This window comes from Micrococcus sp. KRD070 (genome assembly GCF_017168435.1).
Lineage (GTDB): Bacteria > Actinomycetota > Actinomycetes > Actinomycetales > Micrococcaceae > Micrococcus > Micrococcus luteus.
Genome location: NZ_JABFNH010000016.1, coordinates 1 through 41,495, shown reverse-complemented (window position 1 = coordinate 41,495; position 41,495 = coordinate 1). Strand labels below are relative to the sequence as shown.

At 72.9% G+C, this 41,495-nt stretch carries 33 protein-coding genes, 1 tRNA gene, 1 other RNA gene, 1 pseudogene and 1 riboswitch; of the genes and pseudogenes, 19 read left to right on the top strand and 17 right to left on the bottom strand.

The genetic code is table 11. The annotated features are described in order from the left end of the window. Positions 1-475: hypothetical protein (locus J1M38_RS05035; RefSeq protein WP_206501190.1), on the top strand; the 475-nt coding region annotated here is incomplete at its 5' end. A gap of 250 nt (positions 476-725) precedes the next feature. Here the strand turns inward: J1M38_RS05035 and J1M38_RS05030 are convergent. Together J1M38_RS05030 and J1M38_RS05025 are read right to left on the bottom strand one after the other, a co-directional pair. Beyond that, on the bottom strand, positions 726-1,985 hold the full coding sequence (locus J1M38_RS05030; protein ID WP_036341142.1) for a histidine kinase: 1,260 nt from the start codon (positions 1,983-1,985) through the stop codon (positions 726-728). Positions 1,986-2,006: 21 nt separating this feature from the next. After that, the gene (locus J1M38_RS05025; RefSeq protein ID WP_002856694.1) at positions 2,007-2,180 is read right to left on the bottom strand and encodes a hypothetical protein; all 174 of its coding nucleotides are present in this window, start codon (positions 2,178-2,180) and stop codon (positions 2,007-2,009) included. Positions 2,181-2,331: 151 nt separating this feature from the next. Here J1M38_RS05025 and J1M38_RS05020 point away from each other — a divergent pair, with 151 nt between their 5' ends. Next, positions 2,332-3,015, top strand: a complete 684-nt coding sequence (locus tag J1M38_RS05020) for a response regulator transcription factor (protein WP_002856693.1) — start codon at positions 2,332-2,334, stop codon at positions 3,013-3,015. Between the two features lie 11 nt (positions 3,016-3,026). On the opposite strand, the gene J1M38_RS05015 is transcribed toward J1M38_RS05020, so the two are convergent. The 4 genes from J1M38_RS05015 to J1M38_RS05000 all read right to left on the bottom strand — a co-directional run bounded on the left by J1M38_RS05015 (position 3,027) and on the right by J1M38_RS05000 (position 9,862). Beyond that, positions 3,027-3,860, bottom strand: a complete 834-nt coding sequence (locus J1M38_RS05015) for a thermonuclease family protein (RefSeq protein WP_020624816.1) — start codon at positions 3,858-3,860, stop codon at positions 3,027-3,029. A 117-nt stretch (positions 3,861-3,977) separates the two neighbouring features. After that, positions 3,978-5,144, bottom strand: a complete 1,167-nt coding sequence (gene gcvT / locus J1M38_RS05010; protein WP_020624815.1) for a glycine cleavage system aminomethyltransferase GcvT — start codon at positions 5,142-5,144, stop codon at positions 3,978-3,980. A gap of 13 nt (positions 5,145-5,157) precedes the next feature. After that, complete coding sequence (gcvP, locus tag J1M38_RS05005; protein ID WP_020624814.1) at positions 5,158-8,094, bottom strand: aminomethyl-transferring glycine dehydrogenase; 2,937 nt, start codon at positions 8,092-8,094, stop codon at positions 5,158-5,160. A 161-nt stretch (positions 8,095-8,255) separates the two neighbouring features. Beyond that, positions 8,256-8,372, bottom strand: a riboswitch (glycine riboswitch). A gap of 218 nt (positions 8,373-8,590) precedes the next feature. Next, positions 8,591-9,862, bottom strand: a complete 1,272-nt coding sequence (locus J1M38_RS05000; RefSeq protein ID WP_078025379.1) for an Nramp family divalent metal transporter — start codon at positions 9,860-9,862, stop codon at positions 8,591-8,593. Positions 9,863-10,061: 199 nt separating this feature from the next. Between J1M38_RS05000 and J1M38_RS04995 the strand changes: the two genes are divergently transcribed. Further along, positions 10,062-10,433: an ectoine synthase gene (locus J1M38_RS04995; RefSeq protein WP_036338798.1), complete on the top strand. Its 372-nt coding sequence runs from the start codon at positions 10,062-10,064 to the stop codon at positions 10,431-10,433. Between the two features lie 83 nt (positions 10,434-10,516). After that, on the top strand, positions 10,517-11,257 hold the full coding sequence (locus tag J1M38_RS04990; RefSeq protein WP_020624812.1) for a YoaK family protein: 741 nt from the start codon (positions 10,517-10,519) through the stop codon (positions 11,255-11,257). On the opposite strand, the gene J1M38_RS04985 is transcribed toward J1M38_RS04990, so the two are convergent. Then, positions 11,232-12,440 carry an acyl-CoA dehydrogenase family protein gene (locus tag J1M38_RS04985; RefSeq protein WP_206481418.1) on the bottom strand — a complete coding sequence of 403 codons (1,209 nt, stop codon included), beginning with the start codon at positions 12,438-12,440 and terminating at the stop codon, positions 11,232-11,234. The genes J1M38_RS04990 and J1M38_RS04985 overlap by 26 nt on opposite strands. Positions 12,441-12,590: 150 nt before the next feature. Between J1M38_RS04985 and J1M38_RS04980 the strand changes: the two genes are divergently transcribed. Both J1M38_RS04980 and J1M38_RS04975 read left to right on the top strand, forming a co-directional pair. After that, entirely contained in the window at positions 12,591-14,372 is a 1,782-nt protein-coding gene (locus J1M38_RS04980; RefSeq protein WP_078025382.1) for an AMP-binding protein, read from the top strand. Between the two features lie 78 nt (positions 14,373-14,450). Then, complete coding sequence (locus J1M38_RS04975; protein WP_078025383.1) at positions 14,451-15,008, top strand: MarR family winged helix-turn-helix transcriptional regulator; 558 nt, start codon at positions 14,451-14,453, stop codon at positions 15,006-15,008. 28 nt (positions 15,009-15,036) lie between these two features. Here the strand turns inward: J1M38_RS04975 and J1M38_RS04970 are convergent, their stop codons facing one another. Then, positions 15,037-15,810: an SDR family NAD(P)-dependent oxidoreductase gene (locus J1M38_RS04970; protein ID WP_134415964.1), complete on the bottom strand. Its 774-nt coding sequence runs from the start codon at positions 15,808-15,810 to the stop codon at positions 15,037-15,039. Positions 15,811-15,990: 180 nt separating this feature from the next. Between J1M38_RS04970 and J1M38_RS04965 the strand changes: the two genes are divergently transcribed. From J1M38_RS04965 to J1M38_RS04950, 4 genes are read left to right on the top strand one after another with little or no spacing between them, the layout of a single operon-like run. Continuing rightward, a complete protein-coding gene (locus tag J1M38_RS04965) occupies positions 15,991-17,517 on the top strand; it encodes a CoA-acylating methylmalonate-semialdehyde dehydrogenase (RefSeq protein ID WP_078025385.1) in 1,527 nt (508 codons plus the stop codon). A gap of 34 nt (positions 17,518-17,551) precedes the next feature. Beyond that, positions 17,552-18,469, top strand: coding sequence for a 3-hydroxyisobutyrate dehydrogenase (gene mmsB, locus J1M38_RS04960; RefSeq protein ID WP_041102792.1), 918 nt, complete (start codon positions 17,552-17,554; stop codon positions 18,467-18,469). Continuing rightward, the gene (locus tag J1M38_RS04955; protein ID WP_078025387.1) at positions 18,466-19,263 is read left to right on the top strand and encodes an enoyl-CoA hydratase; all 798 of its coding nucleotides are present in this window, start codon (positions 18,466-18,468) and stop codon (positions 19,261-19,263) included. The genes mmsB and J1M38_RS04955 overlap by 4 nt, the downstream gene beginning before the upstream one ends. Then, on the top strand, positions 19,260-20,447 hold the full coding sequence (locus J1M38_RS04950) for an enoyl-CoA hydratase/isomerase family protein (protein ID WP_078025388.1): 1,188 nt from the start codon (positions 19,260-19,262) through the stop codon (positions 20,445-20,447). The genes J1M38_RS04955 and J1M38_RS04950 overlap by 4 nt, the downstream gene beginning before the upstream one ends. A gap of 88 nt (positions 20,448-20,535) precedes the next feature. Here the strand turns inward: J1M38_RS04950 and J1M38_RS04945 are convergent. After that, positions 20,536-21,669, bottom strand: a pseudogene (locus tag J1M38_RS04945) (acyl-CoA dehydrogenase family protein). A 265-nt stretch (positions 21,670-21,934) separates the two neighbouring features. Here J1M38_RS04945 and J1M38_RS04940 point away from each other — a divergent pair. Further along, entirely contained in the window at positions 21,935-22,780 is an 846-nt protein-coding gene (locus J1M38_RS04940) for an acyl-CoA thioesterase domain-containing protein (RefSeq protein WP_241246488.1), read from the top strand. A 136-nt stretch (positions 22,781-22,916) separates the two neighbouring features. On the opposite strand, the gene J1M38_RS04935 is transcribed toward J1M38_RS04940, so the two are convergent. From J1M38_RS04935 to J1M38_RS04925, 3 genes are read right to left on the bottom strand one after another with little or no spacing between them, the layout of a single operon-like run. Then, positions 22,917-24,671, bottom strand: a complete 1,755-nt coding sequence (locus J1M38_RS04935; protein WP_241246487.1) for a cytochrome b/b6 domain-containing protein — start codon at positions 24,669-24,671, stop codon at positions 22,917-22,919. A 52-nt stretch (positions 24,672-24,723) separates the two neighbouring features. Continuing rightward, positions 24,724-25,734 carry an electron transfer flavoprotein subunit alpha/FixB family protein gene (locus J1M38_RS04930; protein ID WP_152744005.1) on the bottom strand — a complete coding sequence of 337 codons (1,011 nt, stop codon included), beginning with the start codon at positions 25,732-25,734 and terminating at the stop codon, positions 24,724-24,726. Between the two features lie 23 nt (positions 25,735-25,757). Continuing rightward, entirely contained in the window at positions 25,758-26,540 is a 783-nt protein-coding gene (locus J1M38_RS04925; protein WP_063189076.1) for an electron transfer flavoprotein subunit beta/FixA family protein, read from the bottom strand. 179 nt (positions 26,541-26,719) lie between these two features. On the opposite strand from J1M38_RS04925, the gene J1M38_RS04920 reads away from it, so the two are divergent. From J1M38_RS04920 to J1M38_RS04910, 3 genes are all read left to right on the top strand, one after another. Next, the gene (locus J1M38_RS04920) at positions 26,720-27,634 is read left to right on the top strand and encodes an NUDIX hydrolase (protein ID WP_063189073.1); all 915 of its coding nucleotides are present in this window, start codon (positions 26,720-26,722) and stop codon (positions 27,632-27,634) included. A 184-nt stretch (positions 27,635-27,818) separates the two neighbouring features. Continuing rightward, on the top strand, positions 27,819-29,237 hold the full coding sequence (locus J1M38_RS04915) for an L-serine ammonia-lyase (protein WP_141843803.1): 1,419 nt from the start codon (positions 27,819-27,821) through the stop codon (positions 29,235-29,237). A 108-nt stretch (positions 29,238-29,345) separates the two neighbouring features. Next, positions 29,346-30,443: a YihY/virulence factor BrkB family protein gene (locus J1M38_RS04910; protein WP_225348892.1), complete on the top strand. Its 1,098-nt coding sequence runs from the start codon at positions 29,346-29,348 to the stop codon at positions 30,441-30,443. Between the two features lie 20 nt (positions 30,444-30,463). Here the strand turns inward: J1M38_RS04910 and J1M38_RS04905 are convergent, their stop codons facing one another. After that, positions 30,464-31,474, bottom strand: a complete 1,011-nt coding sequence (locus tag J1M38_RS04905) for a thermonuclease family protein (RefSeq protein WP_206481420.1) — start codon at positions 31,472-31,474, stop codon at positions 30,464-30,466. A gap of 150 nt (positions 31,475-31,624) precedes the next feature. Then, positions 31,625-32,557 (bottom strand): TspO/MBR family protein, encoded by a 933-nt coding sequence (locus J1M38_RS04900; protein ID WP_041102773.1) that lies wholly within the window; start codon positions 32,555-32,557, stop codon positions 31,625-31,627. Positions 32,558-32,671: 114 nt separating this feature from the next. Between J1M38_RS04900 and J1M38_RS04895 the strand changes: the two genes are divergently transcribed. Together J1M38_RS04895 and poxB are read left to right on the top strand one after the other, a co-directional pair. After that, a complete protein-coding gene (locus J1M38_RS04895) occupies positions 32,672-33,568 on the top strand; it encodes a haloacid dehalogenase (RefSeq protein WP_049146689.1) in 897 nt (298 codons plus the stop codon). A gap of 131 nt (positions 33,569-33,699) precedes the next feature. Then, positions 33,700-35,415 carry a ubiquinone-dependent pyruvate dehydrogenase gene (gene poxB, locus J1M38_RS04890; RefSeq protein ID WP_041102769.1) on the top strand — a complete coding sequence of 572 codons (1,716 nt, stop codon included), beginning with the start codon at positions 33,700-33,702 and terminating at the stop codon, positions 35,413-35,415. A gap of 87 nt (positions 35,416-35,502) precedes the next feature. Here the strand turns inward: poxB and J1M38_RS04885 are convergent, their stop codons facing one another. Continuing rightward, positions 35,503-37,065 carry a sodium:alanine symporter family protein gene (locus tag J1M38_RS04885; RefSeq protein WP_206481421.1) on the bottom strand — a complete coding sequence of 521 codons (1,563 nt, stop codon included), beginning with the start codon at positions 37,063-37,065 and terminating at the stop codon, positions 35,503-35,505. A gap of 217 nt (positions 37,066-37,282) precedes the next feature. Further along, positions 37,283-37,368 (bottom strand) — tRNA-Ser (locus J1M38_RS04880). A 155-nt stretch (positions 37,369-37,523) separates the two neighbouring features. On the opposite strand from J1M38_RS04880, the gene ffs reads away from it, so the two are divergent. Both ffs and gluQRS read left to right on the top strand, forming a co-directional pair. Continuing rightward, positions 37,524-37,620: signal recognition particle sRNA small type (gene ffs, locus J1M38_RS04875), an RNA gene on the top strand. A 17-nt stretch (positions 37,621-37,637) separates the two neighbouring features. Further along, positions 37,638-38,624, top strand: coding sequence for a tRNA glutamyl-Q(34) synthetase GluQRS (gene gluQRS, locus J1M38_RS04870; protein ID WP_206481422.1), 987 nt, complete (start codon positions 37,638-37,640; stop codon positions 38,622-38,624). A gap of 39 nt (positions 38,625-38,663) precedes the next feature. On the opposite strand, the gene J1M38_RS04865 is transcribed toward gluQRS, so the two are convergent. Further along, positions 38,664-39,329 (bottom strand): malonic semialdehyde reductase, encoded by a 666-nt coding sequence (locus J1M38_RS04865; protein WP_206481423.1) that lies wholly within the window; start codon positions 39,327-39,329, stop codon positions 38,664-38,666. Between the two features lie 78 nt (positions 39,330-39,407). On the opposite strand from J1M38_RS04865, the gene J1M38_RS04860 reads away from it, so the two are divergent. Further along, positions 39,408-41,495 (top strand): DNA polymerase III subunit gamma and tau (locus J1M38_RS04860; protein WP_206501189.1); only part of this gene is annotated, 2,088 nt, incomplete at its 3' end.

The window sequence follows — 41,495 nt, the reverse complement described above, 5'->3', positions numbered from 1 at the left end:
CGCCCCGGTCGCGTCCGCCGCCCGTGCCCGTCGCCGCGCGGCCCGTTCCGGCCCCCGCCCGCAGCTGCGCATGGGACTGAACGGGTTCCTCGTGGCCTGGCTGCTGCCCAACCTCGTGATGGCCGCCGTGGTGGCGATCCTGGCCGTGGTCCCGGGCCTGCAGGCCTTCGGCAGCTTGACACCGCTGCTGACGGTGGTCGGGGTCGCCGGGCTGGTGGTGGGGCTGCCGCTGTGCCTGCTCGTGAACTGGGCGTTCCGGCACGTGCTCAACCAGTGGGTCCACGTGCTGGCGTACGCGCTGATCGGCATGCTCTACGGCCTGGTGGTGCTCACGCAGGGCGCGGCGGGCATCCTGCCGATGCTCATCCCGGTGATCGGCTTCCCGGCCGCCGTGCTCATGGCCCTGGGCCGGACGGCGGCCCGTCCCCTCGTCCGCACGGTCACCCCGGAGCCGTCGCCCGCCGAGCCGGCCTGAGCACGCCCGACAACGAGAAAGGACGATGGCCGGATGGCCATCGTCCTTCTCGGAACCGCGTCCGGGGCCCGCATCCCCTCAGGCATGTATCCCGGCTCGTGATTCGCACTGTGCACCGTCTCAATGGGGCATGACCCACTCTAGGAGGGACGACGGCGCCCCCGACAGTGGCGGAAGGTGCAGACTTTCGGGCCCTGATGTGATGCAGGTCACATGGGTCTGGTCCGCCGCTGCGACGGCGTCGGCCTCGTCAGACGGACCTGGGGAGCACCGCGCGCACCCGCCACCCCCAGCCCCCCGGCCCGGCCTCGATCGTGCCGCCGAAGGTGGCCACGCGATCCCGCATGGAGTTCAGGCCCACACCGGAGGAGTTCCACTGCGGCGGGCCGGACCGCTCGGTGACGGTGTTCTCCACCTCGAGCACCACGTCCGGCCCCGCGTCGCGGAGTTCGATGCACACGCGCGCGCCCTCGCCGGCGTGCTTGGCGACGTTCGTGGTGGCCTCCTGGAGCACCCGGTGCAGGGTGGAGCGCACGGAGATCGGCATCGCGTTCTGGTCGCAGCGGACGTCCGTCTCCACCGTCATTCCGAGACTGCGCAGCTCCTCGGCCAGTTGGGCCACGGACAGCACCGGATCCGCGGACGTCGCCCCGTCCGCGCCCCCCGCGGCGCCCGGCTCACCGCTCGGGTCCACGATCCCGTCCTCCTGGAGGATGGAGAGCATGCGCCGCAGGTCCCGCAGCGCGTCCTTCGCGGAGTCCCCCACCACGTCCAGCACGCCCTGAGCCGCCTCCGGGGCGCCGAGGTAGCGTGCCGTCCGAGCCTGCATCGAGATGATCGTGAGGTTGTGCGCGACCACGTCGTGCAGGTCGCGGGCCAGGGAGCGACGCTCGGCCTCGGCGGCCAGCCGGGCCCGCTCCTCCGCCTCGAACACCCGGCGGCGATCCCGCTCCCGCCGGGTCAGGCTCTCGCGGATGAAGAGCCCGCCGCCGAGGCCCATGGACATGAGCAGCAGGATGAACCACGTCGCGTTCGACTGACCCACCGCGAACGGCTGGGCGACGCCCCAGGTCAGTGCCAGGACGGCGGCCGTGACGACGAACCCCCAGGAACGGGCGGTCGCCGCGACGGCCCCGAGGACCACGGGCGCGACGACGGCGAAGAGCACCTCGGAACCGCCGACGACGGTCGCGACGGCCCCGGGCAGGAGCAGGGCGAAGCCCACCGTGCTGCGCCACCACTGGGCGAGGAAGGCGCTGGTCGCCGACGCGATGGCGATCCCGTCCAGGACCGGGATGGCGCCGTGGCCCGGGCCGAACAGACCGATGTCGGACGCGGTCGAGGCGAGCAGGAACGCCGACCCGAAGGCGAGATAGACGCGGCTCAGCGGCGCCGCGGCCCAGAACGCGCGCCACCGCAGGCTGCGCGCCTGACGCCACGCCGAAGAGCGGCGCGCCCGGGAGGGCGCGCCGCTCCGGACGGAGGGGGTCGATGGGCTCGAATCAGGCATCGGGGGCGGACCGCCCCGGGGTCAGTCGCACCAGATGCCGAAGTGGCGGCACGTCCACTCCGCAGTGCCTTTGCCGAGGCCCAGGGTCGTGACGACGTCGTCCTCGGCCGAGGCCGCCGAGGCGGCGGCGGCCGGAGCGCCGACGAGGGTGGAGGCGAGCAGGAGAGCGGAAGCGAGGAGAGCGCGAGTCTTCATGGCCCCAGTATGTATGACGCCCGTCACAAATGGTGCACGCCGCGCACAGGCCGCGCCGCGGCATGGCGCAGATGACGGCCGGCGGGCACCCCGGCCTCGCCCCGACGCCGACAAGGTGGCATGCGCCACAGCACCGGTTACGCTGACGTGCGTGTCCGAAGAGCTGCGCATCCTGATCGCCGACGACCAGCCGCTCATGAGCGGCGCGCTCCGCGTGCTCGTCGACTCTGCCCCCGGCATGACCTGCGTGGGTGTGGTCGCCAACGGCGTCGAAGCCGTGGAGGCGTGCGCCGCCATCGAGCCGGACGTGGTCCTGATGGACATGCAGATGCCCCTGATGGACGGGGTGGAGGCCACACGCCGGATCAAGGACACCCACCCCGCGATCCGGGTCCTGGCGATCACCACGTTCACGTCCGAGGACTACCTCGTGCCGGCCCTGCGCGCCGGAGCGGGCGGCTACCTCCTCAAGGACGCGGAGCCGCCGGCCATCCTGGGCGCCATTCAGGCCGTCCATCGCGGCGAGTCCGTGCTCTCCCCCGCCGTGGCGACCAAGCTGCTCGCCTCGATCGAGCGGGACCGGCCGACGGTGGGCCCCACCTCGGTGCAGCCCGGCAGCCCCGACGGCTCCGACCTCACCGAGCGGGAGCTGGGCGTGCTGCGGCTGCTGGCCAGGGGTCAGTCGAACCCGGAGATCGCCGCGAACCTCTTCGTCTCCGAGTCCACGGTCAAGGCCAACCTCACGCGGATCATGGCCAAGCTGGAGGTCCGCGACCGCGTCCAGCTGATCATCCGGGCGGCCCAGCTCGGGCTCGTCACCCTCGCCCTGGACTGAGCGCGGCGGGGTCAGCCGCGGGCCGCGATCTCGTTGCGCCGCGTGTTGAGGTCCTTCAGGACTTGCATCCCGTGCTCCACCACCGGGTCCGCCTCGGCCAGGAGCGACTCCTTGGCCGGCCCGTAGGCGAGGTCGGCGAACGTGCCGTTCTCCGGGTCGAGGGCCCGGATCTCCTGCTGCACCAGGCGCACCTGGTCCAGGCCGGCCGCGTACTCCACCGCTCGCTCGTCGATCTTCGTCAGGGACGCCTCCGCGTCCTCCGGGATCTGCTCCAGGGCGAACTGGGCCTCGTAGAGCCGGTTCTGGTACGTGCAGGGCTCCTCGATGTCGTAGAGCCCCACGCCGCGACCCACGGCCTCCTGATTGGCCTGGGCGATCTCCTCCGCCAGGCGCTTGCCGACGGCGACCTCCGTGGGGGCGGCCATGCCGGCCTCCGCCATGGCCACGTTGACGGTGCCGCCGCCGATCGAGATGACCGCGCTCTCCATCCCCTCGGGCGCGCCCTCGTCCGAGGTGGTCATGCTCGCGGTCGCCCCCTGCGGGAGCCGATCACGCAGCCAGGAGTAGGACTCCTCCCCCATGCAGAGGTTGGGGCCGACCTTGAGGCCCTCCGGGTTGCGGCCCGCGCTCGTGACGCCGGCGAGGACCACGGTCCGCTCGGTGCCGCCTTGGTTCACCACCACGGTGTTGCCGTCCAGCACGGTGACGATGTCCACGCGGGCGGCGTCGGCGGCCACGCCGCGGAGGACGGTGACGATGCCCAGCAGGAGCAGGACGGCGGCGACGGCGAGGAAGACCAGCAGCCCCTTCAGGGGGACCCGGGCACGGGCGGCGACGTGAGTCATGCGGACTTCCTGCAGGTGGACGGCGGGACGGGGGGCCGCGACGACGGCCCGGAGCCCGAGTCTAGCGAAGGGCCCCGGGACCGCCGAGCGGCGGGCCGAGGGACGGCTGCGTCGGGCTCAGCGCTCCCGGCGGTAGAACGGCGTGGCCACCACGGTGAACGGCTCGCCGCGGCCGCGCAGGTCCACCTGCAGGGACGTGCCCTCGGCGGCCACGTCGCGGCGGACACGGGCCAGGGCGATGGGGTGTCCGAGGGTCGGGCTGGGGGCGCCCGAGGTCACCTCGCCCACCCGCTCGCCGGACTCGTCCAGCACGGCGTAACCGTGCCGGGCGGCACGCCGACCCGCGCCCTGCAGCCCCACGAGGACCTCCTCGACGTCGTCCCTGCCGACCAGCGCGGATCGTCCGACGAAGTCGGCCTCCTTGCTCGCGGGCACCGCGAAGCCGACGCCAGAGGCGTGCGGCTGGTGCCCGGTGTCCAGCTCGTTGCCGTAGAGCGGCATGCCCGCCTCCAGGCGCAGCGAGTCCCGCGCGGCGAGCCCGCACAGCGTCAGCTCCACGCCCGCCTCGTCCGCGGCCGAGAGCATCGTGTGCCACACGGCGGAGCCGCGGTCGCCGGCCTCGGCGGTGGAGGCGGCGGGCAGGAACAGCTCGAAGCCGTCCTCGCCGGTGTAGCCGGTGCGGGCGACGATGGCGGTGACGTCGCCGGCGTCTGTGGGCACGGTCAGGGTCAGGTGGCCGTAGTACTTCAGCTCGGCCAGCTGCGCCGCGGCCTCCGGCATGGCCCGGGCGAGGATCTTCTCGGCCTGCGGGCCCTGCACGGCCACGAGGGCGGTGGTCGAGGACTCGTCCTCGACGACGGCGTCCCAGCCCGACGCCCGCTGGTTCAGGGCGGTGTGGACCGCGGCGATGTTGCCGGCGTTGGGCACCACCAGGTAGTCGGGCTCGGAGCCGGCCTCGCCGTCGTCCATCCGGTAGACGATCGTGTCGTCGAGGATGGTGCCGGCGTCCGTCAGGCACAGGGCGTACTTGGCGCGGCCGGGCTTCAACGTGGAGAGCACGCTCGAGAGGGCGTGGTCCAGCATGGCCCCGGCCTCCGGGCCGGTGACCCGGATCTCGCCCATGTGGGAGAGGTCGAACAGGCCTGCGGAGGTGCGGACGGCCTTGTGCTCGGCCAGCTCGGAGCCGTACTTCAGGGGCATGTTCCAGCCGCCGAAGTCCGTGAACGTGGCGCCCGCGGCCTCGTGGACCGGGTGCAGCGGGGAGTTGCGCGTCGAATCGCTCATGGGGGTGATCCTCTCAGTCCTCGTCGGCGGTGTCGGCCACGGCGCCCTCGAACGCCTCGGGCGGCGGGCACGAGCACACGAGGTTGCGATCGCCGTAGGCGCCGTCGATGCGGCCCACCGGCGGCAGGTACTTGTCCAGCCGCAGGCTCGGCACCGGCGTGCCCGCCTGGGCGCGCGAGTAGGGGCGATCCCACTCGTCGGCCATCAGGACGTTGAGGGTGTGCGGGGCGCGACGCAGGACGGAGTCCGCCACGGTCTCCGGGGTGACGGCGGTGATCTCGGCGTGGATGGCCTCCATCGCCTCGATGAACCGCTCGATCTCCTCGAGGTCCTCGGACTCGGTGGGCTCCACCATGAGCGTGCCGGCCACGGGGAACGCCAGGGTGGGGGCGTGGAACCCGTAGTCGATGAGGCGCTTGCACACGTCCTCGGCGGTCACGCCCGTGCGGGCCGTGAGCTCGCGCAGGTCGAGGATGCACTCGTGCGCCACGAGGCCGTCGTTGCCCGTGTACAGCGTCGGGTAGAGGGGCGCGAGGCGGCGGGAGATGTAGTTGGCGCCCAGCAGCGCGTGCGCGGTGGCGGAGCGCAGGCCCTCGGCGCCCATCAGGTGGATGTAGGCCCAGGAGATGGGCAGCACGCCGGCCGAGCCGTGCGGGGCCGCGGTCATCAGGGCCTCGCGGGAGGGCAGGTACGGCACCAGGTGCTCGCCCACCGCCACGGGGCCCACGCCCGGGCCCCCGCCGCCGTGCGGGATGCAGAACGTCTTGTGCAGGTTCAGGTGGGAGACGTCTCCGCCGAACTCGCCCGGCTGGGCCAGGCCCACGAGCGCGTTGAGGTTGGCGCCGTCGATGTACACCTGGCCTCCCGCGGCGTGCACCGTGGCGCAGACCTCCTTGACGTCGGCGTCGTACACACCGTGCGTGGAGGGGTAGGTGATCATGATGGCCGCGATGCGGCCCTCGTTCGCCGCGATCTTGGCGTCCAGGTCGGCGGCGTCGATCGTGCCGTCGTCGGCGGTGGCGACGACGACGACCTTCAGCCCCGCCAGCACGGCCGAGGCCGCGTTGGTGCCGTGGGCGGAGGCCGGGATCAGGCAGATGTCCCGCTCACCCTCACCGCGGGCCAGGTGGTACTGGCGGATGGCCCACAGGCCCGCGAACTCGCCCTGCGAGCCGGCGTTCGGGGCCACCGAGACGCCCGCGTAGCCGGTGATCTCGGCGAGCTTGGCCTCCAGGTCCGCGATCAGGAACCGCCAGCCCTCGGTCTGGTGGTCGGGCGCGAACGGGTGGATGGAGCAGAACTCGGGCCAGGAGATGGCCTCCATCTCCGCGGTGGCGTTGAGCTTCATGGTGCACGAGCCCAGCGGGATCATGGTGCGGTCCAGCGCCAGGTCGTAGCCGGAGAGGCGGCGCAGGTAGCGCAGCATCTTCGTCTCCGAGTGGTGGGTGTTGAACACCGGGTGCGTCATGAACGCGGAGGAGCGGCGCAGCGCCTCCGGAACGGCCGGGGTGGCCACGGCGCCCTCGTGCGCGGAGGCCGGCAGGGAGCCCGCGTCCAGGCCGAACGCCGTCAGGACGGCCACGAGGTCGGCGTCGACGGTGGTCTCATCGGCCGCGATCCGCAGGGTGTCCGCGTCCACCAGGCGCAGGTTCACGCCGTTCTCCTCGGCGGCCTGCAGGACCTGCTCGGCCCGGCCGGGCACGCGGACGGTGATCGTGTCGAAGAAGTGCTCCTCGGCGACCTCGACGCCACCGGCCCGCAGCGCCTCCGCCAGGCGGACGGCCTGGGCGTGGGCGTGGCGCGCGATGCGGGCGATGCCCTGGGGGCCGTGGTAGACGGCGTACATCGAGGCGACGATCGCCAGCAGCGCCTGGGCGGTGCAGATGTTGGACGTGGCCTTCTCGCGCCGGATGTGCTGTTCGCGCGTCTGGAGGGCGAGGCGGTAGGCGGGCTTGCCGGCGTCGTCGTGGGAGACGCCCACGAGGCGGCCCGGCATGCTGCGCTGCAGGCCCTCCTTCACGGCCATGTAGGCGGCGTGGGGGCCGCCGAAGAACAGGGGCACGCCGAAGCGCTGCGTGGAGCCGACGGCGATGTCCGCGCCCTGCTCCCCGGGCGGGGTGATCAGGGCGAGGGAGAGGATGTCCGCCGCGACGGTCACGAGGGCGCCGGCCTCCTTGGCCTGCGCGATGACGGCGGCGTGGTCGTGGATGCGGCCGGAGTCGCCGGGCTGCTGCAGCACGACGCCGCACAGGCCCTTCTCCTCGACCTCGGCGCGGACGTCCTCCGGGATGCCTGCGGAGAGGTCGGCCACGCGCACGTCGATGCCCACGGCCTCGGCGCGCAGGCGCACCACGGAGAGGGTCTGCGGGAAGAGGTCCGCGTCGAGGAGGGTGACGCCGTCGGTCCTGCGGCGGTTGGCGCGGTGCATGAGGAGCACGGCCTCGGCGGCGGCGGAGGCCTCGTCCAGCAGAGAGGCGTTGGCGATGTCCAGGCCGGTGAGGTCCTGGACCATCGTCTGGTAGTTCAGGAGGGCCTCGAGGCGGCCCTGGGAGATCTCCGGCTGGTACGGCGTGTAGGCCGTGTACCAGGCCGGGTTCTCCAGCACCTTGCGGAGGATGACGCCCGGGGTGACGGTGTCCGAGAAGCCCTGCCCGATCATCTGGGTCTTCATGACGTTGCGGCCGGCGATCTCGCGCAGCTGCTCCAGGACCGCGGACTCGGTCAGCGGGGCGGGCAGCTCGAGGGGCTTCGGCTGGCGGATGCCGGCGGGGACGGCGGTGTCCACGAGGGCCTCGAGCGAGTCGTAGCCCAGGGTCTGCAGCATGTGCTCGACGTCCGCGGGCCGCGGGCCGATGTGGCGGGCCACGAAGGGGGCCGAGGCGGTGTCCTTGGGCTCGACGCGCTCGTGGGGCAGCGCAGTCGTGCTCTCGGTGGTCTGGGGGCTGGTCACGGGGTACCTCCGGGGGATCCTGCCGTGGTCACGGCGTGGGTCTGCTCCTCCCCGCTCTGTCATGGACCTGAGAGTTTCCGACGCCCGGGTGGGCGGCTTGCACCGTCGGTGGTCTCGGTCCGGACGCGGGCGCGGCGGAGTGAGACGCTTTCCAGAGCGCCTGACCCCACGCGGTACGGATGCCTGAGAGATTCCCGGGGAGGGTTTGCTCCTTCGGCGGCCTGCTCACGCGGCCGGCCGGGGCAGGACGCGCGCCGACGCTCTCCCGCGCGGGGCATGCGGCGTGCCGTCAGTATCCCACACGTGTAGGCCCCGTCACAGGGCGCCCGGGAGGGGTCGGACGGGGCGTGTCGAGGTCTTTCGTTGATGAAACGGCGGCGTGTCGAAGCGCTTTCGTTCAGGAAACGGGTGACGGGAGGAATGACTCAGTCGCATGCCGTCGGCTCACGATAGTCGGTAAGGGACGTCATTCGGCGGCGCGCGTCATCGCCGGGCCTCAATCCCACAGCCCGGCAAGCCCGCCCAGCTGGTAAACCGCGAGCCCGATGACGACAAGACAGACAAGCCCTCCCAGGGCGTTGGCCAGTGGGCCGTTCCGATGCGAGCCCATCAGCCGACGACTGTTCATCACGACCATCAGGAATACGGCCACGATGGGCAAGAGAAGCCCGTTCGCCGCCTGTGCGATGACGATGACCTCCGTGGGATTCGTTCCCGTCAGGGCAATGACGGCACCGATCGCAAGGACTGCGCCCCACACGATGCGAGCAGGGACGCTGCGCAGATCGGTGTCCTGGCCCAGTGTGCCGGCAATCGCGTACGCCGCGCCGAGCGGGCCAGCTACGGCGGACGTGAACCCGGCCGCGAACATGCCCGCCGCGAACACCCAGCCAGCCGCGTCCCCGAGGAGGGGTTCCAGGGCGGAGGCGAGGTCCCGACCGGTCTCGGCCTGCATGCCCTTGACGTACATCCCACCGAACGCCGTCGCCATCACGGCCAGAGTGATTACACCTCCGACGGAGATCGACACCGCCGTGTCCGTTCTCGCCGCTCGGAGAGATTCCCGCGAATCCAGACCCGGCCCCCATTTCTCCTGCACCAAACTCGCGTGCAGGAAGAGGTTGTAAGGGACCACGGTGGTCCCGATCAGTGCGACCGCCAGCAACGCCGTGCCGGGTGGCAGCCGGGGAATGAACATGCCCATCAAGAGGTCGCCGATCGGAGGCTGAACTAGGACTGCAGTGACGATGAACAGCAGCCCCAATAACCCGACCATGACGGTCAGCACCCGCTCGATCAGTTTGTAGCTGCCTGTCCAGAGCAGAATGCCGATCGTGAGGACGATCCCGATGACGACCACGGGCTGACTGAGTCCGGTCACACTAGTCAAGGCGAGGGCGGTGCCGACTGTGTCACCACCGGCGTAGGACGCCCCTCCGATGCCGATCGCCGCGACGACGAGGATCGCCATGACAAGTCGTGCCGGCACCGAGGAGAACACCTCGCGCAGAGCGTGTCCGAGACTCATGCGGGTCGCGAGGCCCAACCGTCCCGACATCTCCTGCAAGACGATGGTGGCCAAAATTGAGAAGACGACAGCCCAGGCCAGGACGAATCCCTGCTCGGCTCCGGTAACGATGGAGGTTGTGATGGTCCCCGGCCCGATGAAGGACGCGGCGATGATTAGCCCCGGACCGAAACGACTAGGCCTCTCGTCTTGGGGCAACACCTCATTGGAGAACCGGCCATCCCTCGCCTGCGTTGCCATCGCGTCTCCTCCATCTCCGGCCCGCATGGGTCAAGATGAAGCGTATGCCGGGTATGATGCACATCATAGTGGATCTGGACTATTTCATCCCATATGAGCCCCCACGTGTTGCCCCTTATGGTCTGAGACGGGCATCCCTACGATGGAGCCAGGGCTACGGCCCTTTGCCCGACCCGCAGAGCTCGCCGAAAGGAACGCCATGTACACCCGTAGCCGGAACGACGTCGAGAAGGTCGAGTGGGGCGGAGGCACCTCCGAACGCCTCATCACCGCGAAGGACGAGATGGGTTTCGCCGTCGCCCACACGATCGTGCGCGCCGGATCGTCCTCGAAGCTCCAGTACCGCAACCACAAGGAGGCCTGTTACTGCATCGCGGGCAACGGCTCCGTGGTGGAGCCGGACGGCACCGTCCACGAGATCACGCCGGGTGTCATCTACGTCCTGCCGGACCACGAGCCGCACGACCTGCGCGGCGGCACCGAGGACATGCACCTGATCTCGGTGTTCAACCCCGCCATCACCGGCGACGAGAAGCACACCCTGTCGGAGGACGGCTACTCCAGCTACTGAGCCCGGGCACGGTGACGGGAGGCGTCGACGACGGCGCCTCCCGCGTCGGCGCCGACGGCGGCGTCCGGTCGTAGGGTGGCGGGGTGCTCAACCTGTGCGCCCCCGAGCGCACCGTGCGCCGCAACACCCACCTGGCGCTGGTGCTGACCGCGATCGCGGGGATCCTCAACTCCGTGGGCTTCGTCGCCGTGGCCACGTACACGTCCCACATGACGGGGATCGTGGCGTCCATGGCGGACGCGGCGGTCCTCCACGCCCCGGGTCTGGTCGGCACGGGCCTGCTCGCGCTGGCCATGTTCATCCTGGGCGCGGTCGTCTGCGCGCTGGTGTTCAACTGGGGCCGGGTCAACGGCCTCCGCTCGCGCTACGCCAACATCCTCCTGCTCGAGGGCGTCGGCATGCTGGTGTTCGGCCTGCTCGCCGAGCACGTCCGCGATGCGCACCGGCCGCTGGTCGTGGTGGCCGTGCTGTGCTTCACCATGGGCCTGCAGAACGCCTTGATCACCCGCATCGGGGCGTGGCCGATCCGCACCACGCACGTGACGGGCATGGTCACGGACATCGGCGTCGAGCTCGGCAAGATCCTGTACCGCAACGGCCCCGGGGCCGCGGCCCCCGTCGTCGGGGAACCGCGGCGCGTGGGACTGCTGGCGCTGCTCGTGGCCCTGTTCTTCCTGGGCGGGGTGGCGGGCGCGGCCGGTTACCTCTGGCTGGGCTTCGAGGTGGTCATCCCGGTGGCTGGCGTGCTGCTGCTCATCGCCCACCGCCCGCTGGTCCAGGACCTGCAGGACGCGTGGCTCACACGAAGGCCGAGACGCCGGTGAGGGCCCGCCCCACGATCAGGGTGTTCATGCCGTAGGAGCCCTCGTAGGAGTAGATGGCCTCCACGTCCCCCATGATCTTGGCGATCTCGTGCTCCGTGAGCAGGCCGTTGCCGCCGAGGGCGTCGCGGGCGAGCGCCGCCGAGGACCGGGCCAGCCGGGTCGAGGTGGCCTTGGCCATCGCCGCGTGCATCATCTCCATCCGCCCCTCCTGCCGCAGGGCGTCCACCTGGAGCATCATCCCGGCGGAGGCGGCCAGGTTGCCGGCGACCTCGGCGATCTGGGCCTGGATCAGCTGGAACGCGGCCAGCGGGCGGCCGAACTGCTCCCGCCGCAGCGCATAGGAGCGCAGCACGTCCAACACGCCCATCTGCGCGCCGACGCCCTGCCAGCCGACCCACATGCGCGAGTCGCGCAGCAGGGCGCGGGTGGCGGCGAAGGTGGTGGCGCCGGGCAGGATCGCGTCCGTGGGCAGGCGCACGTCCAGGGTGATGTCCGCGTTCTGCATGATCCGCAGGCCCATCTTCCCGCTGATCTTGGTGGCCTCGTAGCCGGGGGTTTCGGTGGGCACCACGAAGCCCTTGATCTCGCCGTCGGCGGTGTCGCGCGCCCAGACGAGCGCTACGTCGGCGATCGTACCGGCCCCGATCCAGCGCTTGGCGCCGCGGATGACCCACTCGTCGCCGTCGCGGGTGGCGGTGGTGGCGAGGCCTCCGGCGATGTCCGAGCCGTGGTCCGGCTCGGTGAGGCAGAACGCGCCCAGGGCGTCGAAGGATTCGAGGCGCCCCTGCCACGTGGCCTTCTGACGCTCTGAGCCCAGGCCGGCGATCATGCCGAGGTTGAGCTCGTTGTGGATGCCCACGAGGGCGGACAGGGACAGGTCCACACGGGCGATCTCCGCGTGCACGAGCTGCTGGAACAGCGAGGACGAGCCGTCCAGGACGAGGCGTCCCAGACCCAGCTCGGCCAGGCCCGGCAGCAGGTCGAACGCGAACTCCTCGGCGTCCCAATACCGGGTCAGGTGCGGCCGCACGCGGGTCTGCAGGTGGTCCTCGATCGCGTCGAGCCGGGCACGCTCGGCCGGCTCGAGGCGGTCCCGCAGACGGAGCAGGTCCACGTGGGGCAGGCCGGGAGGGGCGGCGGGCGCGCCGGAGTCGGGGACGGGGCGGTCGGCGATGGCGGTCATGGCTCTCCTTCGGGGGCGGTCCGACGACGGCGGGCGGTTTCGCCGCGAATCCGACTGTAGGACTTCCTACTATCCAGGTCTGCCAGTAGTGTTCCAGATCACAGGCCCCCGGCCAAGGATCCGTTCAGCAGCCATCCCGAGGAGGGACCCATGACCGTCCAGGACCCCACCGCCGTCGCCGCCCCGTCGCCGACGGAGGTGTTCCGCGTGGCCCGCGACCTGCTGGTCGAGTGCCAGACCGACGACGAGCGCGCCCGCGCCGAGTTCGAGTGGCCCCGCTTCGAGCACTTCAACTTCGGCTTCGACTGGTTCGACCGCCTGGCCCAGGACCCGGCCCGCGCGGACGTGCCGGCGCTGATCATCGCCGAGGACGACGGGCGCAGCACCGAGCGCACCTTCGCCGAGCTCTCCGCGGCCTCCAACCGGGTGGCGAACTGGCTCTCCGCGCAGGGCCTGCGCCGCGGCGACCGCCTCATCCTCATGCTGAACAACCAGGTGGAGCTGTGGGAGTTCATGCTCGCCTGCATCAAGCTGCGGGTGGTCATGGTGCCCACCACCACGCAGATGACCTCCGGGGACCTCGAGGACCGCGTGACGCGCGCCGGCGCCGCGTGGGCCGTGGCCGGCGCCGAGGACCTGGCCAAGTTCGCCGGCGTCGGCGAGGGCCTGCACCTGGTGCACGTGCCGGGCGTCTTCGCGGAGGGCCCGGCGCGCCGCGCCCCGGAGGTCGCCGGCCACACCGTGCTCTCCTACGACGACGCCGCCGACGCCGCCACCGAGCTGGCCCCGGCCGAGCCGACCCCCGCGGACGAGACGCTGCTCTTCTACTTCACCTCGGGCACCACCTCGAAGCCGAAGCTCGTGGAGCACACCCACACCTCGTACCCGGTCGGCCACCTCACGACGCTCTACTGGATCGGCCTGGAGCCGGGCGACGTGCACCTCAACGTGGCCTCCCCGGGCTGGGCCAAGCACGCGTGGTCCAACTTCTTCGCCCCGTGGATCGCGGAGGCCACGATCTTCGTGCACAACGCGCGCAAGTTCGACCCCGCGGCCCTGATGGCCAACATGGCGCGCTACGGCGTCACGAGCTTCTGCGCCCCGCCCACCGTGTGGCGCATGCTCATCAAGGCGGACCTGGCGCAGCTGACGACCCCGCCGACCAAGACCATCTCCGCGGGCGAGCCGCTCAACGCCGAGGTGATCGACCAGGTGCACAAGGCGTGGGGCACCACGATCCGCGACGGCTTCGGCATGACCGAGACCACCCTGCAGGTCGCGAACACCCCCGGCCAGAAGGTCGTCATCGGCTCGATGGGCCGCCCGCTGCCCGGCATGGACGTCACCCTGATCGACCCGCTCACGGGCCAGGAGGCCGAGGAGGGCGAGATCTGCCTGCGCCTGGACCCGCGTCCGGTGGGCCTGCTGAAGTCCTACTACGGCAACCAGGAGAAGACGGACGAGGTGTTCCGCGACGGCGTCTTCCACACCGGCGACATCGCCCGCCGCGACGAGAACGGCGTGCTGACCTATGTGGGCCGCGCGGACGACGTCTTCAAGTCCTCGGACTACAAGGTGTCCCCGTTCGAGCTGGAGTCGGTGCTGGTCAAGCACCCGGCCGTGATGGAGGGCGCGATCGTCCCCACCCCGGACGAGCTGCGCCTGGCCGTGCCGAAGGCCTTCGTCACCCTCGCCCCGGGCCACGAGCCCACCGCGGAGACCGCCCGGGCGATCCTGCAGTTCACGCTCACCCAGCTGCCCCCGTACAAGCGCATCCGCCGCATCGAGTTCCTCGAGCTGCCGAAGACCATCTCGGGCAAGATCCGCCGCGTGGAGCTGCGCAAGGCCGAGGTCGAGCGCGCCCAGACGGGCGCCGCCCCGGACGGCTACGGCACCGAGTTCCGGGAGGAGGACCTGGACCTGCATCGCTGACCGGCCGTTCCCCGCCACCGCCCCGTCCGTGTCCGGCGGTGGCGGGGGACCCCCGGTGCGCCGCTAGTCTGGAGCGCCATGAAGAAGCCACCCCTCGCCCAGGACCCCATCCGGGAGGCCGCCCGGAACTGGGAGCGTCACGGATGGGGTGACGTCGCCCGCCCGATGGCCGCCATCACCTCGATCATGCGGGCCCAGCAGATCCTGCTGGGTCGGGCGCAGGCCGCGCTCAAGCCCTACGGGCTCACCTTCGCGCGGTACGAGCTGCTGGCGCTGCTGAACTTCTCGCGCGAGAACCGGATGCGGATGTCCAAGGCGTCCGCGCTCCTGCAGGTCCACCCCACCTCGGTGACCAATGCGGTGGACCGGCTCGAGGCCGCCGGGCTGGTGGAGCGCACCCCCCACGAGTCGGACCGCCGCGCGCTCGTGCTCGCCCTCACGGACGAGGGCCGGCGCGTCGCCGTCGCCGCCACGGAGACGCTCAACGCCGAGGTCTTCGGCCGTTCCGGCTTCGGCCCGGCGGACGTGGACACCCTCATCGACGTCCTCGGCCGGTTCCGCGCCGAGGCCGGCGACTTCCAGGTCGACGGCCCCGACGCCGGCGCGCCCGCGACGGCGGAGCACACCTCCTCCTGACGCTCTCCGCGGCCTCCGGCCGCGCGGCTCAGCGGGGCTCGAGGCGCACGGCGCCGTCGAGCCGGATGACCTCGCCGTTGAGGAACGGGTTGGACACGATCTGCTCGACGAGCAGCGCGTAGTCCTCGGGCCGGCCGAGGCGGGCCGGATGCGGGGTCTTGGTGGACAGCGCCTCGCGGGCGGCCTCGGGCAGGCCGGCCATCATGGGCGTCTCCATGAGGCCGGGGGCGATCGTGACCACGCGGATCTGCGAGGAGGCGAGCTCGCGGGCCGCGGGCAGGGTCAGCGCGACCACGGCGCCCTTGGAGGCGGAGTACGCGATCTGGCCGATCTGCCCGTCGTAGGCCGCCACGGAGGCGGTGTTGACGATGACGCCGCGGTCCTCGCCGAGCGGCTCCTGCGCCTTCATCGCGGCGGCGGCCTGGGCCATCATCGCCACGGTGCCGACCGTGTTGATCGCCAGGACCCGACTGAGCACCTCGGCGGACAGCGGTCCGTCGCGACCCACGAGCTTGCCCGGCGTCGCCACGCCGGCGCAGTTGACCAGCACCCGCAGCGGCCCGGCCTCCAGCGCGGCGGCCACGGCCTCGCGGGCGGTGTCCTCGGCGGTGACGTCGCCCGTCACGAAGCGCGCGCGGGGGCCGAGGGCAGCCACGGCGTCCGCGCGGACGGTCTCGCGCTCGCGGTCCGGCAGGTCCACCACCACGACGGCGGCGCCCGCGTCGGCCAGGCGGCGGGCGGTGGCGTGGCCGAGGCCCGAGGCCCCGCCGGTGACGATCGCGCTCTGGTTCGACAGGTCCATGGACGGACCCTCCCTTCCTCCTCGGGATACCCCCCGAGTTCGATAGTTGCATGTCCTACGTTCTCATCCTAGATTAGCGGATGAGTAACCCAGATCACACGCACGGCCGGGCCTGCCATGCCCGCCGTGGGCGGCGCCCAACGACGTCCGCCCTTCCGCCTGGACCCGCGAGGAGCCCCCATGTCCGAGAAGACCGCGCCCACCGAGACCGCCCCCGTGATCCCCCACTTCGTGCACGGCGAGCGGCGCGAGGGCGCCTCCGGCCGGCACAGCGACGTCTACCACCCGGCCACGGGCAGGGTGGCGGGCCGCGTGCCGCTGGCCTCCGCCGAGGAGATCGACGCCGCCCTGGCCTCCGCCGAGGAGGGCTTCGCCGCGTGGTCGACGCTGAATCCGCAGCGCCGCGGCCGCATCCTGCTGCGCTGGGTCGACCTGATCAACGAGAACATGGACGAGCTGGCCACCGTGCTCGCCCAGGAGCACGGCAAGACCTTCCCGGACGCCAAGGGCGACATCCAGCGCGGCATCGAGGTCGTGGAGTTCGCCGCGGGCGCCCCGCACCTGCTCAAGGGTGAGTTCACCGCCGACGCGGGCACCGGCATCGACGTGCACTCCATGCGCCAGCCGCTCGGCGTGGCCGTGGGCATCACGCCCTTCAACTTCCCGGCGATGATCCCGCTGTGGAAGGCCGGCATCGCCCTGGCGGCGGGCAACGCCTTCGTCCTCAAGCCCTCCGAGCGCGACCCCTCCGTCCCGGTGCGCCTGGCCGAGCTGGCCCTCGAGGCCGGCATGCCCGCCGGCGCCCTCAACGTGGTGCACGGCGACAAGGCCGCCGTGGACGCGCTCATCGAGGACCCGCGCGTCAAGGCCGTCGGCTTCGTCGGCTCCACCCCGATCGCGCAGTCCATCTACGCCCACGCCGGCCGCATGGGCAAGCGCGCGCAGTGCTTCGGCGGGGCCAAGAACCACGCCGTGGTCATGCCGGACGCGGACCTCGAGATGACCGCCGACGCCCTGGTCGGCGCCGCCTTCGGCTCCGCCGGCGAGCGCTGCATGGCGATCTCCGTGGCCGTCCCGGTCGGCGAGGAGACCGCCGACCGCCTGATCGCGCTGCTCCGCGAGCGCGTGAAGGACCTCAGGGTCGGCCCGTCGCTCGAGGCGTCCTCGGACTTCGGCCCCGTCGTCTCGAAGGACGCGAAGGAGCGCATCGAGGGCTACATCGCGGCCGGCGTCGAGGCGGGCGCCGACCTGGTCGAGGACGGCCGGGGCGTCGTCGTCGAGGGCCACGAGGACGGCTTCTACGTGGGCGCCACCCTGTTCGACCGCGTCACCCCGGAGATGAGCATCTACCGCGAGGAGATCTTCGGCCCGGTGCTCTCCGTGGTCCGCGCGAAGGACTACGAGGAGGCGCTCACGCTCGTGAACGAGCACGAGTTCGGCAACGGCGTGGCCATCTTCACCCGCGACGGCGACGCCGCCCGCGACTTCTCCACCCGCGTGGACACCGGCATGGTCGGCGTGAACGTGCCGATCCCCGTGCCGATCGCCTACTACACCTTCGGCGGCTGGAAGGCCTCCGGCTTCGGCGACCTGAACCAGCACGGCACGGACGGGCTGAAGTTCTACACCAAGACGAAGACCGTCACCACGCGCTGGCCCTCCGGCGTGCGCGAGGGCGCCAGCTTCGTGATGCCGGCCGGCTCGTGACCGCCCCGCAGCCCGTCCCGACCAGGAGGACCCCATGACCACCGTTCTGTTCCTCGGCCTCGGCCACATGGGCGGCCCCATGGCCGCCAACCTCGCCGCCGCGGGTCACCGCGTGCTCGGCTTCGACCTCGTCCCCGAGGCCCTCGAGAAGGCCCGTGCGGCCGGCGTCGAGACCGTCACGGACACGGCCGCGGCGGCCGCGGAGGCCGACGTCGTGCTGACCATGCTCCCCCACGGACGCCTGGTGCTGGACGTCTACCGGGGTGAGGACGGCGACGGCGGCCTGCTCGCCGCCGCCCGGCCCGGCACCGTGTTCTTGGACTGCTCGACCATCGACGTCGCCGAGGCTCGCGAGGCGGCCGCGGCGGCGGAGGCGGCGGGCATGCGGGCGGCCGACGCGCCGGTCTCGGGCGGCCAGGTGGGTGCCGAGGCCGGCACCCTCGCCTTCATGGTGGGCGCCTCGGACGAGGTGTACGCCGAGGTGCTGCCGCTGCTCGAGGTCATGGGCGCGCGGATCGTGCACTGCGGGGCCGCCGGCCTGGGCCAGGCCGCGAAGATCTGCAACAACATGGTGCTGGGGGTCACGCAGATCGCCGTCGCCGAGGCCTTCGTCCTGGGCGAGCGCCTGGGCCTGCAGCACCAGGCCCTGTATGACGTGATGAGCAAGGCCTCCGGGCAGTGCTGGTCCCTGACCACCAACTGCCCGGTGCCCGGCCCCGTCCCCGGCTCCCCCGCGAACCGGGACTTCCAGCCCGGCTTCGCCGGCGCCCTGATGGCCAAGGACCTCGGGCTCGCGCTCGCGGCCCTGGACGAGCAGGGCGTGGCGGCCGACCTGGGGCGCCTCGCGCAGGCCAAATACGCCGAGTACGCCGCCGGAGAAGGCGCCGCCCGCGACTTTTCCGGCATCATCGAGGACATCCGAGCATCACACACGGACAGGAGCGAGGCATGAGCGAGCAGACCACCCCGGACGGCGCCGAGTCGCCGATCATCGTGGAGCGGCAGGGCCGGGTCGGCCACATCCGCCTGAACCGGCCGAAGGCCCTGAATGCGCTGAACGAGGCGACGATGCGTGCCGTCGTCGCGGCGGTGCAGGAGCTGGACACCGACCCGGAGATCGGGGCGATCCTGCTCTCCGGCTCCCCCAAGGCGTTCGCCGCCGGCGCGGACATCAAGGAGATGGCCACCAAGGAGTTCTCCGAGATGTACGCGGCCGACTGGTTCGCCGGCTGGGACGGGCTCACCCGTGCCCGCACCCCCATCGTGGCGTGCGTGACCGGCTACGCCCTCGGCGGCGGCTGCGAGCTGGCCATGATGGCCGATGTGCTCGTGGCCGGCGAGGGCGCGAAGTTCGGCCAGCCCGAGATCAACCTCGGCGTCATCCCCGGCATGGGCGGCTCCCAGCGCCTGACCCGCGCCGTGGGCAAGGCGAAGGCCATGGACATGATCCTCACCGGCCGCATGATCGGGGCCGAGGAGGCCGAGCGCATCGGGCTCGTCTCCCGCGTGGTGGCCGACGAGAAGGCCCTCGAGGAGGCGCTGGAGGTGGCCGCGACCATCGCGTCCAAGTCCAAGCCGGCCTCCTGGATGGCCAAGGAGGCCGTCAACGCCGCGTTCGAGACCACGCTCGCCCAGGGCATCGCCTTCGAGCGCCGCGTGTTCCACGCCGCGTTCGCCACGGCGGACCAGAAGGAGGGCATGGACGCGTTCACGGCCAAGCGCGAGGCGGGGTGGCAGCACCGATGAGCGACGCGCAGTCCACCGCGACGACGGCCCCCGCGGCCGCACGGGACGGCGCGGCGGGTGAGGTGCTCCTCGAGGTCCGCGACGGCCTCGGCCGCATCACGCTGAACCGTCCGCGCGCCCTGAACGCGCTGACGCAGGACATGGTCCGGGCGATCGACGCGGCCCTGACCGACTGGGCCGCGGACCCCGCCGTGCGCGGCGTGCTGATCCGCGGCGCCGGGGAGAAGGGGCTGTGCGCGGGCGGCGACGTCGTCTCCCTGCGCGCCTCCCTCCTGGCGGGGCGGTTCGCGGAGGCCGAGGAGTTCTTCCGCGACGAGTACGCGATGAACGAGCGCATCGCCGCCTACCCCAAGCCGTACGTGGCCTTCATGGACGGCGTCGTCCTGGGCGGCGGCATGGGCGTGTCCGCGCACGGCTCGCACCGCGTGGCCACCGAGCGGACGCGCGCCGGCATGCCCGAGACGGCGATCGGGTTCACCCCCGACGTCGGCGGCTCCTTCCACCTCGCCCGCGCACCCTTCCAGGCGGGCCGGCACCTGGCCGCGACCTCGGCGCACGCCTCCGGGTCCGACGCGGTGGCCCTGGGCCTGGCGGACGTCTTCGTGGAGTCCGCCCGGCTGGACGAGCTCGAGCAGGCCCTCGCCGCGGCGTTCGGCGCCCTCGGCCCGGCCGCGGACGCGGGCGCGCGCGACGAGGCCGCCTTCGCCGCCGCCGACGAGGTGCTGGCCCGGTTCGCGGTGGCCGAGGACGCACAGCCCGCCTCCGCGCTGGTGGCCGGCCGGGAGTGGATCGAGGACGTCTACGACCGGGAGACGGCCGCCGAGGTCCTCGCCGCCCTGGACGAGCGCGCCGCCGCGGGCGGGGAGCACGCCGAGGCCGCGGGGCAGGCCGCCGAGGCCATCCGCACCAAGTCCCCGACCGCCGTCGCCGTGGCCCACGAGGCCCAGCGCCGGCTGGCCGCGCGCGGAGCGGACCTGACCGTGGCCGACGCACTGCGCCAGGAGTTCACGATCGCCACCCACCTGATGCGCGAGCCGGACATGGCCGAGGGCATCCGCGCGCTGCTCGTGGACAAGGACAAGGATCCGACGTGGAGCCCGGCCCGGCTCGAGGACGTCTCGACCGAGGACGTGGCCGGGCACTTCGAGCCCGTGTCCGGGGTGGACCCGCTGCAGCTCGGCTGAGCCCGCCCCGACGGACCGCGCCCCGTGGTCACGTGTGGGGACCGCGGGGCGCCGTGCTGGGTGGGGCGACCGGGTGGGGCCCCCGACGTCAGCCGATCAGGCCGCGGCCCACGATCATGCGCATGATCTCGTTGGAGCCCTCGAGGATCCGGTGCACGCGCAGGTCCCGGACGAGCTTCTCCACGCCGTATTCGTGCAGGTAGCCGTAGCCGCCGTGCAGCTGCAGGGCGGTGTCGGCGGCCTCGTAGCCGGACTCGGTGGCCACGAGCTTGGCCATGGCGCACAGGCGCACGGTGTCCGGGTCGTTGCGGTCCAGGGCGTCCGCGGCGCGCATGAGCATCGTGTGGGCGGTCTCCAGCTTCACGGACATGTCCGCGAGCTCGAAGACGAGGGCCTGCTTGGTGGTGAGCGGCTCGCCGAACGCGCTGCGCTCCTTGAGGTAGCGGGTGGCCTTGTCCAGGGCGGCCAGGCCGCCGCCGATCGAGCAGGCGCCGATGTTCAGGCGGCCGCCGTTGAGGCCCTTCATGGCGATGCGGAAGCCGTCGCCCTCCTCGCCGAGGCGGTCGGCCACGGGCACGCGGACGTCCTCGAAGATCACCTGGCGCGTGGGCTGGGTGTGCCAGCCCATCTTCTTCTCGCTGGGGCCGAAGGACAGGCCGGGGGTGTCCTTGTGGACCACGACGGCGGAGATCCCCCGGGCGCCCGTGTCCGCGGTGCGGCACATGACCACGTAGTAGCCGGAGGAGCCGGCGCCGGAGATGAACTGCTTGACGCCGTTGAGGACGTAGTGGTCGCCGTCGCGGACGGCGCGGGTCTTCAGCGCGGCCGCGTCCGAGCCGGCGCCGGGTTCGGTGAGGCAGTAGCTGGCCAGGTGCTCCATGCCCACGAGGTCGGGGATCCAGCGGGCGCGCTGCTCGTCGCTGCCGAAGGAGTCGATCATCCAGGCGACCATGTTGTGGATGGAGATGTAGGCGGCGAAGGCCGGGTCCGCCTTGGCGAGCTCCTCGAAGATCAGGATCGCGTCCGTGCGCGCCAGGCCGGTGCCGCCGTGCTCCTCCCCCACGTAGATGCCGCCCAGGCCGAGCTCGCCGGCCTCGGCGAGGACGTCCACCGGGAAATGCTACTCGGCGTCCCAGTCGAGGGCGTGCGGGGCGACGCGCTGCTCGGCCAAGTCGCGGACGGCGTCGACCAGGGCCTTCTGGTCGTCGGTGATGGGGAACATGGGTTCGTCCTCCTGGGGCTCGGGCCGGCCGCGCGGGCGGTCCACGACGGGGTGGTGCGGGGGTGACACCGCGGGCGGCGACAGGGTGTGACTGTCGTCACCATGATAATAGGACATCCAATGATTTGCCGTGTCGCCACCGGGCCGTGGGCTAGCGTGCTCCCCGTGCAGACCACCACCAGCCCCACCGCGGACTCGCCCACGCCCCCGCTCCCACCCCTCCGGCCGCACGGAACAGCTGTTCGGCATCCGCCGCCACGCGCTGATGACCGAGCGGGACGGCGCCCTCAACCCGGCCGCGTTCGAGGTCGGCCCGTGGTGCCTCGACCTGGACGGCCGGCCCACCGGCGCGGCGGCCACCGTGATCATGGACACCGCCACCGCGGTGGCCGTGCACCACGCGGCCCGGGACATCGAGACCGTGGTCACCACCGAGCTGCAGGTCAACGTGCTCGGCCCGCTGCCCGCCTTCGACGCGGCGGCCGTCACGGCCGGGGACGAGGACGGCCCGCTGCTGGAGTGCTGGACCCGCCCGCTGGCCTGGGATGCTGCCGGCGGCGTGGCCCGCGCGTGGCTCGAGGACGCGGACGGGCGTCGCGTGGTCGAGGCGACCGGCTGGTTCCAGTCGGTGCCGGCCGGAGCGCCGGAGCGGATGGCCGAGTTCGTCGCCGCCGGACGGCTGCCCCGCGGGGCCGAGACCCGCGTGCCCATGCCGGGGCTGCTGGCCGCCCGCCCCGAGTCGTTGCCGACGGCCGATCCGGACGTGCGCCCCGCCGTCGACGCCGCGGCGACCGCGGGCGCCCGCTTCGCCCCGAAGCCGGAGCTGGCCAACCCGTCGGGCGCCGTCCACGGCGGGGCCATGACGCTGCGGGCGGTCACCGCCGCGCAGGCGGCCATGCCGGACCGCGAGCGCTACGACGTCCAGGCCGTGCGCGTGGTGTTCGTGCGCCCGGGCCACGGCGAGATGGTCGCCCTCACGCGGGTGCGGCACGCCGGCCGGTCCCTGCGCCTCGTGGACGTGGACCTCGTGCCGGTCGGCGCCGACGGCGTCCCCGTGGCCGACAAGCCGATGGTCCAGGTGCAGGTCACCTTCCGCGCTGCCCGGAGCTGACGCTCCGCACGCCCGAGCACCCGAGCGCTTTCGAACGTGAGAAAGGGCCTATCTCACGTTCGAAAGCGCTCATTCCCCCGAGATCACGTTCGAAAGTCCCGGGTGGAGGAGGAGGGGCCGTCGTCGTGCGGCCGGCTCAGCGGCCCACGGTGCCGAACCGGGAGGCCACGGGGGCCGTGAAGGCGGGCTTCAGGAAGAACCACGCGGCGGCGGTGACCGCCACGCTCACGAGGAACACCACGAGGCCCCACGCGTCGGTGGCACCGCCCCGCGAGGTGTACATGTGGTTCAAGTTCGTCAGCAGGCCCGTGAAGGCCACGAGGAACACGTGCACCACGATGAACGCCACGAAGAAGACCATCACCGGGAAGTGCACCTTGCGGGCCACCTCCATGGGGAACGCCTTGTTCAGTCCCTTGGCCTCCGTGGGGAACCACGAGGACATGCGCCAGCCCGTGAGGGCGGCGAGCGGGGCGGCCACGAACACCACCAGCGCGTAGGAGAGCATCTGCAGCGCGTTGTAGTGCACCCAGCCGTTCTCCGTGGGCCAGTCCAGGGACAGGTACTGGATGCCGGCGGACAGGGCGTGCTGGAACACGTGCGGGTCCGTGGGCACGATCCGCGCCCAGTGGCCGGTGACGATCAGCAGCACCACGAAGATCACGCCGTTGAGCAGCCACAGCGCGTCGAGGGCCTGGTGCGTCCAGATGGTGAGCGAGAACTTCTTCGGGGTGTTGCCCCGCGCGGAGAACAGGCCGTCCTTCGTCGGAGTGAAGTTGGCCGGCGGCCGCGTCTCGTGACGGATCTGCAGGCCCGTCCGGATGATCAGCACCATCAGGAACATGTTCAGGAAGTGCTGCCAGCCCATCCACCAGGGCATCCCCTCGGGGGTGCCCTCGGGCAGGACCGGGTGCCCGTCGTAGGTCGCGATGAAGTCCGCCACCGGGTCGAGGCTCCGCAGCCAGCGTCCGGCCAGCACTGCGAGCAGCGCCAGCACGACGACGCCGGCCACCGCCGGCAGCGCCTTGCGCAGGCGGGACGGGGCGGCGGATTCGGCGGCGTCCGTCTCCGCGGCCCGAGCGGGCGTGCCGGTGGCGGCCCCGGGGGCGGCCCGGGGCGGCTGCGCGGTGGAGGCCGGCGGGGCCGAACGGGTGTCCGGCGCGGTGGGAGCCGGCTCCGCAGCCGGCGCCGCGGCCACGGGGGCGGCGACGGCCGGTTCCGCATCGGCCGGCTCCGCGGCGGCGGGCTCGGCGGTGGCCGGCTCGGCGACGACCTCCTGCGCCGCCGTCTCCGGCGCGGTGGGGCCGCCCACGGCGGCGAGCTCGGTGAACCACTCCCCCTCCCGGGCGAACGGCACGTACCCGGCCATGCGTCGCCGCTTCGCGAGCGGCACGAGGTCGGACTCCACGGGAGCGCCCACCCCGGCCGCGGCCGGCGCACCGGTCGCGGAGGCGACGACGGCCGCCACGTCCGGCACGACGGGCTCGGTCTCCGCGGGTGCGGGGGCCCGCGTCGGGGACGCCGAGGCGGCGATCGGCTCGGGCGCGACGGACCGCGCCGGGGCGGCGGCCGGGATCGATCCCGCGGCCGGGGCGGGGGCGCCGCCGAGCCACTCGGCCTCGCGGGCGAACGGGACGTACCCGGCCATGCGGCGTCGCGCGGACAGGGGCGTGAGGCCCGACGTCGGCGCGGTCGGCGCCACCGGGACGGCGGCCGCGGCCGAGGCGGGGGCCGCCGTCGTGGTGCTGTCTCTTATACACAACTCCGAGCCCACGAGACGCGTAGTAATCTCGTATGCCGTGCCGGGTACGTCCCGTTCGCCCGCGAGGCCGAGTGTCTCGGCCGGGGCGCCCTTCAGGGGGACGTAGCCGGCCATTCGCTGCTTGGGCATGCTTCTCCTCGTCCGAGGGGCGCGGTCCGCAGCGGACCGCGCCCGCACCGGTTCAGCCGCGGCGGGTGCGCAGCTGCTCGATGACCTGCGGGACCACCTGGAAGATGTCCCCGACCACGCCGAAGTCGGCGTGCTCGAAGATCTCGGCGTCCTCGTTCTTGTCGATCGCCACGATGGTCTTGGCGGTCTTCATGCCGGCCAGGTGCTGGATGGCGCCGGAGATGCCGAGGGCGATGTACAGGTTCGGGGACACGATCACGCCGGTCTGGCCCACCTGGCGCTCGGCCGCGGTGTAGCCGGAGTCGACGGCGGCACGCGAGGCGCCCACGGCGGCGCCGAGCTCGTCGGCGAGCTGCTCGACGATCGCGAAGCCCTCCTCGGAGCCCACGCCGCGACCGCCGGCGACGACGGTCTTCGCGCCGCGCAGGGGCGGACGGGCGGAGTTCTGCGTGCGGGCGTTCACCTCGAGCACCCGGGCGCCGGCGGTCACCGGGCCGAGCTCGGCGGCGGCCAGCTCCACGACCTCGGGCGCCTCGACGGCCGGGGCCCGGTCCGCGACGGCGCCGGGGCGCACGGTGATGATCCGGGGGCCGCCCTCGCCGGTGGACTCGCTGAGGTAGTCGCCGCCGAACACGGAGTGGCGGGCGATGACCTCGTCGTCGGCCCAGCGCAGCCCCACGGCATCCGCGCAGACGGGGCCGCGGGCGCGGACGGACAGGCGGCCGGCCACCGCGCGGGACTCGGGGCTGCCGGAGAGCAGCACGGCCACGGGCGCGGTGCGGGCGGTCGCGGCGGCGAGGGCCTGCACGGCGGCGTCGCCCAGGGTGGTGGCGGCGTCGTCGGCCACGAGGACGTGGACGCGCGTGGCGCCGTACTCCCCCAGACGGGCGACGGCGGCGTCCCTGCCCTCCGCGCCGGTCACGAGGACGGCCTCGGGCACGCCCACGGTGGCGGCGGCGCCGAGGAGCTCGGCCACGATCGGGCGGAGCGCTCCGTCCGCGCCGATCTCGGCGTGCACCAGCACGGTCTGGCCGCTGTTCGCGGCGTCGGTCTGCGTCGTCATCTCGGTCTCCTCCACGTTCGCGCTCACACGAGCCCCCGACCCGCGAGGAACTCCACCAGCCGCTCGGCGGCGGTGCCGTCGTCGGTGACCTTCTCGCCCGCGGCACGCTCGGGACGCGTGTCCGCCGAGACCATCACGGAGCGGTAGGCGGCCTCGGCCGGGCCCGCGGCGATGCCGAGGTCGGCCAGGGACAGCACGGTGAGCGGCTTCTTCTTGGCCGCCATGATGTTCTTGAAGTTCGGGAACCGCGGCTCCGCGGTCTTCTCCGTCAGGCCCGCCACGGCGGGCAGGGCGACGGCGGCGCGCACGTCCGCGTCCGAGGTCGCCACGGTGCCGGTCAGCTCGCCGTCGGCCAGCTCGGGGGCCTCGGCGTGCGGCAGGTAGGGCCGCTCCAGGAGCTCGGCGACCATGGCGGGCACCACGCCGGTGCCTCCGTCCGTGGACAGCGTGCCGGCGAGCACGAGGTCGGCGCCCTCCTTCTCGACGGCCGCGGCGATCACGCGAGCCGTCTGCACGGCGTCCGAGCCGACGAGTGCGTCGTCGGTGATCTGCACGGCGGAGTCCGCGCCCATGGCCAGCATCTTGCGCAGGGTCTTCGAGGAGTCCTCGGGGCCCACCGTCAGGGCCACGACCTCGATGTCCGCGCCGGCGTCCCGCCAGCCCAGGGCGACCTCCATGACGCGCTCGCTGATCTCGTCCGGCACGGGCTCGGCCGCGCCGTCGCGCACCACCCAGCCGGTCTCCAGGCTCAGCTCACGCTCCTGCCACGTGTCCGGCACCTGCTTGGCCAGCACCAGGATCTTCACGGCCTCTCCTCCTTGGGTCGCGGTCTCGCCCCGGGGCCTCCGCCCCGAGCGCGGCGACTTACGCTACAGACTACGGGTCCGCGCACATCCGGGCCGCATGACCCCCGCGCGGGAGCGGCCGGGGCCGCCGTCGTCGGCCCGCGCGTCCGGACCATGATCGCCCGAACCGAGGAGGCACCGTGAGCCCCGCCGCCCCGCCCGCCGAGCCGTCGGCCGCCGAGGACCGGCCCCGGGTCCCGGCGGTGCCCGCCTCCTCCCTCGTGCTGGTCAGACCCGGGGCCGGCGGCGAGATCTCGGTGTTCACCGTCCGCCGCGCCGGGACCATGGCCTTCAGCGCCCACGCCACGGCCTTCCCCGGCGGCCGCGTGGACCCCGCGGACGACCTGCCGGACCGGCTGTGGGAGGGCACGGATCTGGCCGAGTGGGGCCGGCGCCTGGGGCTGCCGCACGAGCCCGTGGACGCCCACGGCACCCTCACGGAGCTCGACCCCGCCGAGGGCGCCGGTCGCGTGCTGGCCGCCGCCGTCCGCGAGACGTTCGAGGAGACCGGAGTGCTCCTGGCCCGGGACGCCGTCACCGGCACTCCCGTGGACCCGGCCCGGGTGGCCGCGTTCCCCGACGAGCTGCGCGACGCCGTCGAGCGCCACGAGGTGGACTTCGGGGAGCTGCTCGACCGCGAGGGGCTGCGCCCCGACGCCGGCGCGCTCGTGCCGTGGTCCCGGTGGATCACCCCGCACGGGGGCCCGCGCCGCTACGACACGTTCTTCTTCGCCGTCCACCTGCCGCAGGGTCAGTCCCCCGAGCGGATGTCCTCCGAGGCGGCCAGCCACGGCTGGGCGTCCCCCGCCGAGCTGCTGCGCCGCTTCCGGGCCGGCAAGGTCAACCTGATGGCCCCCACATGGTGGCAGCTGCGCACCCTGGTCGACGCCGGCGAGGACATCCACGCGGGCCGCTCCCGGTTCGAGCCCCTCGAGGGGGTCATGCTCGTGGCCGGGCAGGGGCCCGTGTTCCCCCACGCGGACGAGTATCTGCGTGACCTGACGGCGTTCCGCGCGGCCGCGCAGGTGGAGGAGTCCAAGGACAACATCCTCTGAGCGCTCCCGGCTCCGGGCCGTGCGGTGGGTGACGGGCCGGAGAGCAGCGCGGACCGCGAGCCGCGACCCCATGGCCTGCAGGGCCCCGTGCCCCTAGTCTGGTCTGCACTGGATCTCCCGGCTCCGCGCGTCCGGCCCCCACCCCCGGCCACCGCGCGTCCCGCTCGCACCCTAGGAGCACTGCATGGCGCTCAGCGTCCTCGACCTGTTCTCGATCGGCATCGGCCCGTCCTCGTCCCACACCGTGGGACCCATGCGCGCCGCCCGCCGCTTCACGGACAGCATGGGCCAGCACGGCGTCCTCGAGCGCACGGCCCGCGTGCACGCCGAGCTGTTCGGCTCGCTGGCGGCCACCGGCGTGGGCCACGGCTCGGACACCGCGGTGCTGCTCGGCCTGGCCGGCCAGGACCCTGAGACCATCGACCCGGACGCCTGCACCGGGCTCGTGGAGGAGATCGTCACGGGCGGCCGGCTGCCCCTGGACGGGCGCCACGAGATCGCCTTCGACCGGCAGGGCGACCTGACGCTGCACATGCGCGAGTCCCTGCCCGGGCATCCGAACGGCATGCGTCTGACCGCCTACGACGACGCCGGCGAACAGCTTCACACCCGCGACTACTACTCGGTGGGCGGCGGCTTCGTGGTCACCTCGGACGAGCTCGAGGCCGAGCTGGACGCCACCAAGGACGTCAACCGCACCGACGACGGCGACACCGGCGAACCGTACCCCTTCTCCACGGGCGCCGAGCTCGCCGCCCGCTGCCACGAGGCGGGCCTGAGCATCGCGGAGCTCATGCTCGCCAACGAGGCCACCCGGCACGACCTCGACGAGCTGCGCACCCGGCTGCTGGCCATCTGGGCCGTCATGGAGGAATGCGTCCACAACGGCGTGACCCGCACCGAGCCGATCCTGCCCGGCGGACTGCAGGTCCGCCGTCGGGCCCCCGCGCTGCGGGAGCACCTGCTGCAGACCACCGACCGCACCGACCCCATGTGGGCCATGGAGTGGGTCAACCTCTTCGCGCTCGCGGTGAACGAGGAGAACGCCTCGGGCGGGCGCATCGTCACCGCGCCCACGAACGGCGCCGCGGGCATCATCCCGGCCGTCATGCTCTACTACATGCGCTTCGTGCTCCCCAAGGGCGCCACGCAGCAGGAGCGGGACGACAAGGTGGTCGAGTTCCTGCTCACCGCGGCGGCGATCGGCATCCTGTACAAGCGCAACGCCTCCATCTCCGGCGCCGAGGTCGGCTGCCAGGGCGAGGTCGGCTCGGCCTGCTCCATGGCGGCGGGCGCGCTGTGCGCCGTGCTCGGCGGCACCGTGGACCAGGTGGAGAACGCGGCCGAGATCGGGATCGAGCACAACCTCGGGCTGACGTGCGACCCCGTGGGCGGCCTGGTCCAGGTGCCGTGCATCGAACGCAACGCGATCGCGTCGGTGAAGGCCATCAACGCGGCCCGGCTGGCGCTGCTCGGGGACGGCTCGCACCGGGTGACCCTGGACCAGGCCATCAAGACCATGCGCGACACCGGCGCGGACATGAAGTCCAAGTACAAGGAGACCTCGCGCGGCGGCCTGGCCGTGAACGTCATCGAGTGCTGATCGCCCGGGTCCGCGGCCCAGCGCCGCTCCGGTCGGGACGGACGGGGCACCCGTCCGCTAGCGTGGGGCCCGATCCGCACCCTGCCCCCCGAGCGCGAGAGGACCGACGTGGCCATTCATCCTGTGGACGCGACCCTGGAGGCCGCGAAGATCGATCCCGACCAGCGTGCCGAGCGGCTCAAGGGGGTGAAGCTCGACGGCGCCGGCTGGAAGTACGCGCTCACGCGCGCGCTCAAGGAGTTCGGCAACGACGGCGGCACCGACCTGGCCGCGAAGCTCACCTACTACCTGGTGCTCTCGCTGGCCCCCTCGCTGCTGGCCGTGTTCTCCATCCTGTCCCTCGTGCTCGCCTCCAACCGCGGAGCCATCGACGATCTGCTGGGGCAGCTGACCGGTCTGGTCCCGAGCGACTACCAGGCGCTCGTCACGAACCTGGTGACCACCATGAGCGACTCGGCCGCCTCAGGCGGCGGGATCATCGCCCTCGTCATCGGCATCGCGACCGCCCTGTGGTCCGCCTCCGCGTACGTGAAGGCGTTCAATCGCTCGGCCAACACGGTGTACGGCTACGAGGAGGGCCGCGGCCTGGTGAAGCTGACGCTGACCAACCTGCTCACCACGCTCATCCTGATCGTGGGCATCGTGGTCGTGCTGATCTCGCTGGCGCTGAACCGCTCACTCGTGGACGGCTTCCTCCAGCCGATCGCCGGGCCGCTCGGCATGACCGGCGTGGTGAACTTCCTCTCGGACACGTTCCTGCCGGTGTGGGCGTGGGTGAAGTGGCCCGTCGTCGTCCTGATCCTGCTGGTGCTGATCGCGACCCTGTACTACACCACCCCGAACGTCCAGAAGCCGCGCTTCCACCTCTTCGGCCCCGGCAACATCGTGGCGCTGGTGGGCATGGTGCTGGCCGCGGTGGCCCTGTCCGTGTACTTCACGCAGTTCGCCGGCTACTCGGCGTACGGCGCGATCGGCACGATCATGGCGCTGCTGTTCGCCCTGTGGATCTTCAACATCGTGCTGCTGCTCGGCCTGGAGGTCGACGCCGAGGTGGAGCGTGCCCGCCAGCTCGAAGCCGGCCTGCCCGCCGAGGCTCGGGTGCAGCTGCCCCCGAAGGACGTGGCCGGGGTGGAGAAGCGCGCCGAGAAGCAGACGGCCGTGGAGGAGCGCGGCTACGAGCTGCGGGCGGTCCACGAGGGCCGCTGACCGCACCCGATGCGGCGCCCTCAGCGCCGGGCCGCCCGGTAGCCGTCCGCCTGGGCCGCGGCGGCGGAGGCGTAGCAGTTGCGCGCGTTGGTCTTGCCGTAGTGCTGCTGACCGGGCATGTGGTAGATGCCCGAGTTGTCGTTGGCCTTGACCGGGTGGGAGTCCGGGCACACGGAGTCGGCTCCGCGCACCGGCCCCGCGTCGCCGGCCGCGGGGGCCGCCTCCGGGGCGGGGGCCGGGGCCGCCTCCGGGATGGGCTCGGCCGCGGTGCCGCACTCCCCGGAGAACCTGCCGACGCCGTTCGCCCGGGCCTGCTCCCACGCCGCCTCGACCTCGGGCAGGAAACGGTCGTTGCCGTCGAAGACCGCCGGCTCGCCATAGCCCAGGCGGGCCATCTCGGCGTTGACCAGGACGCCGTCGGCGTACACGCCGGCGAGGAGGCGGTCATAGCGGTCGTAGAGCCGGCGGTCGTACCGCAGCACCACCGTGTCGCCGGGGCTGATCATCGACTTCAGCGCCGCCGTCGCCTCCGGGCCCATGCACTCGACCGGCTTCGAGGGGTGACGGGTCTCGGGGGTGTCGATGTTGAGCAGGCGCACCCGCGTGGACACCTCGCCGAGGGTCACGCGGAGCGTGTCGCCGTCCGAGATCGACTCGACCGTGACCACGTCTCCCTCGACGTCGGCCGGGGCGGCGGGCGCCGCCGGCTCGGCACTGCGGGAGCCTTCAGCAGTACGCGACTCCTCCGCGGCACGTGCGGCACGCGACTCGGCGGCCCCGCTCGAGGACGACGCTGCGGCGCGCGAGCTCTGCGCGGCGGAGGAGGAAGCGGCCAGCGACGACGCAGCGGCACGGCTCGTCGCAGCCGCGTCGACGGAGGGGGTGGACGTGATCGGCATCGTGCTGACCGACGCGGAGGTGTCGGCATCGCTCGCCGGGGTGACGCCGTCGTCGGTGGCGGTGCAGCCGGTGAGCAGGAGCAGGGACAGTGCGGCCGCGGGGAGCGCCGCGCGCAGACGGGCAAGGGGCACGAGGATCCTGGAGGGGAAGGGACGGGGACATGACGAAGGCCCCGCCGTGAGGCGGGGCCTTCGGATCACCACATCATCGCATGTGGGAGGCACAGGTGTTGCCGCACGTCACGACAGCATCGGTCCCCGTTCCGTCAATGACGACGGGGGTCAGCGTCGGCCGTCGATGGGGTCGCCGCCGCCGTCGAGGGCGTCGAGGACGAGGTCGCGGGCCTCGCCCGTCGCGGACCGGCGGGAGAGCAGCAGCGCGGCCAGCCAGCACAGCAGGACGATCGCCGCGCCGCCCCACGCCAGGAGGGCGAGGCTGCCCGAGAGCAGCCCCGTGCCGTCCGCGCGGCCGACGCCGATCCACACCAGACCCCACGCGAGCGCGAACGCCGGAGCCGGGCGGCCGCCGTTGTACACGGCCGTGAACGCGCCGATCAGCACGGCCACCACGAGCATCACCTTCGCCCAGAGGGACGACTGCCCCGGATCGCCGACGACGCCGGTCGAGGCCAGCCACGCGGCCAGGTTCGCCACGGCGGCGATCGAGACCCAGCCCAGATGCAGGCCCTGCACCCCGTCCAGGAGGATCCGCTCCCCCCAGCTGTGCGCGCGGACGGATTCGAGGAGCACCAGGATCCACGCCAGGCACGTCAGCAGCAGCGCGATCACCACGACGCTCAGCCCCAGCAGCCCGGCCTGCACCGTCCAGATCCACGCGGCGTTGAGCAGCACCGAGACCAGGATCCACGGTCGCAGGCGGTCGTGACGGGCGGACTGGGCCGAGGCGAGGAACTGCCACACGGCGTACGCCAGCAGCCCCGCGTAGATCACGGACCAGATGCCGAACGCGGGGGTCGCCGGGGAGACCCAGGTGGCGTCCGGGCCGAGCCAGCCGCCCGCGGCCTCGGCCACGGGGGTCAGGCCGCCGACGACGCCGGAGCCCAGGAACGCGGCCACGACCGCGAGGATCACGACCACGAGCATGGCCACCCGGCCGCCCGTCGAGGACAGCCCCGTCCCCGAGCTGGGGACGCGCGCCGCGGCGTCGGGGCCGAAGGGGCTGCGGGACGGGCCGAGGTCGGTGGCGGTGCTCATGGGTGCTCCCGTGGGGTGATCGTCGGGGGTGTGCCCCGGGCGGGGCGGGTCTCAGGGTCAGCGTAGCCGCCGGGCCCATCGCGGGCACGGGCCACCGCGGCCTAGGGTGGGGGCATGCGCACTTCCTCCCCGATAGGACTCCTGCTGGACGTGGACGCCCCCGTGGCCTCCACCGAGACCCGGACCGTGCCGGAGGGGATCATCGACGTGCTCGTCCGTCTCGCGAGGCGCGGGGTGCCGGTCGGCTTCAACACGGGCCGCTCCACGGACTTCCTCCTGCACAACCTGATCGCCCCGCTGCGCGACGCGGGCCTCCCGGACGACGCTCCCTTCCACGCGATCTGCGAGAAGGGCGCCGTGTGGTTCCCGTTCTCCGCGGTGCCCTCCGGGGACCTGCCCGACGTCACCGTGGACGGCACCGCCCCGGACTGGCTCCGCACCGACCCGGACATGGCCATCGACGCGGACACCCGTGACGCGATCTGGGCCCTCAACGATGAGCGCGCCGGGGACCTGCAGTTCACCGACCGCACCAAGCTGGCCATGGTCTCCCTCGAGAAGACGGTCGGCGCCGACCAGACGGAGTACGAGCGGGTGCGCGACGACGTCGCCGCGGGCGTCGAGGATCTGCTCGCCGAGCGCGGACTCGCCGAGGAGGTGCGCGTGGCCCCCTCGGTGATCTCGGTGGACGTCGAGCACCGCTCCTCCGGCAAGGACCTGGGCGTCGAGCGCTGCTTCGACCTGCTGGCGGAGGCGGGCACCCCGGTGCCCGAACGCTGGCTCACCGCGGGCGACTCGCGCAGCGACTACGCCATGGCCGACCGGCTGCACGAGCGCGGACTCGCCGTGGAGCACATGGACGTGCGGCCCGCCGACGGCGTCCCCGAGAAGCCCTACGGCGTGGTGACGGCGGCGATCCTCGCCGAACGCGGCATCGGCGACGCCGACGACGTCCACGAGCGGGCGGGCGAGTCCCTGCTGCGCTGGGTGGAGCGCGACCTGCTGCGCTGACCAGGCCGGACGCCCCCTCTGCGGACGGCCGACCCTCCCCGGGCCTGGACCTCGACCCCTAGCGTGGAAGGCAATGCCGCGCCCCTGCCGAAACCGGCCCGGGCGCCTCCCGACCAGAGAGAGGTTCCACCGTGGCCACCGTCGCCCAGAACATCGTCGAGACCCTCCACGCCTCGGGCGTGCGCCGCATGTACGGCGTGCCCGGGGACTCCCTCAACGGGCTGACCGAGGCCCTGCGCTCCCACGGCGGCATCCAGTGGGTGCACACCCGGCACGAGGAGACCGCGGCCTTCGCGGCCTCCGCCGAGTCCCAGCTCACGGATGAGCTCGCGGTCTGCGTGGGCTCGTGCGGTCCGGGCAACCTCCACCTGATCAACGGCCTGTTCGACGCCCAGCGCTCCCGCACTCCGGTGCTCGCGATCGCCGCGCACATCCCGTCGGAGGAGATCGGCTCGGGCTACTTCCAGGAGACCCATCCGCAGGACCTGTTCCGCGAGTGCTCCGTCTACGTGGAGCACGTCTCCTCGGCGGACCAGATGCCCCGCATGCTGCGCACCGCGATGCGGGCCGCCGTCGAGCAGCGGGGCGTGGCCGTGCTCGTGATCCCGGGCGACGTGGCCCTCACCGAGCTCTCCGCGAAGCCCGAGGTGATCCGTCACACGCCGTCCCGCGTCATCCCGGCGGACTCCGTGCTGCGCGAGGCCGCCGAGGCCCTGGACTCGTCCAAGCGGATCACCATCCTGGCCGGCGCGGGTGCGGCCGGCGCCCACGACGAGGTCGTGGCCCTGGCGGAGCGCCTGCAGGCCCCGATCGTCCACGCGCTGCGCGGCAAGGACCGGATCGAGTACGACAACCCGTATGACGTCGGCTTGACCGGCCTGCTCGGCTTCGCCTCCGGCTACCACGCGCTCAAGGAGGCCGAGACTCTGCTGATCCTCGGCTCCTCCCTGCCGTACCGGCAGTTCTACCCCGAGGACGCCACGGTCATCCAGGTGGACGTGCGCGGCGAGCAGATCGGCCGACGGGTGGCCGTGGACGTGCCGCTCGTGGGCGGCGTGAAGGAGACGGCCCAGGCCCTGCTGCCGCTGCTGCGCGGGAACTCGTCGTCGGCGTTCCTGGACAAGGCGCTCAAGCACTACGCCAAGACCCGCAAGGACCTCGACCAGCTGGCCTCCCCGGGACGCGGACGCGTGCATCCGCAGTACGTGGCCCGCCTCCTCGACGAGCTGGCCGACGACGACGTGGTGTTCCTGCCCGACGTCGGCTCCCCGGTGGTCTGGGCCTCCCGGTACCTGACGATGAACGGGCGCCGCCGGATCATCGGCTCCCTGTCCCACGGCTCCATGGCCAACGCGGTCACGCAGGCGGTCGGCGCCCAGGCGGTCGACCCCACCCGCCAGGTGGTGGCGATGGCCGGCGACGGCGGGTTGGCCATGATGCTCGGCGAGCTGCTGTCGTTCGTGCAGAACGACCTGCCCGTGAAGACGCTCGTGTTCGACAACGACTCGCTGAACTTCGTGGAGCTCGAGATGATGGCCGCCGGGTTCGTCCCCTTCGGGACGGACCTGCAGAACCCGGACTTCGCGGCGATCGCGGAGGCAGCCGGCATCAAGGGCTTCCGCGCGGACCACACGACGGACCTGCCTGCGGTGATGCGCGAGTTCCTCGCCCACGACGGGCCTGCGCTGCTGGTGGTCAAGACCGAGCGTCAGGAGCTGACGATCCCGCCGAGCATCGAGTTCGAGCAGGCCAAGGGCTTCGCGCTCTACGCCATGCGCACCGTCCTCGACGGCAAGGGCACCAAGCTGCTCGACCTCGCGAAGGCGAACCTGCGCCAGCTGTTCTGACCTGCCGCGCACGACGACGGCCCGGACGCTGGCGGCGTCCGGGCCGTCGTCGTGGTGGGGCGGGGAGGGCCCAGCCCCGCCGGCCCGTCAGGCGCGGTGGGCGCCGCCCTCGGTGACGATCGGGTGCTCGGCCGTGCCGGCGACGCCCTGGGTGATCAGGCCGTCGGCGCGGTGCTCCCAGAAGTCCGCGTTGCGGATGCCGAGCGGGCGCGGGTCGAACTGCGGGTCGAGACCCTGGCGCTTCTGTGCACGGTAGTCCTTGAGGGCCTTGAGGGCCGGGCCCTGCAGCACGAGGATGCCGAGGATGTTCAGCCAGGCCATGGAGCCCACGCCGATGTCGCCGAGGCCCCAGGCCGCACCCGTGGTGGCGACGGCGCCGTAGGCCACGGACACGAGGATCAGGGCCTGCAGGAAGCGCAGCACGACGCGGCGGACCATGCCGTTGCGCAGGTTGCGCGTGAGGAACACGATGTTGACCTCGGCCATGTAGTAGTACGCCACGATCGTGGTGAAGGCGAAGAACGCCAGCGCCACGGCCACGAACGTGGGGCCGAAGCCGGAGAACATGGCGTCGAAGCCGGTCTGGACGAAGGCCGGGCCCTCGGAGGCCGTCGGCGAGACGATGCCCTCGAACAGCAGGCCGGAGCCGGACCCGTCCGAGTACACCCGGTAGGCGCCCGTGGAGATGATGATGAACGCGGTGGCCGAGCAGACGAAGAGCGTGTCGATGTACACGGCGAACGCCTGCACGAAGCCCTGCTTTGCCGGGTGCGAGACCTCGGCGGCCGCGGCGGCGTGCGGGCCCGTGCCCTGGCCGGCCTCGTTGGAGTAGACGCCGCGCTTCACGCCCCACTGGATGGCGAGGCCGAGGATCGCGCCGAACACGGCGTGCACGCCGAACGCGCTGGCGAAGATGGAGCCGAAGACCTCGGGGATCTGGTCGAAGTTCAGGAACAGCACGATCAGCGCGAGGATGATGTACAGCACGGCCATCACGGGCACCACGTAGACGGCGAACGTCGCGATGCGCTTCACGCCGCCCAGGACGATGAAGGCCAGCAGGATGACCATGGCCAGGGCCACGACCCAGGCGGGCACGGCCCACGCCTCGCCCACGGCCGCGGCCACGCCGTTGGCCTGCACGCCCGGCAGGAAGTAGCTGGTGGCGAAGACGGTGACGACGGCGAACAGGATGGCGTACACCTTGAACGCGGGGGCGGCGGCCGTGTGCTTGTAGGCCTTCTCGAAGTAGTACGCCGGGCCGCCGCGGTACTCGCCGGTGTCCGGGTCGCGCTCCTTGTAGATCTGGCCGAGCGTGGACTCGATGAAGGACGTGGCGGCGCCGAGCAGGGCCATGACCCACATCCAGAACACGGCACCGGGGCCGCCGAACGCGATGGCTGTGGCGACGCCGCCGATGTTGCCCATGCCGACGCGGCCGGCGAGCGACATCATGAGGGACTGGAGGGACGAGGTGCCGTCCGCGGAGTCCTGGCCCTCGCGGAGCTGCTTCACCATGTCCGGGATGTTCACGAACTGCAGGAACATGGTCCGGATGGTGAAGTAGAGGCCGACGATCAGGCAGAGCCAGATCAGGGCCGGGGACCAGATGACGTCGTTCACGGCGGTGATGAGATCTGCGAAGGACATGGGGTCTCCAGATCGGGGTGGGGATGGCCGGTGCGGTGCGAGCTCCGAGCGGCGGCCGCCGGCGGTCCCGGACGACTGGGGAGAAGGATACGCGCAAATGTGACCCGCGTCTCGCATCCAGCGTGGCGGATCGGGAATCCGGGCGCGCGGCCCGCGACGACAGCGGCCCCGGACATGCGAAAAGCCCCGGAACCACTGGGGTCCCGGGGCTTGCCCGCGGAGGATGGGGGATTTGAACCCCCGAGGGCTGTTAACCCAACACGCGTTCCAGGCGTGCGCCATAGGCCGCTAGGCGAATCCTCCTTGGTGCGCCCTCATGCGGCGGACCGCGCGAGGGCAGGCTCCATCATAACCAGATCGTCCTGGGCCGCGCCAATCCCCCGCGGGAGGCGAGGGCCCGGTCCGGGTCTCACCGCGGCCCGAATCGCCCCGCCCACCGCCGCCCTGGTAGAGTCGTGGGCGGCCCCTCACGTGGTGTCATCTCGCTGAACTCCCCCAGGACCGGAAGGTAGCAAGGGTAGGTGGGCTCTGGCAGGTGCGTGAGGGGTCTTCACTTTCCCCCAGGAGATCCCATGCCCGCCGGACGCTACGCCCCCTCCCCCACGGGAAGCCTGCACCTGGGCAACCTGCGCACCGCGCTCGTCGCGTGGCTCGCGGCGCGCGCCACGGACCGCGCCTTCCTGCTGCGGGTCGAGGACCTGGACCGCGTTCGCTCCGGGGCCGAGGCCGGGCAGCGGGCGGACCTGGCCGCCGTCGGGCTGGACTGGGACGCCGAGCCGGTGCGCCAGTCCGAGCGCACCGCCCTGTACGACGCCGCCGTGGCCGCCCTGCGAGCCGCGCACGGCGCGGACGCGGTCTACGAGTGCTTCTGCTCGCGCAAGGACATCGCCGAGGCGACGTCGGCCCCGCACCCGAGGCCCGACGACGGCGCCCCCGCCTCCGGCGGCACCGTGCCGCTGCGTCCGCCCGGCTTCTATCCGGGCACCTGCCGCGGCCTGACCGAGGCCGAGCGGGCCGAGCGACGGCGGGTGCGCCCCGCCGCCCTGCGGATCGACGTGGCGAAGGTCGCGGGCCTGCCGGCGGGCGAGATCCCGCGCGCCACCGCCGTGGACGTGCTGCACGGCGAGGTCACGGGCCTGGTCGACGACCTGGTGCTGCGCCGGAACGACGGGGCGTACGCGTACAACCTGGCCGTCGTCGTGGACGACCTGGCGCAGGGCGTGGACCAGGTGGTCCGCGGCGACGACCTGCTCGACTCGGCCCCGCGCCAGCGCTGGCTGGCCGAGGCGCTGTGCTCCGCGCGCGGGGAGCCGACGCCCGCGGTGGAGTACCTGCACGTGCCGCTCGTGCTGAACGCGGCGGGGCGGCGGCTGGCCAAGCGGGACGGCGCCGTGACACTCGAGGACCTCGCGGCGCAGGACCCGGCGTGGACCCCCGAGCGGGTGCGGGACCGGTTGCTGGAGTCCCTCGACCTGCCCCCGGGACCACTGGCGGCCGCCGTGCCCGCGTTCGACCCGGCCGCCCTGCCGCGCGATCCGTGGGTGTTCACCGGGCTTTGAGCGGGCCGGCGCCCTGGCCCGCCGCAGGCCCGGCCCCGGTCAGAGGACCTGGGCGGCCTGGTCGAAGTCGAGGCGGCCCTGGCGAGGCTGCTGCGCCTTCTCGTCGTCCGCGGCGGCGTGGCCCACGTTGATCACCAGGAGGGACTTCCAGGCACGGTCCGCGTGGAACTCGGCGTCCACGGCAGCGGCGTCGAACCCGGCCATGGGGCCGACCTCGAGACCGTGCGCGCGCAGGGCGACGAGCAGGTAGCCCACCTGGATGAGCGCGTTCGTGCGGCCCATCCCCTCGCGCATGCCCGGCTTGCCCTCGGCGTCCTCCGCGAAGCCCTCCCGGAACGGGGCGAGGTGGCCCATGTGGCGGTGCCAGTCGAGGTCGTAGGAGGCGATCAGCGTGAGCGGGGCGCGCTCCGTCTTCTCCCGGTTGAACTCGATCATCAGCGGAGCCAGGCGGGCGCGGGCCTCGGGGCTGTCCACGACGTCGAGCCGCAGCGGCTGGTTGTTCATGGCGGTCGGCGCCCAGCGGAGGTCCGCGTAGGCCCGCTCGATCAGCGCGAGGTCGACGGGCTCGTCCGAGAAGAGCTGCGTCGTGTGGCGGTCCGCGAAGAGGCGGTCGATCTCGGCCTGACTCAGCGGTCCCGCGTCCGGGGCCGGCTGCGTGGGGTGGATCGTGTCCTCGGCGTCGGTGTGCATGTGCGTGGTGGTCATGGGCCAGGGAACGGGCCGGTGGGTGGGCGCATTCCCCGGCTCCCTTAGCCCGTCCGCCCGCCGGATAGGCTTTCGAGGGTGAGCACCGCCCTGTACCGCCGCTACCGCCCGGACCGTTTCGAGGACGTGATCGGGCAGGACCATGTCACGGTCCCGCTGCGCACCGCACTGGCGAAGGACCGCGTGAACCACGCCTACCTCTTCTCCGGCCCGCGCGGCTGCGGCAAGACCACGTCCGCCCGCATCCTCGCGCGCTGCCTGAACTGCGCCCAGGGCCCCACGCCCACGCCGTGCGGCGAGTGCGACTCGTGCCGGGACCTGGCCACCGGCGGGCCGGGCTCGCTGGACGTGCTGGAGATCGACGCGGCCTCGCACGGCGGTGTGGAGGACGCCCGCGGCCTGCGCGAGCGGGCCACGTTCGCCCCGGTCCGGGACCGCTACAAGATCCTCATCATCGACGAGGCGCACATGGTCACCGCGGCGGGCTTCAACGCGCTGCTCAAGATCGTGGAGGAGCCGCCGGAGCACCTGAAGTTCATCTTCGCCACCACGGAGCCGGAGAAGGTCATCGGGACCATCCGCTCCCGCACCCATCACTACCCGTTCCGGCTCGTGCCGCCGGAGCCGCTCATCGCCTACCTCGTGCAGCTGTGCGCGGAGGAGGGCGTGTCCGTGGAGAAGGGCGTGCTGCCGCTCGTGGTGCGCGCCGGCACGGGCTCGGTGCGTGACACGCTCTCCGTGCTGGACCAGCTGATCGCGGGTGCCCAGGAGGGCCAGGTCTCCTACGAGCTCGCGGTGAGCCTGCTCGGCTTCACCCCGGAAGCCCTGCTGGACGACGTGATCGACGCCGTCGCCGCGGACGACACCCCCACCGTGTTCCGCGTGGTGGACCGCGTGGTGCAGTCCGGCCAGGACCCGCGCCGCTTCGTCGAGGACCTGCTGGACCGCTTCCGCGACCTCGTGATCGCCCGTGCCCTGCCGGAGGAGGCCGGGGCGATCCTGCACGGCATGCCGGAGGACCAGGTGCGGCGTCTCTCGGCGCAGGCCGCGCAGCTCTCCCGCGCGGAGCTCTCCCGCCTCGCGGACATCACCAACCTCGCCCTGACGGACATGGTGGGGGCCACCAGTCCCCGCCTGCACCTCGAGCTGCTCATGGCGCGCCTGCTGCTGCCCGCCTCGGACGAGACGCACCGCGGCCTGGCCGCCCGCCTCGAGGCCCTCGAACGGCGCCTCGAGCTCGGTGGCGCCGCGCCCGTCGAGGACGGCGCCCCGGAGGGCACGACGACGCCGGCCCGGTCCGGCACGCCCGCCCCGGACGGCGGCGGATCGGCCGAGAACGCGGAGGGCTCCGGCCCTCTGACCGGTGCCGCGCTCGCCCGGGCCGCCATGCGGCGGCCGGAGGAGCCCGCGCCGACGGCGCCCACCGCCCCGCCGGAGCGCTGGACGCCGCCTGCCCCGCAGCCCGTGGCAGAGGCGCCGGAGGGGGACGCGGCCGCCGGGGCCACGGGGTCCGAACGTCCGCAGCAGCCGCCACAGCCCGGGCGGCCCGAACCGGCGGAGGTCGGGGCCCGCTCCGAGGACGCGCGCCGCCCGGAGGCCGGGAGCCGCCCCGAGCCTGAGGGCCGCCCCGAGCCCGAGGGCCGGCCCCAGGCCCAGGACCGCACCGGTGCCGCGCCGGCCCCCGCCCACGGGCCGGAGGAGACGGCCGCGCCGTCGAGCCCCACGCCCGCCCCGGCGGCGAGCCAAGTGGAGATGATCCGCCGGGCCTGGCCGGACATCCTCGCGGCCCTCGAGGACGCCTCACGCCTGGTGTGGATGCTGGTGAAGGACAACGCGAGCGTCGCGGGCTACGACGGCTCGTTGCTGACGATCGGCTTCCAGCAGGACGGGCCCCGCCAGTCGCTGCTCGGCCGGGGCGGCGACCGCGTGCTCGGCGAGGCCGTCCACCAGGTGCTCGGGATCCGCCCGCGGCTCGACCTGATCCTCGGTGGGGACGCGCCGACCGGGGACACCCGCGGACAGTCCGGCGCTCGCCCGGCCGGCCCGGCGCGGACGGACCGGCCTGAGCGCCCGGCCCCGCCGCAGGGACGGCCCGACCGACCGGCGGCGCAGCCGAACCGGCCCGCTCCGGCGCCGGGGCCGGCCCCGCGCGAGCCGGAGTCCTCC

Bases quoted from the DNA above. Each gene is read 5' to 3' on its own strand.
- J1M38_RS05030 (WP_036341142.1), bottom strand. From the start codon at position 1,985: ATGCCTGATTCGAGCCCATCGACCCCCTCCGTCCGGAGCGGCGCGCCC.
- J1M38_RS05025 (WP_002856694.1), bottom strand. From the start codon at position 2,180: ATGAAGACTCGCGCTCTCCTCGCTTCCGCTCTCCTGCTCGCCTCCACC.
- J1M38_RS05015 (WP_020624816.1), bottom strand. From the start codon at position 3,860: ATGACTCACGTCGCCGCCCGTGCCCGGGTCCCCCTGAAGGGGCTGCTG.
- gcvT (WP_020624815.1), bottom strand. From the start codon at position 5,144: ATGAGCGATTCGACGCGCAACTCCCCGCTGCACCCGGTCCACGAGGCC.
- J1M38_RS05000 (WP_078025379.1), bottom strand. From the start codon at position 9,862: ATGGCAACGCAGGCGAGGGATGGCCGGTTCTCCAATGAGGTGTTGCCC.
- J1M38_RS04995 (WP_036338798.1), top strand. From the start codon at position 10,062: ATGTACACCCGTAGCCGGAACGACGTCGAGAAGGTCGAGTGGGGCGGA.
- J1M38_RS04985 (WP_206481418.1), bottom strand. From the start codon at position 12,440: ATGACCGCCATCGCCGACCGCCCCGTCCCCGACTCCGGCGCGCCCGCC.
- J1M38_RS04980 (WP_078025382.1), top strand. From the start codon at position 12,591: ATGACCGTCCAGGACCCCACCGCCGTCGCCGCCCCGTCGCCGACGGAG.
- J1M38_RS04975 (WP_078025383.1), top strand. From the start codon at position 14,451: ATGAAGAAGCCACCCCTCGCCCAGGACCCCATCCGGGAGGCCGCCCGG.
- J1M38_RS04970 (WP_134415964.1), bottom strand. From the start codon at position 15,810: ATGGACCTGTCGAACCAGAGCGCGATCGTCACCGGCGGGGCCTCGGGC.
- J1M38_RS04965 (WP_078025385.1), top strand. From the start codon at position 15,991: ATGTCCGAGAAGACCGCGCCCACCGAGACCGCCCCCGTGATCCCCCAC.
- mmsB (WP_041102792.1), top strand. From the start codon at position 17,552: ATGACCACCGTTCTGTTCCTCGGCCTCGGCCACATGGGCGGCCCCATG.
- J1M38_RS04955 (WP_078025387.1), top strand. From the start codon at position 18,466: ATGAGCGAGCAGACCACCCCGGACGGCGCCGAGTCGCCGATCATCGTG.
- J1M38_RS04950 (WP_078025388.1), top strand. From the start codon at position 19,260: ATGAGCGACGCGCAGTCCACCGCGACGACGGCCCCCGCGGCCGCACGG.
- J1M38_RS04940 (WP_241246488.1), top strand. From the start codon at position 21,935: ATGACCGAGCGGGACGGCGCCCTCAACCCGGCCGCGTTCGAGGTCGGC.
- J1M38_RS04935 (WP_241246487.1), bottom strand. From the start codon at position 24,671: ATGCCCAAGCAGCGAATGGCCGGCTACGTCCCCCTGAAGGGCGCCCCG.
- J1M38_RS04930 (WP_152744005.1), bottom strand. From the start codon at position 25,734: ATGACGACGCAGACCGACGCCGCGAACAGCGGCCAGACCGTGCTGGTG.
- J1M38_RS04915 (WP_141843803.1), top strand. From the start codon at position 27,819: ATGGCGCTCAGCGTCCTCGACCTGTTCTCGATCGGCATCGGCCCGTCC.
- J1M38_RS04900 (WP_041102773.1), bottom strand. From the start codon at position 32,557: ATGAGCACCGCCACCGACCTCGGCCCGTCCCGCAGCCCCTTCGGCCCC.
- J1M38_RS04895 (WP_049146689.1), top strand. From the start codon at position 32,672: ATGCGCACTTCCTCCCCGATAGGACTCCTGCTGGACGTGGACGCCCCC.
- J1M38_RS04885 (WP_206481421.1), bottom strand. From the start codon at position 37,065: ATGTCCTTCGCAGATCTCATCACCGCCGTGAACGACGTCATCTGGTCC.
- gluQRS (WP_206481422.1), top strand. From the start codon at position 37,638: ATGCCCGCCGGACGCTACGCCCCCTCCCCCACGGGAAGCCTGCACCTG.
- J1M38_RS04865 (WP_206481423.1), bottom strand. From the start codon at position 39,329: ATGACCACCACGCACATGCACACCGACGCCGAGGACACGATCCACCCC.